Raw genomic sequence first — 56489 nt, 5'->3', positions numbered from 1 at the left:
CGACCTGGACTTCGACTCGGTCCAGCGCGGCAACCCGGAGATGGAGCGCCGCGCGCAGGAAGTCATCAACAGCTGCTGGCAGCTGGGCGCGGAGAATCCGATCATCTCGATCCACGACGTGGGCGCGGGCGGCATCTCGAACGCGTTCCCGGAAATCACGAACGACGCCAAGCGCGGCGCCACGTTCGATCTGCGCAAGGTGCCGCTGGAAGAAAGCGGCATGTCGCCGAAGGAAATCTGGAGCAACGAGTCGCAGGAGCGCTATGTGCTCGCGATCGCACCTGGCGACCTGCCGCGCTTCGCCGCCATCTGCGAACGCGAGCGCTGTCCGTTCGCCGCCGTCGGCGTCGCGACCGAAGAGCGCCAGCTGCGCCTGATCGACCCCATCACGAATACCTCTCCCGTCGACATGCCGATGGACGTCCTGCTCGGCAAACCGCCGAAGATGCACCGCAACGTCGAGCACGTGAAGGCCCAGTTCAAGCCGGTCGACGTGACGGGCCTGGACCTGGAAGACGTCGCGCGCCGCGTGCTGCTGCTGCCGACCGTCGCCGACAAATCGTTCCTCATCACGATCGGCGACAGGACCGTTGGCGGCATGAGCGTGCGTGACCAGATGGTCGGCCCGTGGCAGGTGCCGGTCGCCGACTGCGCCGTCACCACGTTGAGCTTCGAAGGCTACAAGGGCGAAGCGATGGCGATGGGCGAGCGTACGCCGGTGGCCGTCATCGACGCGGCCGCGTCGGGCCGCATGGCCGTCGGCGAGGCCATCACGAACATCGCCGCGGCACCGATCGCCGACATCTCTGCGATCAAGCTGTCCGCCAACTGGATGGCTGCGTGCGGCCAGCCCGGCCAGGACGCCGCGCTGTTCGACACGGTGAAGGCCGTGGGCATGGAGCTGTGCCCGGCCTTGGGCGTGTCGATCCCGGTCGGCAAGGACTCCCTGTCGATGCGCACGACGTGGAATGAAGACGGCGAGAACAAGGCCGTCGTGTCTCCGGTGTCGCTGATCGTGTCGAGCTTCGCGCCCGTCACGGACGTCCGTAAAACCCTGACGCCGCAACTGCGCACGGACCTCGGCGACACGTCGCTGATCCTCATCGACCTTGGCCGCGGCAAGAACCGCCTCGGCGCCTCGGTGCTGGCGCAAGTGACGCAGCAGCTGGGTAACGACACGCCGGACGTCGACAACCCGGCCGACCTGAAAGCGTTCTTCGCCGCGATCCAGCAACTGAACAACGACGGCAAGCTGTTGGCTTACCACGACCGTTCGGACGGCGGCCTGTATGCCACGCTGTGCGAGATGGCCTTCGCGGGCCGCGCCGGCGTCTCCGTCAACCTCGACATCCTGACGATGGAAGGCGAGCACGCCTCGGACCACGGCGACGCCAAGAACTGGGCGTCGCAAGTGGGCGAGCGCCGCAACGACCTCACCTTGCGCGCGCTGTTCAACGAAGAGCTGGGCGCCGTCGTGCAGGTCAAGACGTCCGAGAAGTCGGATGTGATGAACGTGCTCCGTTCGTTCGACCTGGGCGCCTGCAGCCACATCATCGGCAAGGTGAATGATCGCGGCGTCGTCGAATTCACGCGCGACACGAAGGTCATCTACAACAAGCGCCGCAGCGAACTGCATCGCCTGTGGAGCGAGACGAGCTGGCGCATCGCGCGCCTGCGCGACAACCCGGCGTGCGTCGACCAGGAATACGACCGCCTGCTGGACGAGCAGGATCCGGGCTTCACGCCCAAGCTCGTGCACGACACGACCGTCAACGTCGCGGCGCCATTCATCGCGACGGGTGCGCGTCCCACGGTGGCGATCCTGCGCGAGCAGGGCGTCAACTCGCACATCGAGACGGCATGGGCGATGCACCAGGCGGGCTTCAACGCCGTCGACGTGCACATGAGCGACCTGATCGCCGGCCGCGCCAAGCTGGACGACTATAAGGGCCTGATCGCAGTGGGCGGCTTCTCGTACGGTGACGTGCTGGGCGCCGGCGAAGGCTGGGCCAAGACCATCCTGTTCAACCCGGAGCTGAAGGCCGCGTTCGCTGCCTTCTTCGGCCGCGGCGACACGTTCGGCCTCGGCGTGTGCAACGGCTGCCAGATGATGAGCAACCTGAAGTCCATCATCCCGGGCGCCGACGCATGGCCGAAGTTCACGCGCAACAAGTCGGAACAGTTCGAGGCACGCTTCGGCATGGTCGAGGTGATGGATTCGCCGTCGATCTTCTTCCAGGACCTCGCGGGCACGCACGCGCCGCTGGCGATCGCGCACGGCGAAGGCTTCGCCGATTTCTCGCAGACGGGCGACGTCAAGCAGGTCGTGAAGGCGCTGCGCTACATCGACAACCGCGGCGCTGCGACCGAGGTGTATCCGTTCAATCCGAACGGTTCGCCGGAAGGCCTCACGGCCGTCACGACGCCGGATGGCCGCTTCACCGTCATGATGCCGCACGCGGAGCGGGTCGCGCGTACCGTCACCATGTCGTGGCATCCGGATGGCTGGGGCGAGGATTCGCCGTGGGCGCGCATGTTCCAGAATGCGAGGAAGTGGGTTGGATGAGTTGATCTGACCTAACCTAACCAATTCGAAAGCGCTCGTTCCGAGCGCTTTTTTATATGCGCATGGTTTCAGGTGGAGATAATATGCAAGAGGATTTACTTCTAGAGGTAAGCGGCGAAAGCAAAAACGGTGAGTCTGCTGCGCCTTCGAAATACGAAATCGAACGAGTCATTGGAATCGTCGAGCAGGCCACTCGAGCCGTTATTCCATCCGAGGTTCTTGCTCTGCAGTGCAAAACCGGTAAAGTGATCGATTTTATCGGGCGGAAACGTCGTGCACTGCTATTTACCGCTTTGGGCGCGTTTGTTCTCCTATTTCTCCTTATGTTAATCCAGCGGTGGGTGCCGCGGCACGTGCTAATACCGTTAGCGTTAATTGCTGCAGCTGTGGCAGAACTCGCCAGCATCGCTATGATATTCTCGGAAATTATTGTTGAGTTGCCAACGCTTAACCAACTAAGAAAGAATCCACTGTCGGCCATCTTCAGTGCGCTTCGAATAACGACGAGTCACGATTTATATTATCTACAGCGGTTAACCGAGTGCGACAGAAAGGCTCTACTTTTTGTTCAGAAATATTTCGTATACCAGCGAACGGGCCTAGAGAAGCGTGGTGGTCTGCTGGCAGGAAATATCGATAAAATCGGCATCGTTCCCGCCATTATTGCGGGTCTATTATTTTGGCATACGTTATCTAACTCGATATTTGCGCCGTGGGTGCCTTATCTTGCCGTGCTGCTTTTCGCATTCCATATATTGAATTTGATTTCATTTGGCTGGCAACAGAAAATGGATCGTGTGCTGGCTTTGCTTGAGGTCGTTAGCACTTTGAAGAAATAAATGTCTCGCGTTCATGTGGCCACTAGTGCTCCCAACGCTAACAGCGCCGGCACCGTCTGCACGAACAGGATCCGCCGCGACACCGTCACGGCGCCCCACACGCCGGCCACGGCCACGCACGCCAGTCCGAACACGACGAATGCCCGGCCGATGACGGGATCGGGATGCAGCAACCCCACCGCCAGCGCCGCCACCAGAAAGCCGTTATAGCATCCCTGATTCGACATCAACGGCGCCAGCGCATCCACCCGGTCCTCCTTGATGCCGAAGATCTTCCTGCCGCGCGTGCGGAACAGGACGGTCTCGATGAGGACGATGTAGACGTGGATGGCGATGACGATGGCGGTCAGGACGGTGGCGATCAGCAGCATGGGCATTCCGATCAGTGGTGATGTCCATACTCTACCGTATCCGGCAGGGCCTGTGCATTTCCTGAATGCATCGACCTAGCGGCCGTGCCATCGGAGGGCGTTGCGTGCGAACTTCGCGTTCATGTCGGCGAACGTCAGCCGGGTGTCGATCGTCCGATACACGCGCATGGGCCGGCCTTCGGCGAACGGCACGTAGCGGCCGTCGTCTGCGATGCGAGGGGTTGGCTTGATCATGTACGCGCTCGAGGCGCTGTCCGGGTCGAACGAGGATTGCAGCGCGGTGAGCGTGACGAGCGGGCTGTCGCCGAGGAAGTACGTTTCGCCGAGGCTTCCTTTCATGAGCGCAGAGACGCGCTCCAGTTGCGCGATGAGGAATGTGCCGAGCGTGCCGGCAACCCGCAAGCTCGCCAGCAGTTCGGCATGGCTGATGATGAGCTGCCGGTAGACGTTGCGCGGCACCTGCCAGATATCGACGTCGGCCCGATTGAATATCCACTGGGCCGCCGCGATGTCGATGGTGAGGTTGTATTCGGCGTCCAGCCGTGGCGGAACGCCGGGCAGCAAGTCGTCGTGCTCCATGCCGCCGATCCAGACGAGCTTCAGCCTGCTGCCGATCCGGGGTTCGAGCATCAACGCCGCGGCGAGGTCGGTCAGGCCCGCGCCGGCCGCATAGTAAAGCGGCAAACGCGTATCCGTACGCATGGCTTCGGCGATGATGCGGCGGGCCGCCTCGTTCATCTCGGGTGGTTCGTCCTTCGGCAATGCGGTCCTGCGACCCGGCACGGTGGGCGGGGGCCGCCGCAAACCCATTGCTGCATAGAGTTCGCGCGCCTTTGCGACGGCGTTTTCCGGCTGGTGTGTCGTGCTGTCGAGGAAGTCGCCGACGTGGATGTGGGAACCGATCACGAGCGGGATCTCGACGGATGGCGACAGCAGGTGGTGCGCGAGCTGGAACAGGCCGTCGGGATCGCCAGAAAAATCATTGTCGACGATGACGCGCTGGCGCGGGGCCGCGGTCAGCGCCAGCGCCGGTCGGGCAGCGCCGACCGTTGTCGCAGCAAGACCCGCGCGCAGGACAGCTCTTCGGCCAGGCGACGGGGCGGTGGGGTCGTGCATGCCCGGGTCTCTCCAGTCTCGCTGCGCCGGGAGGCCCGGCGCGTCCGCATCAATGCATCAACTTGTCCAAGGTCGGCTGCATCTCGCGCTGCCAGATCTTGTAGCCGTCGCCGTTCGGATGCAGCAGATCGGGCATGATGTCCTTCGACAGGGTGCCGTCCGGCGCGAGGAACGCTTTATTGATGTTGAGGAAGAACACGCGCTTGCCGTCCGCGAGCTTCGGCAGCAGCGCATTGACCTTCTCGTTGTTCATGCGCTGGGCGTCGTCCGCCTTTTCGGCGCGCGGGAAGATTGCCAGCAGCAGGATCTTCGTGTGCGGCAGGTGTTTCTGGATTTCGTGGATGTCGCGCTTGATGCCCGCATAGAGCAGCTGCGGTTCTTCCATGCGGAAGCCCGTGTTGTTCGTGCCGATCATCATGACGGCCACCTTCGGCGCGATGCCGTCGATCTCGCCATGCTGCAGGCGCCACAGCACGTTTTCCGTGCGGTCGCCGCCGTAGCCCAGGTTCAGCGCGTGGTACTTGCCCCAGAACTCGTCCCACAGCGGCTTGTTGTGCTGTTCCCAGTTGTGCGTGATGGAATCGCCGATGAAGACGAGCTCCGTCGGCTCGCCGGCGGCCTTGCGGCGCGCGATCTCGGCCAGTTTCTCTTCATGACGCGGCATCCACCAGTCGAGCGACCACGATTCGTTCAGCGGCGACGGCGTCACGCTCGCCGTGCGGTAGTCGGGGCAGGTCTCGGTCGGCTTGCCGACTGCGTCGATGCGGATGTTGGCGATCTCGACGTCGCCTTCGCCCGTGCCGTCCAGCGCGAACGGCTTCGTCACGGCGCTGAAGTCGTCGCCCTGGTGATGGAAGCACGACAGCGCATAGCTCAGGTGGCGCCAGCCCTTGCCTTGCGCGGCGCGCGCGGGGATCACGTCCGTGACCTTGCGCTCGCAGCCTTGGCCGCAGTCGATGCGGTAGTTCAGGCCGCCTTTCGCCAGCTCATTGACCTTCAGGTCGAACGACACCGTGCCCTTCGCCAGATAGGGGCGCAGGTCGACGGGGGCGCTTTCCACGCGCACGGTCGAGAACCACGCGTTCTTCCACGAGAAGCCCAGCGCGTCGCCCGTGCCGTCCTTGTTCGTGCGGTGGACGTCGACGAGTGCATTCGGCTGCTTGGCGTCGTCGTTCATGCGGCCGCTATCGCCTTCCAGCGTGTGCTGGACGTCGAAGTCGCCGAACTTGATGTGGGCGCCGGGCAGCGCCTGGCCCACGTACAGCGGCAAGGTGGGCGCCGGCGTGGCGGCGGTCGCGGCGGCCGCGGCCAGCGTGGACAGGAGGAGGGCAGTGGAATGGCGGAATTTCATGGGTGTCTCTGGTTTGTTGTTTGGTCGAACAAATTGATCAAAAAAAAGCGCCCACGAGGAGCGCTTTCTTCAGGCGAGCCAGCTTACTGGATCTTGGCCTTCTTCATCAGTTCGTCGCGGTACGTGGCCAGCTTGCGCTGCTGCAGCGATTCCGCGATCTGCTGCTTCACTTCTTCCATCGGCGGGACCTTGGCGGCACGGACGTCTTCCAGCTTGATCACGTGGTAGCCGTATTGCGTCTTGACCGGGGTCTCCGTGATCTGGCCTTTTTGCAGCGAGGTCATGGCCTTCGAGAACTCTGGCACGAACGAGGCCGGGCTTGCCCAGTCCAGGTCGCCGCCGTTGGCTGCCGAGCCCGGATCCTTCGATTGCTTGGCCAGGTCTTCGAACTTGGCGCCGCCTTTCAGCTTGGCGATGATCGCCTTGGCTTCGTCTTCCGTGCCGACGAGGATGTGGCGAGCGTGGTATTCCTTGTCGCCGACCTGGGCCTTGTACTTGTCGTACTCGGCCTTGATGTCCGCATCCTTGACCGGGTTCTTCTTGATGTAATCGGCCAGCATCGCGTTGATGATGATGCTCTGACGGGCGTTGTCGATTGCGTTCTTGACGTCCGGACGGGCACCGACGCCTTGCTTGTCGGCTTCCTGGATCAGGACTTCGCGGCCGATCAGGTCTTTCTTGATTGCCTCGCGCAGTTGCGGGGAATCGGTTGCCTTGCCTTGGGCGACGACCTGCTTGACCACTTGGTCAACCTTGGCCGCAGGGATGGGCTTGCCATTGACGGTCGCAACGTTCTGAGCGAACGACGGCAGGGCTACCATCGCGGTCATGGCTAACAACAAGCGGGCTGGCTTCACAATCATTTATTCGATCCTATCTAAAACCGGTCTTGGAATCCGGTGGTCAACACGAAAAGTCGCCAGGGCGACGAAAACCGGCGGCCTGGGCCGCCGGCGCTGCAATGTTACTGCACCTTTGCCTTCTTGACCATTTCTTCCTGGTACGCAGCCAGCTTTTGCTGGGTCAGCGCTTCGGAAATCTGCGGCTTGACTTCGTCCAGGCTCGGCAGCTTGGCCGCGCGGACGTCGTCCAGCTTGATCACGTGGAAGCCCACCTGGGTCTTGACCGGGGTGTCGGTGATCGCGCCTTTTTGCAGGTTGGTGAAGCCGGCAGCAAATTCCGGCGGGAACGACGACGGGCTCGCCCAATCCAGGTCGCCGCCGTTGTTGGCGGTGCCGGTGTCCTTCGACTGCTTGGCCAGGTCTTCGAACTTGGCGCCGCCCTTCAGCTTGGCGATGGCTGCCTTCGCTTCGTCTTCCGTCGCGAACAGGATATGACGAACGTGGTATTCCTTGTCGCCCGTCTGCTTCGCGAAGCGGTCGTATTCGGCTTTTACTTCGGCGTCCGTCACCGGGTGCTTCGTGATGTAGTCGCGCGCGAGGGCGTTGATCACGATGGTCTGGCGCGCGTTCTCCAGCGCTGCCTTGACTTCCGGATTCTTGTCGTAGCCTTGCTTGATAGCTTCCTGCATCATCACTTCGCGCGAGATCAGGTCCTTCTTGATCGCCTCACGCAGTTGCGGGCTGTCGGTGCCCTGGCCCTGTGCCACGACCTGCTTGACGATGGCGTCGGCGCGCGAGGACGGGATGGCCTTGCCGTTCACCACGGCGAGGTTCTGTGCGAACGAAGGCGAGTATGCGAAGGATGCGGCGATAGCGATCAGGGCTAACAGCAGCCGTGCTGGCTTAAAGGTCATTTTGTTTCCTGTGAGGGGGTTGCTTGGACGAAGATTTGCTTAGTTTTTGTAATGCGTAGCCGATTCTGGGACAGCTTACTTAAGACTCACTGAAAGCGCCCCGTCACGACTGCTCGGACGGTGCGACGGCGGTGATCGCCAGGGCATGTATGTCGGTGTGCATCATACCGTGCACGGCATCATATACCAGTCGATGACGCATGACCAGCCTCAGTCCCTCGAAGCGTTCCGAAACGATTTTCACTCGGTAATGGCCCCCGCCGGACGCGGCGCCGGGGTGGCCTGCGTGCAGGTGCGAATCGTCGCCGACGTCGAGTTCGGACGGGGCCAGCGCGGCGTCGAGCAGCTGGCGGATGCGTTCCACGCGGTCGTCCATCACGCGTCTCCCTTGCCGTGGCCTTGCGGCTGTTCCTGGTCGTCCATCTCGATGTACTTCGACAGCATCAGGGTCTGGACGACGATGAACGCGAAGAAGATCCCCGTGATGCCGAACAGCTTGAAGTTCACCCACGCGCCCGTGTTGCCCTTGAAGACGACGAACGCCATGATGAGGTTCAGCACGCCGATCGCGGCGAAGAACGTCATCCATGCGTAGCCGACCTTGGCCCAGACCGCGTCCGGCAGCTTGATCTGCGCTTCCATCACCTTGCGCATCAGGTTGTTGCGGAAGCCGATTTGCGCGACGAACAGCGCCAGCGCGAACGCCCAATACAGGATCGTCGGCTTCCACTTGATGAAGTTCTCGTCGTGGAAGTAGATGGTCGCGCCGCCCGTCACGACGATGACGCCGAGCGACAGCCACAGCATGCCGTCCACCTTGCGGCCGCGGGCCAGCAGGTAGAGGATCTGCAGGATGGTGGCGACGATGCCGACGGCGGACGCCAGCATGATCGGCGCCTGGTCGGGCGCGACGTTGCCACCCGAGATCAGGCCCCCCATGTACTGGACGGCGAGCGCGTGCGCCGCATCCTGGTGGCCGTCCGCGATCTTGTAGACGATGAAGAAGAGGATGACCGGGAACAGGTCGAACAGGAATTTCATAAGCGGTTCAATGTCGTTCAGGCCGGCTCGAACGTGAGCGCGGCCGAGTTGATGCAATAGCGCAGGCCCGTCGGCGGCGGGCCGTCCGGGAACACATGGCCCAGGTGGGCGTCGCAGACGGCGCAGATGATTTCCGTGCGCACCATGCCGTGGCTGCGGTCGACCTTTTCGATCACGTTATCCGGATCGAGGGCGCGGAAATAGCTGGGCCAGCCGCAGCCGGAATCGAACTTGGCGTCCGATTCGAACAGCGCCGTGCCGCAGCACACGCAGCGATAGATGCCGTGCTCGTGGTGGTCCCAGTACTTGCCCGTGAAGGCGCGTTCGGTGGCCGCGTGGCGCGTCACCTGGTATTCCATCGGGTCCAGCTCGGCGCGCCACTCGGCGTCGCTCTTCGTCACTTTGTCGGTCATGATCCTTCTCGTTGATAGGTCAGGAGGAGCAGCTCACTTCGAGGTGCGCGGCCCAATCCGGCGGCAGCGCCGCGTAGGCCTCGTGTTCGGGCTGGTCGTCGAACGGACGTTCCAGCACGGACAGCAGCCTGGCGACTTCCGAATAATCGCCATTCTGCGCCTTTTCGATCGCGACCTGGGCCAGGTAATTGCGCAGGATGTATTTGGGGTTGACTGCGTGCATCGCAACCCGGCGCGCCGCATCGACGCTGCCTTCCTGGCGCAGCCGCGCGCGGTATTGCGCGGTCCACGCGTCGAACGCGGGGCGATCGAGGAACAGGTCGCGCAGCGGCGCGTCGGCCGCTTCGCGCTCCGATTCCGCCACGTCCAGCCTGAGGTCGCCCAGGCGGCGGAAGAACAGCGTGAAGTCGACCTTGTTATCCTGCATGAGCTGGAACATGGCGTCGGCCAGCGCACGATCGCCCTCGTGCGTCGTCGTGAGGCCAAGCTTGGCGTGCAGCAGTTCGTCGAACTTGGTGCCGTACGCGTCGATGTAGACGTCCAGAGCGGCCTGCGCGGCTTCCTGGTCGTCGATCAGCGGCAGCAGGGCGTTCGCGAGCGCATAGCAGTTCCAATGCCCGACCGGGACCTGGTTCGCGTACGAATAGCGGCCACCCTGGTCCGTGTGGTTGCAGATGTGGTCGACGTCGAACGATTCCATGAAGCCGAACGGACCATAATCCAGCGTGATGCCCAGGATCGACATATTGTCCGTGTTCATGACGCCATGCATGAAGCCGACGGCCTGCCAGTGCGCGATCAGGATGCCCGTGCGGCGCGTGACTTCTTCCAGTAGCGCGAGGTAAGGATTCGGTGCGCCCGAGAGGTCCGGATAAAACGTCTTGATCACGTAGTCGGCCAGGATGCGCAGCTCTTCCGGCTTGTCGCGGTAGCGCCAGTGCTCGAACGAGCCGAAGCGCACGAAGCTCGGGGCCATGCGGGTGACGACGGCGGCCGTCTCCATCGTTTCGCGGATGACGCCCTTGTTCGAACCCGTCACGACGAGTGCGCGCGTCGTCGGCACGCCAAGCGCGGCCATCGCTTCCGAGCAGAGGAATTCGCGGATCGACGAGCGCAGCACGGCGCGGCCGTCGCCCATGCGCGAATACGGCGTCATGCCGGCGCCTTTCAGCTGCAGCTCCATCCGGCCTTGCGGCCCGGCGATGTCGCCCAGCAGAATTGCGCGGCCGTCACCGAGCTGGCCGGCCCAGTGGCCGAACTGGTGGCCCGAGTACACGGCGGCCAGCGGCTGCGCGCGTGATGGCACCTCGTTGCCCGTGAAGACCGCGACGAAGTCGTCGATCGCGAGGTCTGCCGCATCGAGCCCGACGAGCTGCGCGGCCCGTGCGCTGGCTGCGACGAAGTACGGCGCGGGCAGAGGCGTCGGCATCCGGCGTGTATAGAACGCGGGCGGCAATTCGGCAAAGCCATTGTCGAACGGCAGGTCGTCGGCGGTGCGGGTGGTGATGGCGCTTCCTTTGCTTGGATGTCTGGTCGTGGCCGGATTTTACCGTACACGCGCGGATTCTATGAGTCCGCGGCGTGTGAGACCTATCCCCGTTACATTCCGTAACCGTCCGGCAATCTTCATTGACGGCGCCTGCTGCGCCGCAGCATCGATTTCTGTTGACGTTATCCGCACGATCGTTCGAAACTCTGCCGTTCCCCCGACCGCGCGAGACCACGATGACCAACGTACAGCCGCCGCTCATGGGCGGCATGATGGACCAGCCCCTCCTCATTTCGAACATCATCCGGTTCGCCGCGCGGCACTACGGCGGCAGCGAGATCGTGTCGCGGCGGGTCGAGGGCGACGTGCACCGCTACACCGTGCGCGACTGCGAAGCGCGGGCGCGCCGGCTCGCGAACGCGCTTGCAGAGCAGGGCGTCGCTGCGAGCGAGCGCGTCGGCACGCTGGCCTGGAACGGCTACCGGCACCTGGAGCTGTACTACGCCGTGTCCGGCTCTGGCGCCGTGCTGCACACGATCAATCCCCGGCTGCATCCCGACCAGATCGCGTACATCGTCAATCATGCCGAAGACCAGCTGCTGTTCTTCGACCTGACGTTCCTGCCGCTCGTCGAGGCGATCGCGCCCCATTGCCCGACCGTGAAGGCGTTCGTCCTGATGACCGACCGCGCGCACATGCCGGCGCAGACGACCATCGTGAACTTGCAGTGCTACGAGGACCTGATCGACGCGGCATCGGCGGACTACGTGTGGCCCGAATTCGACGAGTACGCGGCCGCCGCGCTGTGCTACACATCGGGCACCACGGGTAATCCGAAAGGCGCGCTGTACTCGCACCGCTCGACCGTGCTGCACGCGTACGCGTCCGCGATGCCGAACGTGCTGAACGTTGGCGCGGCGGACGTCGTCGCTCCCATCGTGCCGATGTTCCACGTGAACGCGTGGGGCCTGCCGTATTCGGCGCTGCTGGCCGGCGCGAAGCTCGTGCTGCCGGGCCCCGCGCTGGACGGCAAATCGTTGTACGAGCTGTTCGAGGCGGAGCGGGTGACCTTTTCCGCCGGCGTGCCCACCGTGTGGCTGGGCCTCGTGAACTACGTGCTGCAGAACGGCCTCGCGTTTTCCACGTTCCGCCGCACGGTGGTCGGTGGCGCCGCGTGTCCGCCCGCGCTGATGGACACGCTGATCGACCGCCTGCACGTGCAGGTGATCCACGGCTGGGGCATGACGGAGATGTCGCCGCTCGGCACGACGGGCGGCCTGCTCGTGAAGCACCTTGACCTGCCCGTCGCGGGCCAGCGCGCGATCCTGCAGAAGCAAGGCCACGCCATCTTCGGCGTGGACATGAAGATCGTCGACGACGCTGGCTGCGAGCTGCCGTGGGACGGTCGCACGTTCGGCAACCTGCTCGTGAAGGGGCCATGGATCGTCGCGCACTACTTCCGCGACGAGGGCGGCGACGTGCTGCGGGACGGCTGGTTCCCGACCGGCGACGTGGCGACGATCGACCCGGACGGCTTCATGCAGATCACGGACCGCAGCAAGGACGTCATCAAGTCCGGCGGCGAGTGGATCGGGTCGATCGACATCGAGAACATTGCGATGGCGCATCCGGCCGTGCTGCAGGCCGCGTGCATCGGCGTGCGGCATCCGAAATGGGACGAGCGCCCGCTGCTGGTCGTCGTGCCGCGGCCTGGGGCGACCGTCACGCGCGACGAGATGCTGCGCTTCTTCGACGGGAAGGTCGCGAAGTTCTGGATGCCGGACGACGTCGTCTTCGTGGACGCCTTGCCGATGGGCGCGACGGGAAAGATCCTCAAGAACCGCTTGCGCGAGCAGTTCCGCGACCATCGCCTGCCGGGCGCGGATCAAAAATAACACGACCGTTCGTTTAGCGGTTATATTGTCGCCACCGCCAATCACACGAATCGAAGGAGACCCATGAGCGCCGACTACCAGGTTATCGACGACGTCGCCGTCATCACGCTGAACAACCCGCCCGTCAATGGCCTCGGCCTGGCGACGCGCACCGCGGCCGTGGAAGGTTTGCAGCGCGCCGCGCTCGACCCGGCCGTCAAGGCCATCGTCATCACGGGCGCCGGCAAGGCGTTCTCGGGCGGTGCCGACATCCGCGAATTCAATTCGCCGAAGGCGCTCACGGAACCGACATTGCACACCCTGATCCGCACGGTCGAGGACTCCACGAAGCCGACCGTCGCCGCGATCCACACCGTGTGCATGGGCGGCGGCCTGGAGCTGGCGCTGGGCTCGAACTACCGCATCGCGCTGCCCGGCGCGCAGATCGCGCTGCCCGAAGTCAAGCTCGGGCTGTTGCCGGGCGCCGGTGGCACCCAGCGCTTGCCGCGCGTGCTCGGGCTGGAGGCCGCGATGAACATGATCGTGACCGGGACGCCCGTCCTGTCCGAAAAACTCACGGGAACAAAACTGTTCGACGAATTGCTGCCGGCCGGGTCCGACCTCGTGGCCGGCGCCGTCGCGTTCGCGCGCCGCGTCGCCGACGTGCGGCCGCTGCCGAAGGTGCGCGAGGGCCAGGTCGAACACCCGGACGCCGCCGCGTTCCTCGCCGCCGCGCGCGCGCGCGTGAAGGTCGAGGCCGGGCCGTTCCCGGCGCCCGTCGAATGCGTGGAGACGGTGGCGGCTTCGGTCGAAAAACCGTTCGAGGACGGCTTGAAATTCGAGCGCGAGCGGTTCATCCACCTCACGCAGACGACGGCGTCGAAGGCGTTGCGCCATGCGTTCTTCGCCGAGCGTGCGGCCAGCAAGGTGCCTGACGTCCCGGCCGACACGCCCGTGCGCGACATCCGCAGCGCGGCCGTCATCGGCGCCGGCACGATGGGCGGCGGCATCGCGATGGCGCTCGCGAATGCAGGCTTTCCCGTGACGATCGTGGAGACCACGCAGGTCGCGCTGGACAAGGGCCTTGCCACGATCCGCAAGAATTACGAAAACACGGTCAAGAAGGGCAAGCTGGCGCCGGAAAAGGCGGAGCAGCGCATCACGCAGATCGGCGGCACGCTGGATTACGCCGACATCGCCCAGGCCGACATCGTCATCGAGGCCGTGTTCGAGGACATGGGTGTCAAGGAGACCGTGTTCCGCCGGCTGGACGCCACGATGAAGCCGGGCGCCATCCTCGCGTCCAACACGTCGACGCTGGACCTGAACCGCATCGCGTCGTTCACGGCGCGCCCGCAGGACGTGATCGGCCTGCATTTCTTCAGCCCCGCCAACGTCATGAAGCTGCTGGAGATCGTGCGCGGCGCCCAAACGGGCAAGGACGTGCTGGCGACCGCGCTGGCGCTCGCGAAGAAGATCAAGAAGACCGGCGTCGTGTCCGGCGTCTGCGACGGCTTTATCGGCAACCGCATGGTCGAGCAATACATCCGCCAGGCCGGCTTCCTGCTGGACGAGGGCGCGCTGCCGCAGCAGGTCGATGCCGCGATCGAGCGCTTCGGCTTCGCCATGGGCCCGTTCCGCATGGGCGACCTTGCCGGTAACGACGTGGGCTGGTACATCCGCAAGCGCCGCGCCGTCGAGTCGCCCGACGTCAAATATTCGAAGACGGCCGACCTGCTGTGCGAGGCGGGCCGCTTCGGCCAGAAGACGGGCGCCGGCTGGTACGACTACGAGGCCGGCGACCGCACGCCGCGACCGTCTGCATGGGTCGACGAGATGATCGTCAAGCATTCGCAGGACCTCGGCATCGCGCGCCGCGCGATCGGCGACGAGGAGATCGTCGAGCGCCTCGTCTATGCGCTGGTGAACGAGGGCGCGAAGATCCTGGAAGAGGGCATCGCGCTGCGCGCATCGGACATCGACATGGTGTATTTGTCCGGCTACGGCTTCCCGCTGTTCCGTGGCGGCCCGATGTTCCATGCCGACACCGTCGGTCTGCCCACCGTACTCGCCGCCGTCGAGAAGTATGCGCGCGGCTACCACGGTGAGGCGTGGACGCCGGCGCCGCTGCTCGTGCGCCTGGCGCAGGAAGGCAAGACCTTCAACGGCTGACGCCCGGGCCGGCGCCGCGCATGCGCCACAACGTGAGCGCGGCGCCTGCGTACCACAGCGCCTGCAGGCCCGTCAGAAGCACCAGCGAATGCGTGTGCATGCGGAGGCCGCTCGCCGCCGCGAACGCGGTGCCCAGCCCTGCCGGCAGCGCGAGCGCCGCGAGCACCCGTGTCGCTTGCCCGCGCGACCACGACAGGCAGCACATGCCCACGCCCATCCCGACGAGACCCGCTTTCGTCAGCATCTGGATGGAGATCGCGACGAGGTTGAACGCGACGGTGGTGGCATCGGCCGGCCAGCCGTGGTCCAGCGCGGCCTGCGCCAGCGGGGCCGTGATGAAGCCGTCCAGCAGCATGGCGCCGCCCACGGCGCCGCAGCCGAGGGCGTGGCAGATCAATCCGAACGCCACGGCCGGCCGGCGCGCATCGAGCGCCAGCGCCAGGGTGGTGACACCGTACAGCAGCACGGCCACGACGCCGAACAGCGCGCCGTGCACGAGCGCCGCACTCGTGCCGAGGCGTGCCAGCGCGGCCATCTTGTCCGCGTAGCTCGTGGCGTGGCCGATGACGGGATGATGCGCGAGCAGGGCGACCATCGTGACGCTGGCGACGACGAAGGCCCAGGCGGCGGGCGGAATGGCGCGGAGCGATGCGGTCGGCGACGGGTCGGCTGCGGGGTGGCTCATGTTATCGTGATCCTTTCTGATAAAACGACATTGGACCAGGCGCGGTCGCGCCGTTGGCGGACGGCCGCGGTGCGGCATCCGCTAGCGGACATCCGGCGCGCACTGTCCGGAACGGGAGGCGGGATGGTGGAGGCGGTACTGGACAGGCGCCGGCAGCGGACGCGCAAGGCGGCCGTGGCGGCGTTCATCGAATTGCTGATGGAGCAGGGCTACGAAGCGGTCGCGATGACGGCGGTGGCCGAGCGGGCGGACCTCGGGCGTTCCACGTTGTATGAACATTTTCGCGCCAAGGACGACTTGCTCGAAGCGTCGCTCGCCTATCCGCTCGGCGTGCTGGCCGCCGATCCGCCCGACGTGGCCGCGCTGCTGCGCTTGATCGAGCACGTGCGCGAACGGGCCGGCGCCGTGCGCATCATGCTGGAACAACCCCTGCGCTCACGCATCGCGCGCATGCTCGCGGCGCGCAGCGCGCCAGGCCTGCGCGCACGGGGCGTGCCCGCGCCGCGCGCGGACGTGCGTGCGCTCGCGTGCGCGGAGGGCCAGCTGGCGGCGCTCGCGGCGTGGATGCGCGGCGGCGCCATCGCAGCGCCGGCGCTCGCCGAGGAATTGGCGCGGCTGTCGCTGGCCGCCGCGCGGCTGGAAAGTCCCTGATGCCGACGTGGCGGCCGTCGTGCTAGGCTAGGTCCTCGCGACGACCGAGACCACATGAAGAACGCCCTCCTGATCGCGACCGCCTGCCTCCTCGGACTGTTGTCCACGACGGGTGCGTCGCTGCCTTACCCGATCCTGCCGCCGCTGTTCGTGAACGGTGCGCCGGACAGCCTCACGCACTTTCTCGGCCTGCCGCCGAAACTGCTGTTCGCGATCGCGCTGATGGTGAACCCCGTCGGCCTGCTGCTGGGCACCGCGGTCCTCGGCTCACTGTCCGACCGCTACGGGCGCCGGCCGCTGCTGCTCGTGACGGCGGCCGGTGCCGCCGTCGGCCACGTGCTCACGGCGTGGGCGCTGGCCAGCCGCTCGTATCCGCTGTTCCTCGCCGCGCGCTTAGGCACGGGCCTGCTGGAAGGCCATAGCGCGATCGTGCGCGCGATGCTGGCCGACCGCCTGCAAGGCCCGCTGCGCAACCACGCGCTGTCGTGGCTCAACGGTGCGCTGCACCTGGGGTGGCTGTTCGGGCCCTTGCTGGCCGGGTTTACCATCGCGTGGGGCATCACCGTGCCGTTCTATATCGCGGCCGGGGCGCTGCTGCTCGGCGCCATCCTCGTCGGCGTGGCGCTGGAACGTGCGCCGCGCGCGGCCGGGCCGTCCTGGTGGAGCGTCGCGCGCGAGCGCCACGCGTTCAACCTGCTGCGTCACGACGGCCTGCGCGCGCTGTTCGGCGTGCAGCTCGCGTACACGTGCGGCGTCACGGCGTTCTACGAGTTCTATCCGCTGTGGCTCGTCGAGGTGGGGCATTACGACACCCGCGCGATCGCCCTCGTCAACGTCGGCATGTGCGGCTTGATGACGTGTTCCGCGCTGTTCGCCGGCCGTGCCAGTCGCACGGAACCGATGCGCCGCGCCGCGTGGCTCGCCGCGTGCGTCGCGCTCGCGATCGGCTCGCTGGGCGTGGGGCATCTGTGGGTGGGGCTCGTCGGCATCATGGCGTTCGGGCTGCCGCATGCGTTCTACAATGCCGTCGTCCAGGCCTGGGCCGCGGACCGCTTCGGCGCCGGCCACGGGCAGGGCGCCGTCATGGGCCTGTTGTCGACGACGTTCTGCCTCGCGAACATCCTGATGGCCGCGGCGGGCGCCGTGCTGACGCTCGTCGATACGCGCCTCGTGCTGCTGGCCGGGGCGATCCTGACGGCATGGGCGGCGAACCGGATGCGGACGTGGGGCCGGCCGCACGTGGCCGAGTTGCCGCCGGCCGCGTGAGCGGGGCGTCCCGGCGGCATGCGCCTGGACGCAGGCCCCTGTTTGTCGCGCGGCCGGACTGCCGGCTTACTTTGCCGGCACCAGCGCCTTCAGGATCGGCTGCACGAAATCGTCGCGCTTGAAGTCGTACAGCAGGAAGTCGCTGGAGAACTGCCAGTACGCCCACGCGAAGCCGTATTTTTCCGCCGTCCGGGCGACGGTGGCCGTCCACAGTGCCCGCTCGTCCATTGCCCCTTTGTCGTAGGCCCCGAATTCGCCGAGGAAGACGGGGCGGCCGCTCGCGTCGCTCCATGCCTTCACGGCGGCGAAATCCGTGTCGATCTGCGCGCGCTCGGCCGCGGTGCCGAAGTGGACGCCCGTCGTCGAGCGAATCGGTTCGTCTGCCCACGACGCGCCCTGGTGCGTGAACGGGAACGGGTCGTAGTAGTGGAACGTGGCGATGAGGTGATGGTCGTCGGCGGGCAGCTTCAAGTCCTTCAACGTCGTGCGGCTGTTCCACTGCACGCCCCCGACGATCACGTTGCGCGTGGGATTCGTCTTGCGCATCACGGCCAGCACCTGCGGGAAGCTGGCGTTCCACGTCGCAGCATCGAACTGGCCGTGCGGTTCGTTCAGCAGTTCGAAGATCACGGTGTTCGACTCGTTGCGGTAGCGCTCCGCGAGCTGGGCCCAGACGGCTTTCAGCTTCGGCATGCAGGCGGGGACGTCTTTCGAGCACTCGTCGAAATCGTGTTCGTCGATGATCACGTTGAGGCCGTGCTTGCCCGCGGTGGCGACGACCCAGTCGAGGCGGTTCAGCCAGCGCGGATCGAGCCGGTTTTGTGCATCCAGCGCGCGGAACGCGAACAGCACGGCGCGCACGGTCGAGAAGCCTGCCGCCTTGATCTTCGCGAAGTGCTCGTCCTTGTAATTGCCCTGGGGGCCGTCGCGCCAGAACGGGTCGTAGCCGATGATGTTCACGCCGCGGCCCATCCGGTGCACCTGGTCCTGCGCGGCGAGTTCCGTGAACTGCGATGTGGCGGGCGGCGGATTCGGCGGCGGGTCGGCCGCAAGCGCCGCGTGGGTGGCGAGGGTGAGCGTGACGGTGGCGGCGAGGTGCGGAAGCTTGAGCATGGGGTCTCCATCGTTATCGTTATCGGAACGAGTCGATGGTAGCGCTATCTCGACGGGATGCCAAGCGTGTCCACGTGGTCGTGATTATCGTGATGCGAACGAAAAAAAAGCCGCCGATGCCGGCGGCTTCCGGGGAAGCGGGAAAGGTCAGTCGCCCGCGTAGATATCGGTGTCCTTCGTCTCGCGCACGAAGAGCATGCCGATGACGACTGTGGCCAGGGCGACCACGATCGGATACCACAGGCCGTAGTAGATGTTGCCGTTGGCGGCGACGAGGGCGAACGCCGTCGTCGGCAGCAGGCCGCCGAACCAGCCGTTGCCGATATGGTAGGGCAGCGACATCGACGTGTAGCGGATCCGCGTGGGGAACATCTCGACCAGCATCGCCGCGATGGGGCCGTAGACCATCGTCACGTACAGCACGAGCACGAACAGCAGCAGCACGAGCATCGGCTTGTTCAGCTGCGTGGGATCGGCCTTCGGCGGATAGCCGGCGGCCTTCAGGGCCGCGCCCAGGTCCTTCTTCAGCGCCGTCTCGCGGTCGCGGCTGGCCAGGTCGAAGTTCAAGCCGTCCGGCGTCATGGTGGCGTTGAACGACGGGTAGACCTTGTCGCCGACCTTGACGCTGGCAATGGTGCCGCTGGCCGCATCCTGGCGCGTATAGCTGACGGAGGCGGCCGTCAGTTGCGCCGTCGCGATGTCGCACGACGACGGGAATTTCTTCGTGCCCGTCGCGTTGAACTGGAAGTGGCACGACGCCGGATCGGCCACGACGACGACAGGCGAGTTGTCCAGCGCCGCCTCCAGCGCCGGGTTGCCGTAGTGCGTGAGGCCCTTGAACACGGGGATGTAGGTCAACGCGGCGATCAGGCAGCCCACCAGGATGATGGTCTTGCGGCCGATGCGGTCGGACAGGGAGCCGAACACGATGAAGAACGGCGTGGCGAGGGCGAGCGCGATGGCGATGAGGACGTTCGCGGTGGCGTCGTCGATCTTGAGTGTCTTGGTCAGGAAGAACAGCGCGTAGAACTGTCCGGTGTACCAGACGACGGCCTGGCCCATCACGACGCCCAGCAGTGCGAGCAGCGCGATCTTGCCGTTATTCCACGTCAGGAATGCTTCGCTCAGCGGCGCCTTCGATGTGCGGCCTTCCGCCTTCATCCGGGCGAACGCGGGCGATTCGTTCATCGACATGCGGATCCACACGGACACCGCGAGCAGCAGTACGGACACGAGAAACGGAATGCGCCAGCCCCAGGCATCGAAGGCAGCTGTGTCCATGCCCGCGCGCACGCCCGTGATGACGAGCAGCGACAGGAACAGGCCGAGCGTGGCCGTCGTCTGGATCCACGATGTGAAGTAGCCGCGGCGGCCCTGCGGCGCATGTTCCGCGACGTACGTGGCGGCGCCGCCGTATTCGCCGCCCAGCGCGAGGCCCTGCAGGATGCGCAAGGTGACGAGCACGATGGGCGCGGCGATGCCGATCGATGCATAGCCCGGCAGCAGGCCGACGATGAACGTGGAGCCGCCCATGATCAGGATCGTCACGAGGAACGTGTACTTACGACCGATCATGTCGCCCAGGCGCCCGAACACGAGCGCGCCGAACGGGCGCACGATGAAGCCGGCCGCGAAGGCCAGCAGGGCGAAGATGAACGAGGTGGTCGGGTCGCCGATGAAGAATTGCTTGGCGATCACCGTCGCCAGCGAACCGTACAGGTAAAAGTCGTACCATTCGAAAACGGTGCCGAGCGAGGACGCGAAGATGACTTTGCGCTCGTCCTTCGTCAGTCCAACGCCTTTCGGCATGGATTTGCCGCCCGCAGCCATGCCGGGTGTCACTGCCATTGTGGTCTCCTGTCTGATTATTGTGTGGGCAGCCCGATGGCGCGGGCCACCCGCCGACTGTGCGCCGGGAAGCTTACGGCATGCTTGCTCGAAACTTACGTGCGGCTTACAGTGGGTGGGATGTTGCGGCGATGCGTGGCAGGTCAGCGGGGGCGTGGTGCGGCGTGGTCGGCGCCGTCGTCCGGCTCGTCCCGATTGCCCTGCGCAGCTGAGGCGTCCGTGCCCTCGGCGGCATCGTCATCCGGCGCCTCGTGGCGCCGCGCGTAGCGGTACGCTTCGGTCGACCGTTCCAGCGCCAGGCCCAGCGCCGTCGTCAGTTCGCTGCGCGACACGCCCTGTTCCAGCTGCTGGACGGCGAAGCTGTTGCGCAACGTGCGCCCGCCCGCGCGCGCGACGCCGATGCCGGCCCGCTCGAACGTCGCCCGCGTCTGCCGGTAGACAGTCGCCTTGTGCAGCGGCTCGCCGGCCAGGTTGGCGGGGAAGACGAGGTCGCCGGGGATCTTGAGCTCGGCCCGTTCCTCCAGCCACGCGGTGAGCTCGGCGACGCCCGCGCGCGGCAACGTGGCCGTGTGCTCGTAGCTCGTGCGGTGCTTCGCCTCGGGCGTGATGTTCAGCTCGATGGCGCCTTCGATGTCGGGCTGGCGTCCCACTTCGTCGACGAGGAGGCCGATGGCTTCCGCCACGCGCAGGCCGGCGAGCGCCATCACGATCTGCATCGCGCGGTCGCGGCGGCGCTTCCAGCCCGCATGCCCTTCCGTGTCGTCGCCGCGGCCCGGCGGGAGGGCGGCCAGGAAGCGCTGCAAATCGTCCTGGCCCAGCGCGATCATCGGCGCGTCTTCGGCCAAGTGGGCGCGGTCGGTCGCGGCGATCGCCTGCCGGGCCGGGTTCGGCGTGCGGCCCAGATAGTCGAAGCAGCGTTCCAGCAGGCGCAGGTAGCGGTAGGCGATCTTGCTGTTGAGGTCGCGGTGGCCGTCCTTCGACAGCGCGATGAAGCGGCCAAGGTCGGCCGTGTTCACGGTCGACATCCGGAGGCCGCGCTCGAGCATCCACGTCGCGAACTTGCCGAACATAAATTTGTAGACCGTCGCGGATTCCTGCGAGACGGGCAGCGGGACGTCGCGCTGGCGGCTGGACGTGAGCACGAAGTCCGGCGTCACGACGAAGGCAGCGAACGCTTCGAGGGGACGGGCATCCCAGTTGGCGAGGGAAGGGGGCTGGCTCATGGTGGGCTACCGGTTGGTTTTCCCTATCTTGCAACTAACCGACAAGCGCGTCAAGCGTATGCGGCAACCGGAAACAAAGGCGCCGAGCAGGGTGAACGATTCGACAATATACTGGCTCCCCGTCACCATTCGTCGTCGCACCGCACTGGAGTCCACATGTCCGACCACCCGCCCGAAGGCCTGCCCACCTACCGTGTCCTGACCGGCCCCGACGACGCCACATTCTGCCGCCGTGTCAGCGCCGCGATCGAGCAGGGTTATCTGCTGTACGGATCGCCGAGCACGACCTTCAATGGCGAATCCGTCATCGTGGCGCAGGCGATCATCTGGCCGAGTATCCGGTCGTCCATCTCGTAAGATCAAGACGGCGCATCCGGCACCGCCGCGGGGCCGCGTCTATTTCATTGATTTGCAACTAACCGACGAAGTGCAGCCCGCCACCAAAACCCGCCACCAACGATCCTGGGTGCGGTGCCTTATCGCTCTTATAATGAGGCAGCGGCCAGGCCGCGACAATTCAATCTCGAACGTAACAAGGACATCATGCTCAAGCACATCGTCATGTGGAAACTGAAAGACCACGCCGAAGGCGCCGACCGCGCCGCCAACGCCATCGAAATGAAGCGCCGCCTGGACGAGTGCGCCCACATCGTCCCCGGCCAGATCACCTTCGAGGTCGTCATCGCCCAGCCCGGCCTGGAAGCCACGTACGACGTCGTGCTGTATTCCGAATTCGAAGACCAGGCCGCGTTGGAAGCCTACGTCAAGCATCCGGTACACCAGGCGGTCATCCCGTTCATCGGCGCGATCCGCGAAGGGCGCCAGTGCATGGACTACATCGTCTGACGGAGCAGGGCGCGGCCTGATTTCACGCGACAAGGAGGTCGCCATGGAGAATTTTGCGGGACGGGTGGCCGTCATCACGGGCGCCGGCAGCGGACTCGGACGCGAGTTCGCCAATCTGGCGGCCACGCTCGGCATGAAGCTGGTGCTGGCCGACATCGATGCGCACGCGCTCGAGCAAGCCAGCGGCACGCTGCAGGCGGCCGGCGCCGATGTGCTGGCGATGGTCTGCGACGTCCGCAAGGGAGCCCATGTGGAGGAATTGGCGGATGCCGCGATGATCCGCTTCCAGGCCGTGCACCTGCTGTTCAACAATGCGGGTGTCGGCACGGCTGGCCTGATCTGGGAGCACACCGAGGCCGACTGGGAGTGGGTGCTCGGCGTGAACCTGTGGGGCGTGATCCACGGCGTGCGCGTGTTCACGCCGCTGATGCTCGAGGCCGCGCGGAACGATCCGGCGTACGAGGGGCACATCGTCAACACGGCATCGATGGCCGGCCTGCTCGTGCCGCCGGCGATGGGGCTGTATAACGTGTCGAAGCATGGCGTCGTCGCATTGTCGGAGTCGCTGTACCACGACCTGCGCCTCGTCGATGCGCGCGTGAATGCATCCGTGCTGTGCCCGTATTTCGTCCCGACGGACATCGCGCATGCGGAACGCCACCGTCCCCCGGACGTCCAACATGACGGCCCGCCGACACAAAGCCAGCAGGCGGGCCAGGCGCTGCTCGAACAGGCCGTGGCGGCCGGCAAGCCTTCCGCCGCGGACATTGCGCGCATGACGTTCGACGGTGTCAAGCGCGGCGATTTCTACATCTGCACGCACCCGCAAGTGATGCCCGCCGTGGCCGACCGCATGGACGCGATCGTGCACGGAAAGCCGCCGGCCGATCCCTATGCGGCGACGCCGCAGTACACGGCGCGGCTGAAGGCGGCCGTCAAACGCTGACGGGGCGCGTGATCACGCCGTCGCGTGGCCGCCGGGCTTCAACACGCGTTCGTGCAGTTCCGGCTCCGCGTCGGCATAGACTTTGACGACCGTCGACGTGCGCGTGCCGTAGCCGGGGATCTCGATGCACACGGCGGACAGCTCCCGTTCCAGGTCGATCGGAACGCCCGTGTCGGGCAGGCGCATGTCCGGCGCGCGCGTCGTATCGGCCAGCATCTCGAAATATGCTTCTTCCGGCGCGCCTTGCAGCAACAGGCTCGCGAACGTGGCCTTCGTGCGCACGACCTTCGGCCACGGCGCGTCCAGCAGGCCGTTGGAGACGCCGTAGATGCCCGGCTCCAGCGCGCTGCCGTTGCGCGGGTCCGCCCCGGCGCGGTTCGAGAACCAGTAAATGCCGGCGGCGTCGCCGAGGATCAGGTTGAAGCCGTTGTACTCGTGTGCGTCCGGCGCGATGCGGTCGAGGTAGGCGGGCGCATCCAGGTCGCCCTTCAGGAAATCGGCGACGAGGGCGCCGCGCGTCGGCGCGTCCGTGCGCCGCTCGTCCGGCGCGCGGATGTTGGTGAGGGCCGCGAATTTCGGTCCGTTCGGTCCCGTCGTCGTCACGCCCATCCAGCTGCCGCCGCCGCGCAGGTCACGCCCGGCAATGATGTGCGGCGCGTCCGGCCACGGGCCGGCCGGGGTGGCGGGACGGTCATAGAATTCGTCGCGGTTGGCGCACGCGACCAGCGGCAGGCCGGGGATCACGCGCCAGGCAAAAACGATCAGGCACATGTTGGCAGGTCCATGAAGATTTCGACGCGGCGCGCGCCCTCGATGAGGCCGTCCAAGCCGGCCTCGCGGGCCGCAAGGTCGAGCCGCGCGGGAAAGCCGTCGTCCACGTTCGGGTAGATTTCCATCCACGTCTGCATGCCGTCGCGCACGTCGGGCCGGCGTTTCAGCTGCGCCGGCACACCGATGTGCGCCTGCAGCGCACACACACGCGGGGCCAGCGTGGGCGCGTCGGCCTCGCGCACCTTGTAGTAGACGTACAGGTCGATCATGCCGGTCAGACGTCCAGCGCGTCGAGCGCGTACGGCATCGGCAGGAACGTCAGCGGCGTGCCGCCGGCCGACGCATGGCGCACGTCCTCGTCCATTGCCGCAAGCTTGATTTCCACGAGTGCGTCAGCACCGCCGGCACCGTTCGGCGCGGCGTTGACGATCATCCCGGACGGCTGGTCGGGGTCGGCGACGGAATAGACTTCGTCGCCGGGGCGCGCGGCCGCGTCGGCGAGCGTGGCCAGTGCCGTGCGGCGCTTCAGTTTGCCGAGGTACTGGCTGCGGGCGACGATTTCCTGGCCCGGATAGCAGCCCTTCTTGAAATTGACGCCGCCGAGCAGCTCGTAGTTGATCATCTGCGGCACGAACTGTTCCTGCGTGCCCGGCCCGATCTGCGGCACGCCGGCGTGGATCGATGCGAGCTGCCATGCGGTGCTGCCGCCCAGCGCGAGCGTGGCACGCAGTGCCGGCAGGGCGCCGATGGCCGCGTCGGCCGACGTCAGCCACAGGTAGCGCGGGTGGCCGAATGCGTCCGCAACGCGGATCACGGTGCCGAAGTCGCCGTCGATCTTGGCGTAGGGCGTGTCGGGCAACGTGCCCACGTGGGCGCGCAAGGCGTCACCTGCCGGCGCGCCCCCGAGGCCCAGGACCGCGGCATAGCGGGCGTCGTCGGTGGCGTCGCGCAGCTTCGCCTTCGCGCGCAGTACGAACATCGACAGGCGTTTCTGCAGCGGCGCCTGGATGGCGCGCGGCAGTTGCAGGTAGATGGACTCGGCGTCGCGCCACATCAGGAACGTGGCTTGCAGGCGGCCTTTCGGCGTGCAATAGCCGGCGAGGCGCGCCTCCGACGTGCCGAGGTGCTCCACGTCGTTGGTGACCTGGTTGTGCAGGAAGGTCGCGGCGTCGTCGCCGGCAATGCCGATCAGTCCGAGGTCGGTGACGGCGGCGACGAAGCCCTGTGCGAGGGCGGTGGTGCCGAGCACGCGGCCGAAGTCGTCGACGTGCGTCGGGCTATCGGGGTGGAAACGGGCGCCCAGGGTGGCGAGATGTTCGATCCAATTGTTCATGACACGAATTATTTCCGGTTTGGCGGTATCGGCTTTATGATTACGGCCTCATTATAAGTTCGCCTCAGAAAACTCGCCGACGACGGCGTAAAACCGATAATCCAGCATGGCACTGATAAGAAAACTCATCGTCACGGGCGTGATCGCGGCGGCCGCCGCCGGCGCCGGCTTCCAGTGGTGGAGCAAGCAGCCGATCACCCCCGCCAGCGCGCCCGTGATCCCGTTCGCCATCGCGCAGGGCACGGGCGTGGCGGGCGCGGCGCAGCAGATGTCGACGGCCGGTGTGCCCGTCAACCCGTTCCTGTTCGGGGTGCTGGCGCGCGTCACGGGCAAGGCAAGCCAGATCAAGGCCGGCAGCTACGAGCTCAAACCGGATACGACCCCGCGCCGCCTCCTGTCCCAACTCGTGCGGGGCGAGTTCGCGCAGGAATCGCTGACGATCATCGAAGGCTGGACGTTCCGCCAGATGCGCCAGGCCGTCGACGCCGCGCCCAACCTGAAGCACGAGACGGCGAAGCTGTCCGACCAGGAGCTGCTCGCGAAAGTCGATGCCGACTTCAAGGCGCCGGAAGGGCTGTTCTTTCCCGATACGTATTTGTTCGCCAAGGGCGCGAGCGACCTGTCGATCTACAAGCAGGCGCACGAGATGATGATGAAGCGGCTGAAGGCCGCGTGGGAGAAGCGCGATCCGGGCCTGCCGTACACCGACCCGTACCAGGCCTTGATCATGGCGTCGCTGGTGGAAAAGGAAACGGGCCAGAAGAGCGAGCGGTCGATGATCGCCGGCGTGTTCGTGAACCGCCTGAAGGCCGGCATGCTGCTGCAGACCGATCCCACCGTGATCTACGGCATGGGCAACAAGTACGACGGCAAGATCCGCAAGAAGGACCTCGAGACCGACACACCGTACAATACCTATACACGGGCCGGCCTGCCGCCGACGCCGATCGCGCTGCCGGGCGTACAATCGCTCGCCGCGGCGACGGCGCCCGCGAAGACGGAAGCCCTGTATTTCGTGTCGCGCGGCGATGGGACGAGCCATTTCTCGGTCAATCTGTCCGAGCATAACAAGGCCGTGAACCAGTACCAGCGTAACCAGGCGCCCCAGTAATGACGATGAATGCAGTGAATCAAACGGATGCCAAGCGCGGGCGCTTCATCACCTTCGAAGGCATCGACGGTGCCGGCAAGTCGACCCACATCGGCTACGTCACGGCGCTGCTGGAGGCCGCGGGAAAGACCGTCGTGTCGACGCGCGAGCCGGGCGGCACCCCGCTGGGCGAAAAGCTGCGCGACCTCGTGCTGCACGAGAAAATGCACCTCGAGACGGAAGCCCTCATCATGTTCGCCAGCCGCCGCGAGCACGTGGCGCAAGTCGTCGAGCCGGCCATCGTGCGCGGCGACTGGGTCTTGTCCGACCGTTTTACCGATGCCAGCTTCGCGTACCAGGGCGGCGGCCGCGGTCTCGATCGGGCCAAGCTCGAGGCGCTGGAGCAATGGGTGCATCCGCACCTGCAGCCCGACCTCACATTGCTGTTCGACGTCCCCCTCGACGTCGCGCGCGCCCGGCTGTCCGCCACGCGTACGCTGGATAAATTCGAGATGGAGCAGGGCGAATTCTTCGCGCGCGTGCGGGGCGAATACCTGCGCCGCGCGCAAGCATCGGACGGGCGCATCGTCGTCATCGATTCCACGCAAACCATCGACGGCGTGCGCGCCGCGCTGAAAGCGGCATTGGAGGCGTTTCTGTGAGCATGTATCCTTGGCAGCAGGACGCCTGGACGCGCCTGCAGGCGATGCGCGCGCGCCTGCCGCACGCGATCCTGTTCCATGGCCCGGCGGGCATCGGCAAGGCCGATTTCATCGAAGCGTTTGCGCAGGCACTGCTGTGCGAAAACGTGCAGCCGGACGGGCGCGCGTGCGGTACATGCGCATCGTGCGGCTGGTTCGCGCAGGGCAATCACCCGGACTATCGGCGCGTGCGGCCGGAAGCGCTCGAGGATGACGTCCCCGCCGCCGAGGGCGACGATGCCCCGGCCGAGGACAAGAAGACCAAGTCGAAGTCGGCGTCGAAAGAGATCAAGATCGAGCAGGTGCGCGCACTGTCCGACTTCATGAACATCTCGACGCACCGCCAGGGCTTGCGCGTCGTCGTGCTGTATCCGGCAGAAAGTCTGAATATGCCCGCGTCCAACGCGCTGCTGAAGACGCTCGAGGAGCCGCCGGCGGGCACCGTGTTCCTGCTGGCATCGAATGGTCTCGACCGCCTGCTGCCCACGATCCTGTCGCGTTGCCGCAAGTTCGCATTGCCCATGCCCGACCATGCCGAAGCGCTCGCGTGGCTGGAAGCGCAGGGCGTCAACGACGCCGACGGCTGGCTGCGCGAGCAGGGCGGCGCGCCGCTCGCGGCGCTGGCCCAGGCCGAGATCGGGAGCCGCGAAGAGCTCGACGGCCTGCTGCAGGTGCTGGCCCAGCCCAGCGTCGACGCGGCGTTGCGCAGTGCCGACAAATTGAGCAAGGCGCCGCTGGCCGCCCTCGTCGCGTGGCAGCAGCGGTGGCTGTATGATGTCTTTTCGTACAAGCTGTCCGGGGTGATCCGGTATTATCCGAGGTATCAGCGGGAAGTCGCGACATTGGCCGGACGCGTGCACGTGGCCGACTTGATGCAGGCGATCAAGTCCACGAACGAGCGCCGCGCCGTGGCCGATCACCCCTTGTCTCCGAAACTGTTTGTCGAAGACATGTTGCTTGATTACACTGCCCGTTGCGGACCATGATGAAAGGACGATGATGAGTGTTTCGCCGACCGGACCGCTCAGCGGCTTGCCCGCCGATCCGAATGCGCCGCAGCCCGCGCGGCCGTCCGTGCTGTCGCTCGCCATCAAGGAAAAAGCCGCGTTGTACGCAGCGTACATGCCGTTCCTGAAGAATGGTGGCATGTTCGTGCCCACGAACAAGCCGTACAAGGTCGGGGACGAGATCTACCTGATCCTGTCGCTGATGGACGACCCGAACAAATACCCGATTGCCGGCAAGGTCGCGTGGATCACGCCGGCCGGCGCCAACAACAACAAGGCGCAAGGCATCGGCGTTCACTTCCCGGCGGACGAGACTGGCCAGCGCGCCCGCCTGCGCATCGAGGAAATCCTCGGCGCCGCGCTGCGCTCCTCGCGCGCCACCCATACCCTGTAATCTCCAGTTCCCGCATGCCGTCCTACGTACACCGCCTTGCCCGTTTCGAAGACCTGCCCCGCATCGTCGACATCTACAATTCCACCATCGCGTCGCGCGAAGTGACGGCCGACACGGAACCCGTCACCGTCGCGTCGCGCGAAGGCTGGTTCCACGAGCACACGCCGGAACGCCGGCCGCTGTGGGTGATCCATGACGCGGCGGACACGTCGGACGAGCCGGCAGTGATCGGCTGGTGCTCGTACTCGAATTTCTACGGGCGCCCCGCGTATTCGGGCACGGCCGAGTTGTCGATTTATATCGCGGAAGAATGGCGCGGCAATGGCGTGGGCCGGTATTGCCTGGAGCAGGCGATGGCGTTCGCGCCGAACATCGACGTCCACACCTTGCTCGGCTTTATTTTCGGGCACAATCTACCCAGCCTGGGCCTGTTCCGCAGGTACGGCTTCGACACTTGGGCGCATTTCCCACGCGTCGCCAACCTGGACGGGGTCGAGCGCGACCTGATCATCCTCGGCAAGCGGGTCGCCTGACGCCTCGCGTACAATAGCGGGATGTACATCGATTCCCACTGCCACATCGATTTCCCGGAGCTGGCCGCCCGGATGCCCGAAATCCTGGCAAAAATGGCCGAGAACAAGGTCACGCACGCGCTGTGCGTGTCCGTCGACCTGCCTGACTTTCCCCGCGTGCTCGCGCTCGCCGAGCAATATCCGCACATCTATGCCTCGGTCGGCGTGCATCCCGATTACGAGGACACGCCCGAGCCCACGGTCGCGCAACTGGTGGAACTGGCCGACCACCCGAAGGTCGTCGCGATCGGCGAGACGGGCCTCGATTATTACCGGCTCGAAGGCGACCTCGAATGGCAGCGCGAGCGTTTCCGCACGCATATCCGCGCGTCGCGCGAGACGCGCAAGCCTCTGATCATCCACACCCGTGCCGCCAGCGAAGACACGATCCGGATCATGCGCGAAGAGGGCGCGGGCACGGACAAAGGCGGCGTCGCCGGCGTCATGCATTGCTTCACGGAATCGCTGGACGTGGCGCTGGCCGCCGTCGAGATGGGGTTCTACATTTCGTTTTCCGGCATTGTCACGTTCAAGAGCGCGAAGGATCTGCAGGCCGTGGCGCGCGCGCTGCCGCTCGAGCGTATCCTCATCGAGACGGATTCGCCGTACCTGGCGCCCGTGCCTTACCGGGGCAAGATGAACGAGCCGGGGTATGTGGCGCACGTCGCCGAATACCTGGCCGACCTCAAGGGCGTGCCGCTGCGCGACGTCGCCGACCGCACCACCGACAATTTCTTCAACCTGTTCAAGGCCGCGAGGACCTGACCCATGACCCCAGCCAGCCCATTGCGCCGTACCGTTCTGAACGCGTTCGTGCTCGTCGCCGCCGTGGCGGCCGGCATCCACCCCGCCGCGGCCGCGCCGACGAGTGGCCAGGTGACCGACTTCTTCCGCGCCGTCGCCATGGACGATGCGCGCACCGTGCAATCGCTGCTCGGTGCCGTCGACCCGAACATGCCGAATCCCGTCGGCGGCGAGCCCGCGCTCGTGCTGGCCGTGCGCGAAGGGGCCATGCAAGTCCTGGATGTCCTGCTGCGCTACCCTGGCACGAAGGTCGACGCCACGGCGCTCAATGGCAACACGGCGTTGATGCTGGCTGCGTTCAAGGGCAACAAGGCGGCCGCCGAGGCGCTGATCGCGAAGGGTGCGTCCGTCAACCGTCCCGGCTGGACGCCGCTGCACTACGCGGCCGCCAGCGGCGACGTCGACATCGCGCGCCTGCTGCTGGCGCACGGCGCCCGCATCGATGCGCAGTCGCCACCGGCGAGCGGCAAGTTCACCCCGCTGATGATGGCGGCGCGTGAAGGCCACCAGGACAGCGCCGAGTTCCTGCTCGCCCAGGGTGCCGATCCGTCGTTGAAAAATGGCGAGGGACTGACGGCTGCCGGGATCGCGAAACGGGCCGAGCACGGCGCGATCGCGGCGGCCATCGACAAGCGCGCTACGTCCCGCCGCTGAGCGGGTCGGACGCGGCGCTGCCGGCGCCGTCGCCCTGGTCCTCGTCCCGGTCCTGCTTGCGCGAGCGCTTCTTCGCATACATGCGCGCGTCCGCGTGCATCAGCAGCGTCTCCACGTTGTCCCCGTGCTCCGGGAACAGCGCGACGCCGATGCTGGCACCGATGTACAGCGGCGCCTCCAGCGTGGGCACCGGTTGACCCAGCACGGCGCGGATCTTGTCGGCGCAGCGCTCGGCGTCCTCCGGGGCTTGCAAGTCTTCCAGCAGCAGCACGAATTCGTCGCCGCCGAGGCGGGCCACCGTGTCCGACTCGCGCGCGCATTCCACGAGGCGTGCCGCCACTTCGCGCAGCAAGGCGTCGCCGGCCGCATGACCGTGGCGGTCGTTGATCTGCTTGAAATCGTCCACGTCCACGTACAGCAAGCCGAGCCTTGATTGGCAGCGCCGCGCCCGCGCGACGGCCGTGCGGATACGGTCGAAGAACAGCCGGCGGTTCGGCAAACTCGTCAGCTCGTCATAGCAGGCCGAGCGGGTCAAGTCGTCGTGCAGGCGCTTTCGTTCCAGCGCCAAGCCCACCTGGACCGCGACGAAGTGCAGCAGGCCGCGGTCGGCCGGCGAATAGCCGGTGCCGCCGTGGTCGCGCAACAGCAGGGCGCCGATCGTGCCGCCTGGCCCGCCGAGGTCGAGCATCAGCCAGGTGTTCAGCCGGCCGCCCGCCACGTGACGGACGGCGTCCGGTGCGAGCGTGTTCGGGCTGGCCGCCGTCGCGCGCCAGCGCGCGAGGCAGGCGCGCGACGGCAGGCGGCTGCGCTGCGCATCGTCGCGCTGGTAGATGACCTTGAAACCTTGCTGCGGCGTCGGGTCGGCAACGACGATCATGCCGGGCGCGCCCACGAGGCGGTCGAGGATGCCATGGATCCGCTCGCACAGGCCGGACAGGTCGCCGGCCTGGTGCGCCGCTTCGGAAATCGCATACGTTGCCGCTTGCCGCCGGTCCGCGCGCTTGCGCGCCGTGATGTCGCGCGCGACGCCCAGGCGCAGGCCATGGTCGGCGATCCAGCGCGCGGACCACATCACGTCGATGCGCCGGCCGTCCTTGTGCACGTAGCGGTTTTCGAAGCCGACGCGCTCCTGGCCCGATTGAACGCGTGCGCTTTCGACACAGGTCAGGGCGCGGTCTTCCGGGACGACGAAATCGAGCATGTATTGCCCGATCAGTTCGGTCGGACGGTAGCCGAGCATGCGCTCGCAGCCCGCGCTCACGTCGACGATGATGCCGCGCCGATCCACCAGGAAGACGACGTCCAGCAGCAGATCGGCGATGTTCGCCGAAAGGGAACGGATCGAATGCACCATGGCGGCCAACGTCGGTGTCGGGTGATGGGAAAATCCTAACATTCCCAGGCGGCAAAACGCTATCAGAATTTTGTGCACTGCGACGTGGTGTTCCATCGATCCGACAAACTGGCCCGCAAATCCCCGTCAGCTCGACCCTTTAGTTGCTTCCAGGCATGGACATAATGCAGGCTAGATCAACCATGGCACCGGCAGGATCGCGGGCCCGACAACGAGGACATCATGCTGAACGAACGCGAAATCGAGAGCTGCTACCTGGGGCAGTTCATCCCGGTCCATTACCATCACAATATGCTGATGGACCAGAACCGCATGCACAGCTTCAAATCCGCGATCTACCACGCCGTCAAGCCGGGCATGAAGGTGCTGGAACTGGGCGGTGGTACGGGCGTGCTGTCGTTCTTCGCGGCCCAGAACGCGTCGAAAGTCTATTGCGTCGAGTTCAACCCGGACATGGTGCGCGAAGCGCGCCGCTTCCTCGCGATGAATCCGAACGGCGAGAAGGTCGAAGTCGTGCACGCCGACGCGTTCGACTACCTGCCGCCGGAACCGGTCGACATCGTGATCTGCGAAATGATCCACGTGGGCATGCTGCGTGAAAAACAGGTCGAGGTGATCGAGTCGTTCAAGCGCCGCTATCTGGCCCGTTTCGGCGGCCCGCTGCCGATCTTCATGCCGGAAGCCGTCATCATGGCCGCGCAGCCGTTGCAGCTGGAATACGATTTCGAAGGTTTCCATGCGCCGATCGTGCAATTCCAGCCGACGAACGTCATCTATCCGGGCACCATCGAGCTGGCGCAACCGGGCGTGTATGCCATCATGGATTTCAGCCAGCCCGTCGGCGACGTCATCGCATGGGAAGGCCAGTTCCGCATGGAGCAGGGCGGCCGCCTGAATGCGCTGCGCTTCATCACGAAGAACGTCCTCACCATCATCGAAGAGCGCGGCACCACGATCGATTGGCTGAACCACTACATGATGCTGCCGCTGGCCACCCCGCTGGACGTGCAGGCGGGCGACGTCGTGCAGGTGAGCTTCGCCTACCGCGCGGGCGGTTCGATCCCGTCGCTGGAAGCGTCGATGCGCGCCGAGCTGGTCGTGCATGCCGGCGAGGCCGAGCACGCGCGTGACGCCGTGTTCGCCTGACGCCAGGCCGAATCATCCTGCTACCTCTGCGTAAGCGATTTCATACCCGCAACGGCTAACTCGCTTACGCAATATCATTGCAATTCCATTCATTGGAATTGCTTTTGATTATTTCTTTATGTAGTATCGGTCGCGTTTTTGATCGAAAACTACGTTGTTTGCTGAATTTAATTTCGCTAACTCATAAAGGAATAATCATGTCTTTGATCCGGCGCAAACTTTTGAAGTGTGCAATGGGCTCTGCTGTCCTATCCGGATTGCCCCGCCTCGCGTCGGCAATGCCCGCGATGGGCGTTTATCACGACGTCGATTTGGCCGTCAAAGCTGCCCTGGAACGGAGTATCGTCGCCGGGTGGAACGACAAACTCGTCAATGCGGCCTATAAAGCGTTTTCTCCGCCGACCGTCACGGCCCGCGCGCTCGCGCTGATGAATATCGCGCTGTTCGACGTGTGGTCGTATCTGGAATTGCCGCAGGCCGTCGGCCGCAATCCTTATTTCCGGACGCCGGTCTCGCGCGCGCAAGGCGCCGACCCGACATTCCAGCAGATCGCACTGTCCGCCGCCGCCGCGGCCGTCCTCACAACCCTGTTTCCCACGTCGGCCGCCGACATCGCCGCCTATGGCGCGCAACTGGGCCTGGGCGGCCGCTATCCCTGGGTGGTCCCTGCCACCCGCGTGGGCGAGGAAGCGGCACAGCACATCCTGGCCGGGCGCGCCCATGACGGCAGCAACCAGCTGGGGGACCTGAATCCGGGCGCATATTCCGACTATACCGGCTACACGCCCGTCAATTCCGCCACGACGATGATCGATCCGGACCATTGGCAGCCACTGCAGTACCAGCGCTGTGTCACGCCGCAATGGGGCAAAGTGCGCCCGTTCGCATTGCGCAGCAGCGACCAATTCCGGCCCGCCGCGCCGCCGTCCGTCTTTTCCGCTGAAATGCGGGCGGAAATGCAGGAATTGATCGATTTGAATGCCGCCCTGACGCGTGAGCAAATCGGGATTTGCGAATACTGGGCGGATAACAGCCGCAATCCGTGGGTGCGATTCGCGCAAGTGCTGTCGTACGAACAGAATCATACGACGGGCCAGGACGTGCGCTTGTTCCGTGCCCTCGGGATTGCCTTGCACGATGCCATGGTCGCGACCTGGGATGCGAAAATCGCCTACGATTTCGCGCGTCCCATTTCCGCGATCCACACGGTATTCGGCGATCGTACGCTGAATAACTGGACCAGCGCCGGCGCCGTCCCGGTGGCCGGTTCGCGTTGGACGCCATATTTGTACACGCCGCCGTTCCCGGAATACGTGTCCGCGCACAGCGTGTCCGGCCACGCCGCGGCAATGGTCCTCACGCGGTTCACGCGCGGGCCGTTCCGGTTCAAGCAGGTGGTGTCGCCCACGCAGACGCTGTCGTGGAACTCGTTCTTCGATGCCGCCGCCCAGGCCGGTATCTCGCGGCGCTACGGCGGTATCCACTTCCGGTCGGGCGACCTGAACGGCCGCGCGCTCGGCACCCGTGTGGGTAAGCGGGTGCTCGAGTCGCTTGCTTGACGGACAGGGGCCGGCGCCGCCCGGCCCCGTTTTTGACCCGTCCATCCCGGCGCCGGCGCCGCCCATCGCAGAAAGATTGCGCGTTGGCGTCCACGCAACTACAGTCACACCATCGGGGCCGCACCGGCCCCTGTCGACTGATGGAGCTGGCGATGCTGGGTTTCCTCGTGTGGTTGCTGTTACTATTCCTGTGCTGGCCGATCGCGCTGCTCGCGCTCGTCATGTATCCGCTCGTCTGGCTCGTGCTGCTGCCGTTCCGCCTGCTGGGGGTCGGCGTGGAAGCCGTGTTCGAGCTGTTGCGCGCCATCGTCATGTTGCCGGCACGCGTGCTGGGCGGCGGTGTCCGTCGCTGAGCATTGACGGCCGATCAGTGTGCGCCGATTAACAGACGGTGACGAACCGTTCGCCTATCGTCCCATACTGATGGCTTTCATTCGGAGGCCATGCTTTTAAAGGAAATGACTATGCGCCTGGACATCTACCGCAGAGCCGAACACGACGGCAAGTTCTCCTATCTTGCCGTCCCCGAGACCCGCAACATCCCCGAGGAAGCGACGAATACCGACTGGGAGGTCGAAGCGCGGGCCTTCGAAGTCGACGACGATGCCGGGGACTTGCCGGACTACGATATCCGCAACCTGCCCAATCAGCTGGCCGAAAAAGGATACGCCGTCACGTCGTCCATGCACTGAGTCGATAGCGCCGCCGCGGCCTTGTCGCGGCATGACGACAAAGCGCGGCCGTACGCCATCCGTCCCCGCCAGCGGGGGCGGGCGGCGTACGGCCGCGTGTCGCATATGGTATCCTTTCGCCTCGTTTTGAGTTGGAGGCGTCATGAAGTGGTTTGTTGTCGGTTTCCTCGTGCTGTCGGTGCTGCACATCCATTTCCGCGGCAAGGTGCGCCTGCCGATCGGCCGCCAGTTGTTCGACCACTCGTCGTTCATGGCACCGATCAATATGTTCATGCACCTGTTCTCGAAGGTACCCAGCACGCCGTACATCCCCGTCCGCGAATTCCCGGAATTGTCCATCCTGCAAGAAAACTGGCCGACGATCCGCGAGGAAGGCCTGCGCCTCATCGAACTCAAGAAGATCAAGGCGTCCGAGCAGAACAACGATGCCGGCTTCAACTCGTTCTTCAAGACGGGCTGGAAGCGTTTTTACCTGAAGTGGTATGACGCGAGCCATCCGTCGGCCGAACGCCTGTGCCCGCAGACGCATGCGCTGCTGCAGAGCATCCCATCCGTGAAGGCCGCGATGTTCGCCGAGCTGCCGCCCGGTGCCAAGCTGAATCCCCACCGCGACCCGTTCGCCGGCTCGATGCGCTACCACCTTGGCCTTGCGACGCCGAACGACGACCGCTGCTTCATCGAAGTGGACGGCCAGCGCTACAGCTGGCGCGACGGCCAGGGCGTGATCTTCGACGAGACGTATATCCACTGGGCCGAGAACGCGAGCGACAGCGACCGCCTGATCCTGTTCTGCGACGTGGAACGCCCCATGCGTTTCCGCTGGATGCAGGCCGTCAACCGCTGGCTGGGCCGCACGATGATGACGGCCGCCGCGTCGCCGAACGAGACCGGCGACCAGACGGGCCTCGTCAGCAAGCTGTTCCGCATTTCCCATGTGATGGGCCAGTACCGCCGCCGTTACAAGGCGTGGAACAAGACGGCATACAAGGCGACGAAGGTGGCGTTGATCGTCGGCGTGGCCGCGCTCGTCTACTATATCTGAGGCTGCTCCGCGCGAACGAAAAAGGGCCGCAAGCGCGGCCCTTTTCGCTGGGCCGCGCCTTGCGGCCAAAGGGGATCGTCAGAAGGTGAACGGCATCCTCACCATCAGCGTGACGTCCGGCGTGTCGCGCGTGAGGCCCGCGCCGACGGAAACGCTCAGCGTGCGGTTGTTCTTCATCTTGTACGAGTAACCCAGCAACAACGTGCCCAGCTGCACACGCACCGATCCCGGGATCACGACGCCATTCTGCTGCGTCCGGCCCACGGAATTGTGGTCGTAGCCGATGCTGAACGATGCCCGCTCGTTCAGCGCCAGCCCCATGCCGAAATTGAAGCCGAACACGTCACCCGGCGACACTTTGCCGAGGAATTCGCGATCGCCGTTCAGCACGGTGCGGTACATATTGTTGCGGCTGAAGTTCTTCGTGTAGCTGAAGCTGCCGAAGAAGATGGCCGGGTCGGATGGCAACAGCCACGTCACGCTCGGCTGGATCGAATAAAAGCCGGAACCGGTCGGCAAGTCGAGCGGCAGGCCCGTACCCGTCACGTTCTCGCCCACGCAGCGGGTCTGGCAATCCGTCACGACCTGGAACGGATCGCGTCCCGTACGCGTCTTGAAGCGCATGCCCGCGATGTAGTACGGTGTGTCGACGCCGCCGTTGTTGAGCTGGTAGCGCCACGCCAGTTCGATGTCGCCGATGCCCTTGCCGCTTGTGTCGAACGCACGCTCGGACGCCGTGCCCGTGAAGATCTCGCGGCTCACCGTGGAGTCGCTGCGATACACGTACGGAATCTTCGCTTCGAGCTCCAGCCGGTTGTCGAAGCCGTAGCGGAACGTGGCGGCGGTGGTCGTCGTGTTGCGCTTCACCTCGCGCACGTCGAGCAGGCCGATCAAGAGGGCCGGGATCACCGTGTAGCCGACGAGGGCCACGCGGTTGCTGGACGAATAGCCGTACTGAACGGAGGGCTCGAATACGAGTTTGCCCCGCGGCGTCAGGACGCCCGGGGCCTCGAAGATCGGTGCGACTTCCGGTGCGCGCGGCGCGGGTGGACGGCCGACCGGGTCGCTGCCGACCTGGCCCCCATCGGCCAGCGCCCCGGTGCCGCGCAGCGGGGCGAGGCGGCCGGGATACACGGGCTGCGCGAGCGGCACCGCACCCTCGGGCTCGGCCTGGAGAAGATTGGGTGGCGCCGAGCTGACCTGCAGCGGATCCTGGTCGCGCGCGGCCGGGAGATTGCCCGTGCCGCGCAAGCGCTCGAGCTGCGACGGCGCGGCCGCGGCCGCGTTCGCGGGCGGCGCGACACCGCTCGCGCGCAACTGGCGTTCCAGTTCGTCGACGCGCGCGCGCTGCTCTTCCAGCTGTTGTCGCATGATCTTGAGCTGCTCGAGGAGGTCAGGACCGGACTGGGCGCCGGCCGGCGCGGCCGCGAGGGCCACGCTGACACCAATCACGCTGTACAGCGCTGGAATTTTTCGCATAAGTATTCTCCAGGTTGATTCCGTCACCTGCCGGTGGCGGCGGTATTCAGCGCGTTCGCGAGACTGGACTGGAAATTCAAGGTCTGGAGCAGCCCTCGCGCGTTCACGCTCGCATTGATGATGGTCTGGTTGCTGATCAACTGGTCGTTCAAGCTGTTCTGGATGATGGTGCCGCCGAGGGCGTTGCTGCCCATCTGGACGGCGAACTGGCCGCCGCCGTTCTGGATGAGGCGTACTTGCGCGGCCGCTTCGGCGGGCAGCGTGCCCTGGCCGCTCGTCAACCGTCCGAGGTCGCCGAAGTCCAACTGGCTGCGTTCGGCCACGTTGCCGTTGATGGTCACGATGCGCTCGATGCCGAGCGACACCATGACGCCCGTGTCGGTGACGAAGCCGCCGCGGTAGTCGTCCAGCGTGTTTGATGCCACGGCATTGTCGCTGCTGAACGGATTGTCCTCGCCGCCGGCATAGCCCTGCGTCGCGATCGCAGCGCTGGCCAGCACGAGGCAGATCTGGACGGGTATTCGCATGGGGTCTCCTGTCAAAAATCTCCCGGACCGAATTTCGGCAGCGTCATCATGTCGACGCCGGTCCGGCTTACGCCCTCGGCCAGCGGCGCACGCGGGGCGGCGCGCCAGTCGAGGTCGGAATTGAACGAGGGCTTGCCCGGCGCATCGTGGATGACGAACAGCAGCCGGGTAGGCCAGATGGATTCGAAATGCTCGCGCGTGATCGAACGCGTGCCGCTGGACGGATCGCCCAGCAGGATGCGCCCGTCGTCCGCGCCCTTGATGACGACGAAATGGTTGTAGCCCTTCTCCGAGATCAGCACGATCGCGGGAAGCTTACTGTCGAACAGTTTCTGCAACGGCACCGTAAAACCGTCGGCTTTGAAGCCGATCTTGGCGAGGTAGCGCTGCATGTCGAGCAGCGAAAAGCCTTCGCGCCGGATCTTGGCCTGGTCGCCGTTGTCCCACATTTCCTTGAACGCCGTTGTTTCGCTGATCGGATAGTCGTAGTGGTACGTGAGCAGCGTGGCGAGCGCCGCCGAACCGCAGCTGAAATCGTATTGCTGGCGGGTCGTCGACGTGAAGCGCAATTCCCGCATGCTCTTGACGGGCACGTTGAAGCGGGCGCCGCCGGGGATGGGCAGGTCGGCCGCATCCGCACGGACAGCGCCCAGCAGTGCAAACAGCAGGAGCAGGGCGCCGTGTTTCATTTGAATTGCAGGTTGACGATGGTGGCGTTCTGGATCAGGACGTTTGCGCCGCTGTTCTGGATCACCACCGGAATGCCCGACATGTTGGCGAACGATCCGGAATCGATGCTGTTCGATCCGGTGACGACGTTCACCGCGGCGTTACCGCTCACGATACCGCTCAGGTTCGCGTTGTTGGTGGTCGTGACCGTGTCCGCACCGCCACGCGAATGCGCCAGCTTGCCCAGGTCGGCGGCGGGGCCGAATCCGAGCACGTCCGGTGCCTTTGCCGTCCGGTCCGCACCCGTGGCCGGCGCCGCCACGTCGGGCCTGACGGCCGTGGCGCCGTCCTGGGCTGGGACCCCGATTTCCGGTCCTGCCCAGGCCGCGGATGCGCAAGCCGCAAGCACGGCGAAGCCGCACAGGCGGTTGCTGACGTTACAAAAGAGTGATGACTCCATGCTCTATCCCCGGTTGCGTCGAAAAACCGCCGTGCCGGCTGGCACGGCGGTCTGTCACATCACTTGCCGACGGCCAGGTTGCTCTGGACGTTCACGCTCTGCTGGATCAGCGAGGAGAAGCCGTTGTTCTGGCTTACGACCATCACGCCTGCAGCCGACTGGCCGACGCTGTCCATGTGGTTGGACATGTCGAACGTGCCGGCATTGACGGAGTTCGAGCCGCCAGCGCCACCCGTGCCTGCACCGCCCATGCCACCGGTGCCGACGCCGGCCGTGACATTGGACAGGTCACCGCCCGAGCCACCCGTGCCGGTGCCGCCTGCGCCGCCTGCGCCGCCAGCGCCAGCCGTGGAAGCACCAACGGTTGCCGAGCCGGTGGTGGCTGCGCCGCTCGATGCGGTGCCGCCTGCTGCGCCGGCGCCGCCCGTGTTGGAGGCCATGCCGCTCGCTGCACCTGCTCCGCCCGCTGCGCCCGCACCGCCGGCGCCCGAGGTGGCCGTACCGGCCGCGCCCGAGCCGCCTGCGCCCGACGTTGCGGTGCCGGCTGCGCCCGCACCGCCAGCGCCCGCTGCGCCGCCCGAGTTGCCCGCAGCGTTACCGGCCGTCGCGGTCAGCGTGCCGCCCGCGCCGGCAGCGCCGCCAGTTGCTGCACCGCCTGCTGCGCCGGAACCGGCCGTGTTGGAAGCCGAAGCACCCGCACCGCCCATGCCGCCGGCTGCGCCCGCAGCACCCGAGCCGCCCATGCCACCGGCCGCACCCGCGCCGCCTGCGCCGCCTGCGCCGCCAGTCGACGTGCCGGCCGTGGCCGTCGATGCGCCGCCGTTGGCGGTGCCGCCGGTCGCCGTCGGGTTGCCCGAGGTGGCATTGCCGCTGGCGCCCAGGCCACCGCTACCCGAGGTGGCGTTGTTGCTGCCGGTGCTGGTCGGGCCCGACGAATTGCCGTTGGACGCCGTCGCGGCGGCACCGGCGCCGTTGCCGGCCATGCCGCCAGCACCGCCTGCGCCACCCGCTGCGCCCGCTGCACCGGCACCGCCAGCGCCGCCGGCCGCACCTGCGCCGCCTGCGCCGCCAGTCGACGTGCCGCCTGCACCGCCCGCGCCACCCAGGCCTGCCGTGGTCGCACCGCTGGCGCCGCCTGCGCCGCCGCTCACTGGGCCGGCCTGGCCGCCATTGCCGCCCGAAGCGCTGCCGCCATTGCCGCCAGCTGCGCCTGCGCCGCCCGTGGCACCTGCGCCGCCGCTCGCGGCACCTGCGCCGCCCGTGGCCGTGACGAGGCCCGTGCTGCCGCCCGTGCCGCCCATGGCGCCTGCGCCGCCTGCGCCGCTCGTCGCGCCGGTGGCCATGCCGCCTGCGCCGCCCGCTGCGCCGGATGCGCTGCCCGTCGAGGCCGAGCCGGCCGTGGCGCTGCCGTTGCTGGCCGAGCCGCCCGCTGCGCCTGCGCCGCCGTTCGCGCCGTTTGCGTTACCGCCGGAGCCCGTGCTGGCCGTGTTCGAGCCGCCCATGCCCATCGCGCCTGCGCCGCCCGTGCCGGACGCGCCGTTGGCATTACCGAGGTTGGTGGCGACGTTGCCGATGTTCGTGGTCGTGTTGCCGGACACCGAGCCCGTCAGGGTCGAGTTCGACGTGGCCGAGGAGGTGTTGAAGCTGTTCGTGAAGTTCGCGGTTGCCGTTCCACCGTTGTTGGCGGCTGCGGCACCGGCCGAGGACGCCATCGCGTCGCCCGTGCTGTTGTTGCTGTTGTCGGTGCTGTGATCGTCCGTCGTCACGGTGCTCGTGTTCGTGCTGCTGTCGTGGGTGTTGGTCTGGGTGATAGTGGAGGCGCCGGTCGCGGTGGCGGTGTCTTGCGCTTGCGCGCTCAACGAAAATGCCAGCGAGATAGCGGTCACGAGCAAAGTCTTGTTCATTCGAATTCCCCTCTGGGTTTGGTGGTTGGTGATGGGTCGGCCGTAACGCCGACCTCCAACCCCGTTGCACTTTCAGTGCCAGCCTCATGGCAGAGTTCTATAACCCCTTGTTTTTGTTGACTTTGTGCGCCTGTTCCTACAGACGCGTCAGACAATGTCCGTCACGATTTACCGAAAATATCGAAAAAGTGTTTCACTTCCGGTACAACTGTGTAGCGCTCGGTACGGCAACACACAAAAAAAAGTGGACACCTTGTCCACTTGTGCGACACGCCCTGCGCATCACTCGCGCATGCCGTGCTTGCTCAGCAGCCGGTACATCGTCGTGCGCGATACGCCCAGGTCGCGCGCGGCCCGGCTCACGTTGTGGCCGCTGCGGTCGAGGCATTCGCGCAGCGCGCGCCGCTCGGAGCGCATCCGGGTGTCGTCCAGCGCCGCCGGCGTCGGCGCCGCGATCGCGCGCGTCAGCCCCAGGTCTTCCGGCATGATCAGACGCCCGTCCGACATGACGAGCGCGCGCCGCACGCGGTTGATCAGTTCGCGTACGTTGCCTGGCCAGTCGTGGTCGAGGATCGCTTCGATCGCGCGGTTCGAAAACCCTTTCAGTCGCGGCGATTTCTCGCTCGCGTATGCGTGGAAGAAGTGTTCGGCCAACGTGACCAGGTCGTCGCGGCGTTCGCGCAGCGGCGGTACCGTCACGGGGAGCACGGCGAGGCGGTAGTACAGGTCTTCGCGGAACGCGCCGCTGGCCACGGCCTGCTGCAGCTGCACGTGCGACGCCGCGATTACGCGCACGTCCACGCGGATGTTACGCGTGCTGCCCAGGCGGCAGATCGTCTTCTCCTGCAGGAAGCGCAGCAGGTTGGCCTGCAGGTCTTTCGGGAGGTCGCCGATCTCGTCGAGGAACAGCGTGCCGCCGTCGGCCGATTCGATCAGGCCCGCCTTGCCCCGTGTGGCGCCCGTGAACGCACCGCGTTCGTAGCCGAACAGCTCCGAGTGGATCAGGCTCGGCGCGATGGCGCCGCAGTTGATGGGGACGAACGGACCGGCGCCCCGGTCGGACTGTGCGTGGATGGCCTGCGCCGTCAATTCCTTGCCGCTGCCGCTCTCGCCCCAGATCAGCACGGGTGCTGCCACCTTGGCGACGCGCGACACCTGGGCGCGCAGCCGGCCGATCGCGTCGCAGGTGCCGATCAGCGGCGACGACGGGTCGCCTCCGGCCATGCTGTCGCCATTCGTGTGCCCGCGCAGCATCGCCCAGCCGTGCGCATGGCCCAGCGTGTGGGCAAGCCGCACGGGATCGACGGGCGCCGTGTGGTAGTCGCACAAGTGTTCCACGACGAGGTCGCGGCAGGGCGTCGATTCGAGATCGCGCGGGTGGAAGACGCCGACCCACTGCATATGGCTGTGGCGGCGCAGGAAGGTGTCGATGTCGGCCGGCCTGTGCTGCTCGCGGTCGTGCACGAGCAGGCCGACCAGGTAACGGTCGCTGCGTAATTCGCGTCCGGCATCGCCGAGATTGCTGACGCTGCGGATCTCCCAGTCGTGCATCGCTTCCTCCAGCAGGGCGCGGGTATCCTTGTCGTCCGGGGCAATGCACAGCAGGCGTTTTCGGGTCATCCATCCTCCATCGGGCAGTCAGCCGGTTCACGCAGCGCGGCGGACGAACAGGAGAACCGGCACACGTTCGCGAGTGTAGCGTTTTGCAAGAAACCAGCCGTTCAGTAGCCAGTTGGCAATTTCCTACTGGCAGTTGAACTTTGGTTAACATTATGCCGACTATCACGCTTTCGTGGCGGACGATACGAATAGTCACGGCTGAGTCGATTTGACGAACGAGCAGGGCCGCGTGCGTGCGCGGCGCGCGTGTCCATGAGGCGCGTCAGGTCACACCGCCAATCCACCAATAGGCGGCGGCGGCGCGTTACCGACGGTTACAAGTGTGTATTTTGTGACTACAAATGTCAAGCTTGCCATCACCGCCGCGTTGCTTTCCAGCGGTGCACAATTCTTGCGGTGGGCGCCGAGGAGTGCGCATGCTGCCGCCTGGACGGGGCAGCGCGCGGCATGGTGGACGTGCGGCCGCGTTACGCGCGCGGGCGCTGGCGGTGGAAGACGAGCGGGCTGTACGGAATGGCCGACGGCGGCGGCGAGTTCAAGATGCCGGGCTTCATCGCGCCGATCACGTGCATCTCGCAGGGCTTGCAATCGAATTTGAGCGTGTACGTCTCGTCGCCGCTGACGAGCGTCATCGGTTCGGCGCGCACCTGGCCCTGCACCCCTTGCACGCCCTTGGCCTGTTTCGGACACAGATTGAACGAGAAGCGCAGGCAGTGCTTGGTGATCATCAGCGACACCTCACCCGGTTCCTCGTGCGCCTCGTACGCGGCGGCGATCAGTTGCACACCGTGCTTGTGATAGAACGTTCTGGCCTTGTCGTTGTACACATTGGCCAGGTAGCTGAGCTGGGTTTCCGGATACGCGGCCGGCGGTTCGACGGGGTGCGCGCGCTCCGGACGCGCCCAGGCCGCCAGTCGCGCCGTTTCCTGGGCGGCGACGGCGTCGCGGCGCAGGCCGTTGATGGCGCTCGCGGGCACGAACCACGGCTGCGACAACGCGACGTCGATGGTGCCCGCCTCGAACATCGTGTTGCCCAGCTTGGCGACGCTCGCGCGCAGGCCGGCCACTGCCTGCTCGGCCTGCTGCGCGGGCTGCAGCGCCAGTGCGGCTTCAGTGACCGTCGTGATGCCGTCCTCGTCGGTGATCGTCAAGCGGAGGCCGCCCGCGGCGTCTTCCAGCCGGAGGTCGACGCGCACCTTGCGCTCGGACGATTTCTTCGTCAGCGTCGCTTCCCACTGGTGGTCGCGGTTGCGGTGGATGACGGTGCCGACCTTCAGCCCCGGCAGGGTGGCCAGCCCCTCGTTCGGGAACACGCGCCAGCGCTGGCCGTCCGCGTCCTCGCCGAGCTTTTGCACGGTGTTCGCCTGGATGCCCACGGTGTCGCGCTTGTGCATGTAGTTCAGGCCGTCGCCATTCGCCATCGGGGCGTTCGTGACGAGATCGAAATTGTCGCCGCCGATGCGCGCGACGGTGCCGAGATCGACACCGACGTACTTCGGCGAATCGAACGCACCGATCGTCTCCTGGCGACCCTGGGCGAAATAGTCCGTGTGGCCGCGGTGGAAATTCTTGTCGACGTCCGGCGTGAACATCACCTGCGTCCGGCCGCTCGATGCGCGCGCCAGTTCCGGGCGGCGCTCCAGGATATCGTCCAGCAGCAGGCGGTAGTGGGCCGTGATGTTCTTCACATAGCCCATGTCCTTGTAGCGGCCTTCGATCTTGAACGAGCGGATGCCGGCATCGACGAGCGCCTCCAGGTTGCGGCTCTGGTCGTTGTCTTTCATCGACAGCAGGTGTTTTTCGTAGGCGACGACGCGGCCCTGGCCGTCCGACAGCGTGTACGGCAACCGGCACGCCTGCGAGCAGTCGCCGCGGTTCGCGCTGCGGCCCGTGTCCGCGTGCGAGATGTAGCACTGGCCGGAGAACGCGACGCACAGGGCACCGTGGATGAAGTATTCGAGCGGCGTGTCGACCTCTGCGCGGATCGCACGGATCTGCTCGATGGTCAGCTCGCGCGCCAGCACCAGCTGCGAAAAGCCGACCTGCGACAGGAATTTCGCCTTTTCGACCGTGCGGATGTCGCACTGCGTGCTGGCGTGCAGCTGGATCGGCGGCAAGTCCATCTCGAACATGGCCATGTCCTGCACGATCAGCGCGTCGACGCCGGCATCGTACAGCTGGCGGATCTGCTTCTCGGCCGTCTCCAGCTCGGCATCGTGCAGGATCGTGTTCATCGTCACGAAGATGCGCGCGCGGTAGCGGTGCGCGAATTCGACGAGGCCCGCGATGTCTTCGAGCGTATTGCTGGCGTTGTGGCGTGCGCCGAACGCGGGCCCGCCGATGTAGACCGCGTCCGCGCCGTGCAGGATGGCTTCGCGGCCGATCTCGGCGGTTTTGGCGGGGGACAGCAGTTCGAGCTGGTGGGCAAGCAGTGACATGACGATTTCCTGGAAAACAAGGCGGAAATTATAGCCAGATCAAGGGTTTATGTCACCGCTCGGTGTACGGCTCCCTGTGCAGCGCGCGTTCGACGGCCGCCCGCAACGCGGCCGGCGTGACCGGCTTCGGGAGTATGGGCACGTCGTCCGGCACGCCCAGCGACCGGATCGCCGCCGGGTCGTGGCCCGTGATTACGACGATACCCATGTCGCGGTACCCGTCGCTCGCGCGCAGCGTGCGGATCATGCGCAGGCCGTCCACGCCGGGCATGCCGAGGTCGCCGATGAGCAGTTGCGGCCGCGTTTCGCCGATCCTGAGCAATGCCTCGAAGCCATTGGCGGCCAGCACGACATCCTGCGGCAAGCCCAGGCCGGCGGTCGCCGCCTCGTATAGCGCGAGCATCGCGCCGTCGTCGTCGACGAGCAGCGCCTTGTGGCGCGCGGGCGCGGCGCGGTCGCGCATCGCCTGTTGGCGCCGCTCGACGTGCCGTTCGATCGACGCCAGCGCGATGCGCCGGTGTCCGCCGGCCGTCTTCCAGGCGGACAGGAGGCCGCTCTCGACCCATAGCTGCACCGTGCGGTGCGACACGCCCAGCAGCGCGGCGGCCTGCCGGGTGGAGCAATAGGCGGCCGCGTCTAAACCGTGTTCCGGCGAGGCAGGGCTGGGTGGCGATGTCATGGCTGTCGTATCGATGGATTCCGTTGATGCACATAGGAATCTATCAAATAATCACAACCTGCGACAGCAATATTTACTTATCGATACCTCAACCGGGGATGATCAGTGCAGCGGACGGTCCGGACCGCCCGTGCGCTCGATCCGGATCGCGATCGATTTCGCGGCCGGCACCTTGCTGTCCTTCGCGTAATGCCACAGCGGAATCAAGGGGTTGCACTCCGGGTAGTAGCCGGCCACGCACCCGGCCGGTACACCGTATTCGACGACGCGCAAGCCTTCGACCGTGCGCGTCACGCCGTCGTCGACCGCGGTGCTGGCCGTGACGATGTCGCCGTCCGCAAGGCCGAGCCGGGCCATGTCGGCGCCGGCCATCAGCAGCACCTTGCGGTCCTGCACGCCCCGGAAACGGTCTTCCAGGCTGTAGATCGTCGTGTTGAACTGGCCGTCGCTGCGCACGGTGAACAGCCGGAGCGCGTCGGCCGGGACGGGCATGTCGGGGTCGGCCGACAGCGTGTCGGGCACGGTGAAATTGGCCTTGCCCGTCGGCGTCTTCCATTCGCGCTTCGCGGCGGCGACGGGTTTGCGGAAGCCGCCCGGCGTCCACATGCGGTCGTTGAAATCGTGGAAGATCTCCGGATACGTCGCGGCGATGGCGTCGCGTACCTTCGCATAGTCGGCGACCCACGCATCCCAGTCGACTTTCGGATTCGGGTCCAGCGCGGCCTTCGCGATGCCGGCGACGATCGCGGGTTCCGACAGCAAGGTGTCCGCCGCCGGTTCGGCGCGGCCGCGCGAGCCGTGCATGCAGCCGGTCGAATCTTCCATCGACACGGATTGCTCGCCGCCGGCCTGGCGGTCGATCTCGATCCGGCCCAGGCAGGGCAGCACGTACGCCGTCTTGCCGTGCACGAGGTGGCTGCGGTTCAGCTTCGTCGAGATCTGCACGGTGAGGGGCAGGGCGCGCCACGCGGTGTCCATCAGCCCGTGTTCGGGGACGGCGCGCACCAGGTTGCCGCCGAGGCTGATCAGCGCCTGCACCTTGCCGGCGCGGATGGCTTCGCACGCCTCGACCGTGTTCATGCCCTTGTCGCGCGGCGGCTCGAAGCCGTACAACTCTTTCAGCTTATCGAGCGGCGCCAGTTCCGGCTTTTCCGTGATGCCGACCGTCCGCTGGCCCTGCACGTTGGAGTGGCCGCGCACGGGGCAGATGCCGGCGCCCGGCTTGCCGATATTCCCCCGCAGCAGCAGGAGGTTCACGAGCATCTGCACGTTCTGCACGCCGTTGCGGTGCTGCGTGAGGCCCATGCCGAACACGCCGATGACGGATTTGGCACGGATGTACGTGCCCGCCGCCTGTTCCATCTGCGCCTGCGTGAGGCCGGCTTCGCGCTCGATCTCGTCCCAGCCGCGGGTGCGCACGGCGGCGGCAAATTCGTCGAAGCCGTGGCAGTGCTCGGCAATGAAGTCGGCGTCGATGGCGCGCGGGCCGCCTTCCGCGACGGCGCGCGCGTCCGCTTCGAGCACGGCCTTGCACATGCCCATCAGCGCCGCCGTATCGCCGCCGGCCTTCACCTGGTGGTACTGGGTGCTGATGACGGTCTCGTGCCCCGTCAGCATTTCCGTGGGCGATTGCGGGTTCACGAAGCTCACGAGGCCCCGTTCGCGCAGCGGGTTGAACGTGACGATGGGGACACCGCGCTTCCTCGCATCCTGCAACTGGTGCAGCATGCGCGGGCTGTTGACGCCCACGTTCTGGCCGAAGAAGAAGATGCAGTCCGTGTGGTCGAAGTCGTCCAGCACGACGGTGCCGATCGGCACGCCGATCGTTTTCGGCAGCGCCACGGACGTGCTCTCGTGGCACATGTTCGAACTGTCGGGCAGGTTGTTGTTGCCGTACATCCGTGCCAGCAGCTGGTACATGTACGACGTCTCGAGCGAGGCGCGGCCCGAGCTGTAGAACACGACGTTCTTCGGGTCCATCCTGCGTAGCTCGGCGCCGATCTCGGCGAATGCGCGCTCCCACGTGATTTCGACGTAGCGGTCCAGCGCGCCGTCGTAGCGCATCGGCACGGTGAGACGGCCCGCCGCCTCCAGCTCGTGGTCGTGCCACGTTTCCAGCTCGCGCAAGGTGTGGCGCTGGAAGAAATCGGCGCCGATGTGCTTGCTCGTTACTTCCCACGCCGTCGCCTTGGCGCCGCTTTCGCAGAATTCCGCCGGATGCGGGTGGGCCGGCTTGGCCCAGGCGCAGCTGACGCACATATAGCCGTCCGGCTTGTTCTGATGCGTCAGCAACTGCGAGCCTTCGAACGGGACCCGTTCCTTCAGCAGGATCGTGCCGACTTCCTTCAGCGAGCCCCAGCCGCCGGCCGGGATCTTCGGTTCGTTGGGTTCGCCCGTCTTGCCGGGCGTCTTGCCGCCTTGCTTGCTCATGGTACGACTCCGTGCCGGTGGGGAATGTATTGCCTCAATAGTATGCAGCTTGATGCGTGAGCCGGTCGCACGTCTGTTCGGCGCTGCACAGAGCGCCGCGGGGATTCCCCGGATGATCGGCACATCATCATCCCAACATTGGAATCCACCATGAACGAGCCAGCAGCGATTGACCCGATCCCGTACGCGCCGGGCTTCGAAACCCCCGAGGACGACGAAGCCCAGACGGCCTTCGACCTGCAGACGACGATGCGCAGCATTTCCACGAAGACGTACGAGGATTCCGGCCGCGCGCTGCGCAGCGTCCACGCGAAAACCCATGGCTTGCTGGTGGGCGAACTCGTCGTCGACGCCGGCCTGCCCGAGGTGTATGCGCAGGGCCTGTTCGCGCGGCCGGGCACGTACCCCGTCGTGATGCGGTTGTCGACGACGCCGGGCGACGTGTTGCCGGACGACGTGTCGACACCGAGGGGCATGGCGATCAAGGTCGTCGGCGTGGCCGGGCCCCGCGTCGAGGGCAGCGAGGACGACGCCACGCAGGACTTCGTGCTCGTCAACGGCCCCGTGTTCGCCTCGTCGACGGCGAAACAATTTCTCGGCGGCGCCAAATTACTGACCGCGACGACGGACAAAGCGCCGAACCTGAAGCGCCTGTTCTCGGCCGCCGCGCGCGGCGCGGAACGCGTGCTGGAAGCGGCGGGTGGAGAGAGCGGCACGTTGAAGGCGCTGGGCGGGCACCCGGAAACGCACCCGCTCGGCGAGACCTATTACAGCCAGGTGCCGATCCTGTACGGTGCCTACATGGCGAAGGTGCAGGTCGCACCCGTGTCGCCCGCGCTCACGGCATTGACGGGCAGCCCCGTCGACTTGAAAGACAGGCCGGACGGGCTGCGTGATGCCGTCGTCGACCACTTCGCGCGCGACGGCGGCACGTGGGCGTTGCGCGTGCAACTGTGTACGGACATCGATGCGATGCCGATCGAGGACGCGGCCGTGGAATGGCCTGAGGCGCAGAGCCCATGGGTGACGGTCGCGCGCGTGCACGCGGAGCCGCAGGCGGCGTATGGCGACGAGCTGGTGCGGCGCATCGACGAGGGCATGCAGTTCAACCCGTGGCATGCGCTGGCCGCGCACCGGCCGCTGGGTTCCATCATGCGGGTGCGCAAGGCCGTGTACGCGATGTCGAAGCGGTTCCGCGCGGAGCGCACCGGCATCGAGATCACCGAGCCGCGCGATCTCGACGGCTTGACGCCTCTGGTATGATCGCAGCCGATGAAGACACCCCACGATCCCGCGGACGACGCGCTGCCGGCGCCGGCCCATGCGCGGCGCGTGCTGCGCATGCGCGCGGGCGCTCTCGGCCAGGTGGACGACGTACTCATCGACGAGGTGCCCATCGCGCTCGTCTATAACGGGATCTCGCACGCCGTCATGATGGCGACCCCGGCCGACCTGGAGGAATTCGCGCTCGGCTTTTCGCTGAGCGAGGGCCTGATCGCCGACCCCGGCCAGTGCTACGGCATCGAGGTGGAGCGGGGCGCCGGTGGCATCGCCGTCCATCTGGAGATCGCCAGCGGCGCGTTCATGGCGCTGAAGGAGCGCCGGCGCAACCTCGCCGGACGCACGGGCTGCGGCTTGTGCGGCGTCGACAGCCTCGACCAGGTGTGCCGTACCTTGCCGGCATTGCCGCCCGCGCGGGGTTTCACGGCGTCCGGCGTGCGCCGTGCGCTCGCCGCGATCGGCGACCACCAGCCGCTCACGCACCGTACGGGCGCGGCGCACGCGGCCGCGTGGTGCGGCATGGACGGCGTACTACGCATCGTGCGCGAGGACGTCGGCCGCCACAACGCGCTGGACAAGGTGATCGGCGCGATGGCGCGGGGCCGCGTCCGGCCCGCCGACGGCTTCCTGTTGATCACGAGCCGCGTCAGTTTCGAGATGGCGCAGAAGGCGGCCGCGACGGGCGTCGCCGTGCTCGTCGGGATGTCCGCACCCACGCTGGCTGCGGTCGACCTGGCCGACCGGGCCGGCATGACGTTGCTCGCTTTCGCGCGCGGCAATGACTTCGTCTGCTACACCCATGCCGACCGCCTGGACGTGGGCGCCGGCTGATCTCTGCGTTCAGGCCGACACGAGCGCCAGCAAAGCCGCGCGGTCGGCCGCCTGCTGGCGCTGCGCCGTCACGCGGTCCCACAGCAGGAACATGCCGTAGGCCCATTGCGCAACCAATTCCGCCTCGCCGGCCGGCCGCACCGCCGCGTCGCCGACGAGCCGCTCGATTTCCGCGCGGGCGAGCGCCGTCACCTGCTCGTAGTTCCACGCGCCTTTCGGCAGCATCTTCTGGCGCGCGCGGTAGCGGCGGGCCCGTTCGGCGTCGGACAGCTTGTCGTCCTTCGGCGGACGGCCGCGCTTCTTCGCCTGCGCCGCGTCGAGCGGCAATTCGATCGTGCTCAGGTCTTCCGGTTGCTTCATGGTGCGGTCGAGAATGGTCGTGCTCACATTATTCGTGACGCATTTCAATAAAGCAAGTTCGATGTCGCCAGCCGGAATAGTAGGCAGTTGAAATCGATTTCGCTAGAATGGACAAGTTATACCTTCGTCAATTCTTGTTGGGAGTCCGGCATCGTGGTATCACGCTATAAACGGACGGCGGCGGCCGTCGGAATGCTCTGTGCCCTCGTGGGCGGCGCCTGTGCGGCAGAGAAGACGGGCACGGAAGCGAGTCCGCAAAGCATCGTCGTCACGGGGCAGCGCGGCACGTCCGCCTGGGTGCGCGCCGAGAGCGATCACGTTGTCGTTCTGTCGGATGCGCCCCGCGCCGACGTCGCCCGGCTCGTCGAGCACCTGGAGCGCCTCGATGCCCTGCTGCGTGCGTACACGGATGGCTATCGCATGACGGACGCGGGCACGGAGCCGAAGCTGCGCCTCGTCTACCTGGACGACGAGCGCGACCTCGATCGCGTGGCGGCGCGCCGCCCGGCCAACGGCATCGGTCTGTTCCGCGACTGCACCGACGGCACCCAGGGCTTCCTCGTGCGCACGTCGCCGCTGCAAGACATCGCCGACGACAAGCTGGACAAGGCGCCGCTCGACGAAGGCCTGTCGTACGTGTCGCTGGCGTATGCACGGAACTTCCTGTACCGCCACACCGACGTGCGCCGGCCATCCGCATGGATCGAAGGCTTCGCGAACTATTTCGCGAGCGTTCGTTTCGGCAAGAACCAGATGGTGATCGGGCGGATTCCGCCAGGCGTGGGCCGTTATTTCTACTTCCTCGACCAGGGCCGTCGTTACGAGCTGGACTACAAGGATGTGCTGGGCACGGACCCGCTCGCCAACCTCGGCGGGTCGCGCGCCCTGGCCGCGAGCATCGAATTCGAAGCGCGCGCGTGGATCCTCGCGCACTACATCCTCGGCACCAGCGAACGGCGCCAGAACCTCGGGCCGTTCCTGAATGCGATTCACAACGGCGTCGACCCGGCGGCCGCGCTGCATACGGCGTTCGGACTCGACGTCGACGACGTGAGCACCACGCTGTGGCGCTACCGGCGCACGGCCGTCGAGGTGAAGCGCGTGGAACAGATGCCGGGCGCGCGACCCGACGTCGCCATCTCGACGATGTCCTCGACGTCGGGCAACTTCATGCTGGCCGACGCCGCGCTGAAAGCCTGCCCGGCCCGCGCCCAGGGCGAAACCCTGCTGCGCACGCTGACGGCCGACGCGGGCGCCGTGCCGAACGTGGAAGCGGGCCAGCGGGCGCTGAACCGCGCCCGCGTCGACTGGGGCGATCCCGCGACGGCGCTGCCGTGGCTGGAACGGATGGCACGCAGGGCCGACGCCGACACCGACGTACTGGTGCTGCAGGCGCGGGCGCATCTGAAGGTGGCGCGCGGCCTGGATGCGGGCGCGCGCGGCGCCCACCTCGACGCCGCCCGCGCGAGCCTGTCCCGTGCGCGTGCGCGCGAGCCGGGCTCGGGCGCCGTCGCGCTGGCGACGCTCGACCTGTCGCTGCTGACGGACGCCCAGCCCAGCCGCGCTGCGCTGGACGGCGTGCTGGCCGCCTGGCGCGCCGCGCACGATTCGGCGCCGCTCGCGCGTGCCGCGGTGCTGGCATACTGCTACCTCGTCGATGCGCCCCATGCCGAACACATCCTGCGCGTGCTCGCGGAAGACAAGCGCGATCCGGAGACGGCCGCGTGGGCCGTGCAGTTCCAGCGCCGTCTCGATGCCGGCCTGACGCTCGCTGCGATCACGACGGAGATGCGCCAGGCGCCGCCGGCGCAAGGCGTCAGTGATTGGACGATCGACCAGCTGAGCGTCATGCGCGACGTCGAATACAACGCCGGGCTGGAGGATGCACAGGGCGCCATCAGCCAGCTGATGCATAACCCGGACCCGACCAAGGCCCTGCAGAACGCGCCCGTGTCCAAGTAAGTTCGATCGTTGGAACTTTAGCCGGCCGCCGCGGGAATACGGAAAAGCAGCGGCCGGCTCCCGCGGCGCGGCACCGCACTGTCTTGACATCCGCTCAAGGCGATGAGTGTTTGGTGCCGCCGTCATCCGGGTGGTCGTCGCCGCGTTACGTTCATACACGGCATTTCAAAACCACCGATCGATGATTTCCATTACCAGCGCGGCACGCCGCGCCATCTCCGACGCGCACGCACTGCGCGTCCTGCCAGCCCTGTTCCTCACCTGTTTTACTGTCCCGCTGTATGCACAGACGGCCGCGCCCGAACCCGTGCGCACGAAGCCGGCCGCCACCACGTCGAAGACCGCCGACGGCGCCCAGGCGACGAAAGCGCCGGCGAGCGGCGACGACGGCGTGGCGACCGTCGAAGTCGTCGCCACCCGGCCGACGAACAAGGTCGACCGCGATGTCTACGACCTGAAGAACGACATCAGCGTCAGCAATGCCTCCGCCGCGGATATCCTGAACAACGTCCCCTCCGTCACCGTCGACCAGGACGGCAACGTGGCGCTGCGCGGCAACCAGAACGTGCAGATCATGGTCAACGGCAAGCGCGACGCGCAGTTCCAGGGCCAGAACCGGGGTGACGTGCTGAACGCGTTCCCGGCCGAGTCCATCGAGTCCGTCGAGGTCATCAACGTGCCGGGCGCGGAGTTCGGCAACGAGGGCGGCAGCGGTCCCATCATCAACCTCGTCCTGAAGCGCAACCGCAAGGCCGGTTCGCGCGCGACGCTCTCCGCCAACAAGGGCACGCAAGGCCGCGGCAACGCGTTCCTGAGCGGCGAGCATGCGGAAGGCCCGTACTCGATCAGCGGCAACCTCGGCGCGGCCGAACGCGTGCGCGACGGCTACAGCGAATCGCAGCGCGAGGACCTCGACCCGGCGACGGGCGCCGTCACCGGCGCGCAGCATGCCGTGAACAATCGCCAGATCACGTCGAAGTCGGTGCACATGGCGTCGACGCTCACGTACAACGTCGGCGACCGCGACCAGGCCGGCGCGACCGTCAGCTACGCGAAGATCAGGAACGAGAGCGATGCCACGGGCATGACGCAGCGCTACGCGGCCGACATGGCACCGCTGGCCGACTACACGACGCATTCGCGCAGCCTGTCGCCGGCCGAGAACTTCGGCATCGGCGCGTCGTATGACCACAAGAGCGGCCAGCCGGGCGAAGACTTGAAATTCGACCTGCGCTACACGGGCCAGAACAATCACGCGGATTCGAACGTCGCGTACGACTACCGGCTGCAGCCGGTGCCGTTCACGGCGAACAGCGTGCGCACGACGGACCGGCGCAACCGCATCCTCGACGTGTCCGTCGACTACGAGCGCAACGTGTGGGACACGTGGCACCTGAAGGCCGGCGCCAAAGTGGCGGACAGCCGGAACGAGAATCCGACGGACTACCTCGCGCAGGATCCCGTGACGGGCGACTACGTGCCGGTGCCGAGCCGGATCAGCGATTTCGAGTCGAACGACCGCAACGCCGCCATCTACGGCATCCTGAGCACGAAGCTGGCGACGAACCTGAGCGTGCAGGGCGGCCTGCGCGGCGAGTACACGACGCTCGACGTGCGCCAGCCGCTACTGCAGGAGGAAGACAAATACCGCTACGTGAACTGGCTGCCGAGCTTTTATGCGACGCGCGACATCGGCGCGAACGGCATGCTGCAGCTGCGCATGAGCCGGCGCATCGCCCGGCCCAACGAGCGCGACCTGAACCCGAACCTCGTGTACCTGAGCGACTTCAGCGCACGCCAGGGCAATCCGCATCTGCAGCCGGTGAACAACGATAACTACGAGGTGGCGTACCGCGACCGGCTGTTCGGCGTGGACAGCAGCTTCGTGCTGTTCAAGCGGCGCGAGTCGCCCGTGGTCGGCAACCGCAGCTATGCGTTAGCACCGGATCCGAACGTGATTGCGACGTCGCCGATCAACTTCGGCGCCAACGACGCCGTCGGCGTCGACTTGAATTTCAACGTGCGCCAGTTGTTCGTGTCCGGCCTGTCGGCCAACCTGGGGGCGACGATCGGCAACGAGAAGCGCCAGCGCATCGCCAATTTTGCGACCGACATGACGGGCGTGCAGCAGTCGAACCATCGCGAAAACATCAAGCTGCGGCTCGCCTACCAGGCCGGCCAGGAAGCCCTGCAGCTGAGCGTGAACCGCACGGGCGCCACGTTGAACGGCCAGGGCGTCAACAGCGCCGTCACGATGACAAATTTCACGTGGCGGCACAATTTCGATCCGCGCCTGTCGCTGAACGTGAACGTGTCCAATGTCTTCCACACGGGGACGATGGAAAGCGACGTCGAGAACGAAGTGCTGCGGCTGCACAGCCTGACGACAGGCCAGCCGCGCATCGTCCAGATCGGACTGCGCTACCAGTGGGGCGGCGTGACGGGCGACGACCGCATCCGCAACGGCGGCCGCGGCCCGTTCCGCGGCGGCCCGGAAGGCCGGGGCGGCGAGGGCGGGTTCGGTAACGGCGGGTTTGGCAACGGCGGCGGCCGGGGCTTCTGACCGCGTCGCCGGCGTTCCGCGTCAGCGGCGGCCGAAGAAGGCGAACGCGACGACGATGAGCGCCCCGCCCGCGACGTATGGCGCGGCCGGATGGCACCCGTACAGAAATGCGGCCGCGAGCGGCGCCAGCACGCGTGCGACGGCTTGCCGGGCCTGGTTTGCACCTTGCACCCGTCCTCGCATCGGGTCCGGCGCCGCATTCGCGACGATGGCGTTCATGGCCGGCTGGAACAGGCCGTCGCCGAGCGTGAAGATAGCGATGGCACCGAGCAGTAACACGGACGAGGCCCCGAATGCCGCCCCCGCGATCAGGAAGAAGCCGGCGGCGTTCAGTGCGAGCCCCGCGCGTGCGAGACCGCGCTCCCCGCATGCGGGCAGCAGCAACCGGGTCGCGATGCCTTGGCTGAGTAAATCCATGACGCCGACGAGAAACAACACCGTGCCGATTCGGGGCGGATCGTAGTGCCTGGCGTCGCTGAGGAAGACCGTGATGTTCGCCTGCAGCATCGTGCCCGCGAGATAAAACAGGAACATGGTCGCAAGCGCGCCACGCAGCGACGGGCAGCGGAGCGCATCCGGCAGCGGCGCCATCGGATTCGCC

General features: G+C 66.3%; 53 protein-coding genes (2 of these 53 running past the window's edge). 25 read left to right on the top strand and 28 right to left on the bottom strand.

The annotated features are described in order from the left end of the window. Both purL and NX784_RS01695 read left to right on the top strand, forming a co-directional pair. Positions 1-2566, top strand: partial view of a phosphoribosylformylglycinamidine synthase gene (gene purL / locus NX784_RS01700; protein ID WP_258814960.1) — the 3' portion only. Its footprint begins 1475 nt before the window's first position; 2566 of the gene's 4041 nt are visible here — the last part of the coding sequence; the start codon falls outside the window, past its left edge; its stop codon occupies positions 2564-2566. An 83-nt stretch (positions 2567-2649) separates the two neighbouring features. After that, positions 2650-3405: a hypothetical protein gene (locus NX784_RS01695; protein ID WP_258814959.1), complete on the top strand. Its 756-nt coding sequence runs from the start codon at positions 2650-2652 to the stop codon at positions 3403-3405. An 11-nt stretch (positions 3406-3416) separates the two neighbouring features. On the opposite strand, the gene NX784_RS01690 is transcribed toward NX784_RS01695, so the two are convergent. The 9 genes from NX784_RS01690 to NX784_RS01650 form a co-directional block, all read right to left on the bottom strand. Then, the gene (locus NX784_RS01690; protein ID WP_258814958.1) at positions 3417-3776 is read right to left on the bottom strand and encodes a DUF1304 domain-containing protein; all 360 of its coding nucleotides are present in this window, start codon (positions 3774-3776) and stop codon (positions 3417-3419) included. Positions 3777-3851: 75 nt separating this feature from the next. After that, on the bottom strand, positions 3852-4892 hold the full coding sequence (locus NX784_RS01685; protein ID WP_258814957.1) for a nucleoside hydrolase: 1041 nt from the start codon (positions 4890-4892) through the stop codon (positions 3852-3854). A gap of 49 nt (positions 4893-4941) precedes the next feature. Continuing rightward, the gene (locus NX784_RS01680) at positions 4942-6243 is read right to left on the bottom strand and encodes a GDSL-type esterase/lipase family protein (protein WP_258814956.1); all 1302 of its coding nucleotides are present in this window, start codon (positions 6241-6243) and stop codon (positions 4942-4944) included. Between the two features lie 83 nt (positions 6244-6326). Then, the gene (locus tag NX784_RS01675) at positions 6327-7106 is read right to left on the bottom strand and encodes a peptidylprolyl isomerase (protein WP_258814955.1); all 780 of its coding nucleotides are present in this window, start codon (positions 7104-7106) and stop codon (positions 6327-6329) included. 101 nt (positions 7107-7207) lie between these two features. Then, on the bottom strand, positions 7208-7999 hold the full coding sequence (locus tag NX784_RS01670) for a peptidylprolyl isomerase (protein ID WP_258814954.1): 792 nt from the start codon (positions 7997-7999) through the stop codon (positions 7208-7210). Between the two features lie 103 nt (positions 8000-8102). After that, the gene (locus NX784_RS01665; protein WP_166861714.1) at positions 8103-8375 is read right to left on the bottom strand and encodes a BolA family protein; all 273 of its coding nucleotides are present in this window, start codon (positions 8373-8375) and stop codon (positions 8103-8105) included. After that, positions 8375-9040 (bottom strand): septation protein A, encoded by a 666-nt coding sequence (locus tag NX784_RS01660; RefSeq protein ID WP_258814953.1) that lies wholly within the window; start codon positions 9038-9040, stop codon positions 8375-8377. The genes NX784_RS01665 and NX784_RS01660 overlap by 1 nt, the downstream gene beginning before the upstream one ends. Positions 9041-9057: 17 nt before the next feature. Beyond that, positions 9058-9453: a peptide-methionine (R)-S-oxide reductase MsrB gene (gene msrB, locus NX784_RS01655; RefSeq protein WP_258814952.1), complete on the bottom strand. Its 396-nt coding sequence runs from the start codon at positions 9451-9453 to the stop codon at positions 9058-9060. Positions 9454-9472: 19 nt separating this feature from the next. Continuing rightward, positions 9473-10960, bottom strand: a complete 1488-nt coding sequence (locus NX784_RS01650; RefSeq protein ID WP_441295338.1) for a protein adenylyltransferase SelO — start codon at positions 10958-10960, stop codon at positions 9473-9475. Positions 10961-11178: 218 nt separating this feature from the next. Here NX784_RS01650 and NX784_RS01645 point away from each other — a divergent pair, with 218 nt between their 5' ends. Beyond that, entirely contained in the window at positions 11179-12837 is a 1659-nt protein-coding gene (locus tag NX784_RS01645; protein ID WP_258814951.1) for a 3-(methylthio)propionyl-CoA ligase, read from the top strand. Positions 12838-12900: 63 nt separating this feature from the next. After that, positions 12901-14988: a 3-hydroxyacyl-CoA dehydrogenase NAD-binding domain-containing protein gene (locus NX784_RS01640; protein WP_258814949.1), complete on the top strand. Its 2088-nt coding sequence runs from the start codon at positions 12901-12903 to the stop codon at positions 14986-14988. Here the strand turns inward: NX784_RS01640 and NX784_RS01635 are convergent. After that, entirely contained in the window at positions 14978-15673 is a 696-nt protein-coding gene (locus NX784_RS01635; protein ID WP_258814948.1) for a hypothetical protein, read from the bottom strand. The genes NX784_RS01640 and NX784_RS01635 overlap by 11 nt on opposite strands. 123 nt (positions 15674-15796) lie before the next feature. Between NX784_RS01635 and NX784_RS01630 the strand changes: the two genes are divergently transcribed. Both NX784_RS01630 and NX784_RS01625 read left to right on the top strand, forming a co-directional pair. After that, positions 15797-16324 (top strand): TetR/AcrR family transcriptional regulator, encoded by a 528-nt coding sequence (locus tag NX784_RS01630; protein ID WP_258814947.1) that lies wholly within the window; start codon positions 15797-15799, stop codon positions 16322-16324. Between the two features lie 54 nt (positions 16325-16378). After that, positions 16379-17590, top strand: coding sequence for an MFS transporter (locus NX784_RS01625; RefSeq protein ID WP_258814946.1), 1212 nt, complete (start codon positions 16379-16381; stop codon positions 17588-17590). A 66-nt stretch (positions 17591-17656) separates the two neighbouring features. Here the strand turns inward: NX784_RS01625 and NX784_RS01620 are convergent, their stop codons facing one another. The 3 genes from NX784_RS01620 to NX784_RS01610 form a co-directional block, all read right to left on the bottom strand. Next, positions 17657-18703: a glycoside hydrolase family 5 protein gene (locus NX784_RS01620; protein ID WP_258814945.1), complete on the bottom strand. Its 1047-nt coding sequence runs from the start codon at positions 18701-18703 to the stop codon at positions 17657-17659. Positions 18704-18850: 147 nt separating this feature from the next. Next, entirely contained in the window at positions 18851-20551 is a 1701-nt protein-coding gene (locus NX784_RS01615) for an MFS transporter (protein WP_258814944.1), read from the bottom strand. A 143-nt stretch (positions 20552-20694) separates the two neighbouring features. Beyond that, on the bottom strand, positions 20695-21774 hold the full coding sequence (locus NX784_RS01610) for a tyrosine-type recombinase/integrase (RefSeq protein WP_258814943.1): 1080 nt from the start codon (positions 21772-21774) through the stop codon (positions 20695-20697). A 156-nt stretch (positions 21775-21930) separates the two neighbouring features. On the opposite strand from NX784_RS01610, the gene NX784_RS01605 reads away from it, so the two are divergent. The 3 genes from NX784_RS01605 (at position 21931) to NX784_RS01595 (ending at position 23566) form a co-directional block, all read left to right on the top strand. Next, positions 21931-22131, top strand: a complete 201-nt coding sequence (locus NX784_RS01605; RefSeq protein WP_258814941.1) for a DUF1737 domain-containing protein — start codon at positions 21931-21933, stop codon at positions 22129-22131. Positions 22132-22317: 186 nt separating this feature from the next. Next, the gene (locus NX784_RS01600) at positions 22318-22620 is read left to right on the top strand and encodes a Dabb family protein (protein ID WP_258814940.1); all 303 of its coding nucleotides are present in this window, start codon (positions 22318-22320) and stop codon (positions 22618-22620) included. A 43-nt stretch (positions 22621-22663) separates the two neighbouring features. Beyond that, complete coding sequence (locus NX784_RS01595; protein ID WP_258814939.1) at positions 22664-23566, top strand: SDR family oxidoreductase; 903 nt, start codon at positions 22664-22666, stop codon at positions 23564-23566. Between the two features lie 12 nt (positions 23567-23578). Here NX784_RS01595 and NX784_RS01590 read toward each other — a convergent pair whose 3' ends face one another. From NX784_RS01590 to ygfZ, 3 genes are read right to left on the bottom strand one after another with little or no spacing between them, the layout of a single operon-like run. Then, positions 23579-24337 carry an NRDE family protein gene (locus NX784_RS01590; protein WP_258814938.1) on the bottom strand — a complete coding sequence of 253 codons (759 nt, stop codon included), beginning with the start codon at positions 24335-24337 and terminating at the stop codon, positions 23579-23581. After that, positions 24328-24606: a DUF4936 family protein gene (locus tag NX784_RS01585; protein WP_258814937.1), complete on the bottom strand. Its 279-nt coding sequence runs from the start codon at positions 24604-24606 to the stop codon at positions 24328-24330. The genes NX784_RS01590 and NX784_RS01585 overlap by 10 nt, the downstream gene beginning before the upstream one ends. Positions 24607-24611: 5 nt before the next feature. Further along, positions 24612-25670: a CAF17-like 4Fe-4S cluster assembly/insertion protein YgfZ gene (ygfZ, locus tag NX784_RS01580; protein WP_258814936.1), complete on the bottom strand. Its 1059-nt coding sequence runs from the start codon at positions 25668-25670 to the stop codon at positions 24612-24614. Between the two features lie 106 nt (positions 25671-25776). On the opposite strand from ygfZ, the gene mltG reads away from it, so the two are divergent. The 7 genes from mltG to NX784_RS01545 are packed head-to-tail and all read left to right on the top strand — an operon-like array spanning position 25777 to position 30892. Next, positions 25777-26781 (top strand): endolytic transglycosylase MltG, encoded by a 1005-nt coding sequence (gene mltG, locus NX784_RS01575; RefSeq protein WP_258814935.1) that lies wholly within the window; start codon positions 25777-25779, stop codon positions 26779-26781. 5 nt (positions 26782-26786) lie between these two features. Beyond that, positions 26787-27422, top strand: coding sequence for a dTMP kinase (tmk, locus tag NX784_RS01570; RefSeq protein WP_258814933.1), 636 nt, complete (start codon positions 26787-26789; stop codon positions 27420-27422). A gap of 2 nt (positions 27423-27424) precedes the next feature. Then, positions 27425-28447 carry a DNA polymerase III subunit delta' gene (locus NX784_RS01565; protein WP_258815072.1) on the top strand — a complete coding sequence of 341 codons (1023 nt, stop codon included), beginning with the start codon at positions 27425-27427 and terminating at the stop codon, positions 28445-28447. Between the two features lie 13 nt (positions 28448-28460). After that, positions 28461-28862 (top strand): PilZ domain-containing protein, encoded by a 402-nt coding sequence (locus NX784_RS01560; protein WP_258815071.1) that lies wholly within the window; start codon positions 28461-28463, stop codon positions 28860-28862. Positions 28863-28876: 14 nt separating this feature from the next. Next, positions 28877-29395: a GNAT family N-acetyltransferase gene (locus NX784_RS01555; RefSeq protein ID WP_258814931.1), complete on the top strand. Its 519-nt coding sequence runs from the start codon at positions 28877-28879 to the stop codon at positions 29393-29395. A gap of 21 nt (positions 29396-29416) precedes the next feature. Beyond that, complete coding sequence (locus NX784_RS01550; RefSeq protein ID WP_258814930.1) at positions 29417-30199, top strand: TatD family hydrolase; 783 nt, start codon at positions 29417-29419, stop codon at positions 30197-30199. 3 nt (positions 30200-30202) lie between these two features. Beyond that, positions 30203-30892 (top strand): ankyrin repeat domain-containing protein, encoded by a 690-nt coding sequence (locus NX784_RS01545; RefSeq protein WP_258814929.1) that lies wholly within the window; start codon positions 30203-30205, stop codon positions 30890-30892. On the opposite strand, the gene NX784_RS01540 is transcribed toward NX784_RS01545, so the two are convergent. Next, positions 30876-32246 carry a sensor domain-containing diguanylate cyclase gene (locus NX784_RS01540; RefSeq protein WP_258814928.1) on the bottom strand — a complete coding sequence of 457 codons (1371 nt, stop codon included), beginning with the start codon at positions 32244-32246 and terminating at the stop codon, positions 30876-30878. The two genes, NX784_RS01545 and NX784_RS01540, sit on opposite strands and share 17 nt — an antisense overlap. Before the next feature lie 222 nt (positions 32247-32468). On the opposite strand from NX784_RS01540, the gene NX784_RS01535 reads away from it, so the two are divergent. From NX784_RS01535 to lpxO, 5 genes are all read left to right on the top strand, one after another. Next, entirely contained in the window at positions 32469-33392 is a 924-nt protein-coding gene (locus NX784_RS01535; protein ID WP_258814927.1) for a class I SAM-dependent methyltransferase, read from the top strand. Positions 33393-33469: 77 nt separating this feature from the next. Then, positions 33470-34951: a vanadium-dependent haloperoxidase gene (locus NX784_RS01530; RefSeq protein WP_258814926.1), complete on the top strand. Its 1482-nt coding sequence runs from the start codon at positions 33470-33472 to the stop codon at positions 34949-34951. Positions 34952-35103: 152 nt separating this feature from the next. Then, entirely contained in the window at positions 35104-35304 is a 201-nt protein-coding gene (locus NX784_RS01525) for a hypothetical protein (RefSeq protein WP_258814925.1), read from the top strand. Between the two features lie 111 nt (positions 35305-35415). Beyond that, positions 35416-35643, top strand: a complete 228-nt coding sequence (locus tag NX784_RS01520) for a DUF6139 family protein (protein ID WP_258814923.1) — start codon at positions 35416-35418, stop codon at positions 35641-35643. Between the two features lie 142 nt (positions 35644-35785). Next, positions 35786-36685 (top strand): lipid A hydroxylase LpxO, encoded by a 900-nt coding sequence (gene lpxO / locus NX784_RS01515; RefSeq protein ID WP_258814921.1) that lies wholly within the window; start codon positions 35786-35788, stop codon positions 36683-36685. 78 nt (positions 36686-36763) lie between these two features. Here lpxO and NX784_RS01510 read toward each other — a convergent pair whose 3' ends face one another. The 9 genes from NX784_RS01510 to NX784_RS01470 all read right to left on the bottom strand — a co-directional run bounded on the left by NX784_RS01510 (position 36764) and on the right by NX784_RS01470 (position 48891). Next, complete coding sequence (locus NX784_RS01510; protein WP_258814918.1) at positions 36764-38164, bottom strand: acetate kinase; 1401 nt, start codon at positions 38162-38164, stop codon at positions 36764-36766. Positions 38165-38187: 23 nt separating this feature from the next. Beyond that, entirely contained in the window at positions 38188-38691 is a 504-nt protein-coding gene (locus NX784_RS01505; RefSeq protein WP_258814917.1) for a hypothetical protein, read from the bottom strand. A gap of 11 nt (positions 38692-38702) precedes the next feature. Further along, the gene (locus NX784_RS01500; protein WP_258814916.1) at positions 38703-39380 is read right to left on the bottom strand and encodes a C39 family peptidase; all 678 of its coding nucleotides are present in this window, start codon (positions 39378-39380) and stop codon (positions 38703-38705) included. After that, positions 39377-39820, bottom strand: a complete 444-nt coding sequence (locus tag NX784_RS01495) for a hypothetical protein (protein ID WP_258814915.1) — start codon at positions 39818-39820, stop codon at positions 39377-39379. The genes NX784_RS01500 and NX784_RS01495 overlap by 4 nt, the downstream gene beginning before the upstream one ends. A 59-nt stretch (positions 39821-39879) precedes the next feature. Next, positions 39880-41724: a hypothetical protein gene (locus NX784_RS01490; protein WP_258814914.1), complete on the bottom strand. Its 1845-nt coding sequence runs from the start codon at positions 41722-41724 to the stop codon at positions 39880-39882. A 282-nt stretch (positions 41725-42006) separates the two neighbouring features. Further along, positions 42007-43344 (bottom strand): sigma-54 dependent transcriptional regulator, encoded by a 1338-nt coding sequence (locus NX784_RS01485; RefSeq protein ID WP_258814913.1) that lies wholly within the window; start codon positions 43342-43344, stop codon positions 42007-42009. A 467-nt stretch (positions 43345-43811) separates the two neighbouring features. Next, entirely contained in the window at positions 43812-45782 is a 1971-nt protein-coding gene (locus NX784_RS01480; protein WP_258814912.1) for a peptidase U32 family protein, read from the bottom strand. Positions 45783-45834: 52 nt separating this feature from the next. Beyond that, positions 45835-46461 carry a response regulator gene (locus NX784_RS01475; RefSeq protein ID WP_258814911.1) on the bottom strand — a complete coding sequence of 209 codons (627 nt, stop codon included), beginning with the start codon at positions 46459-46461 and terminating at the stop codon, positions 45835-45837. 102 nt (positions 46462-46563) lie between these two features. Then, positions 46564-48891 (bottom strand): FdhF/YdeP family oxidoreductase, encoded by a 2328-nt coding sequence (locus NX784_RS01470; protein ID WP_258814902.1) that lies wholly within the window; start codon positions 48889-48891, stop codon positions 46564-46566. A 150-nt stretch (positions 48892-49041) separates the two neighbouring features. Between NX784_RS01470 and NX784_RS01465 the strand changes: the two genes are divergently transcribed. Both NX784_RS01465 and fdhD read left to right on the top strand, forming a co-directional pair. Continuing rightward, complete coding sequence (locus tag NX784_RS01465) at positions 49042-50154, top strand: catalase family protein (RefSeq protein ID WP_258814900.1); 1113 nt, start codon at positions 49042-49044, stop codon at positions 50152-50154. A gap of 9 nt (positions 50155-50163) precedes the next feature. Beyond that, positions 50164-51003, top strand: coding sequence for a formate dehydrogenase accessory sulfurtransferase FdhD (gene fdhD, locus NX784_RS01460; protein WP_258814899.1), 840 nt, complete (start codon positions 50164-50166; stop codon positions 51001-51003). A gap of 9 nt (positions 51004-51012) precedes the next feature. Here fdhD and NX784_RS01455 read toward each other — a convergent pair whose 3' ends face one another. After that, a complete protein-coding gene (locus NX784_RS01455; RefSeq protein WP_258814898.1) occupies positions 51013-51390 on the bottom strand; it encodes a hypothetical protein in 378 nt (125 codons plus the stop codon). Between the two features lie 165 nt (positions 51391-51555). On the opposite strand from NX784_RS01455, the gene NX784_RS01450 reads away from it, so the two are divergent. Next, a complete protein-coding gene (locus NX784_RS01450; RefSeq protein ID WP_258814897.1) occupies positions 51556-53325 on the top strand; it encodes a hypothetical protein in 1770 nt (589 codons plus the stop codon). A gap of 181 nt (positions 53326-53506) precedes the next feature. Continuing rightward, positions 53507-55888 carry an outer membrane beta-barrel protein gene (locus NX784_RS01445; RefSeq protein WP_258814896.1) on the top strand — a complete coding sequence of 794 codons (2382 nt, stop codon included), beginning with the start codon at positions 53507-53509 and terminating at the stop codon, positions 55886-55888. Positions 55889-55909: 21 nt separating this feature from the next. Here NX784_RS01445 and NX784_RS01440 read toward each other — a convergent pair whose 3' ends face one another. After that, on the bottom strand, positions 55910-56489 hold the 3' portion of the coding sequence (locus NX784_RS01440) for an MFS transporter (protein WP_258814895.1). It continues 623 nt past the right edge of the window; only the last 580 of its 1203 coding nucleotides appear in the window; its start codon lies beyond the right edge, outside the window; the stop codon is at positions 55910-55912.

This window comes from Massilia pinisoli (assembly GCF_024753285.1).
In the GTDB taxonomy this organism is placed as follows: domain Bacteria; phylum Pseudomonadota; class Gammaproteobacteria; order Burkholderiales; family Burkholderiaceae_D; genus Telluria; species Telluria pinisoli.
The sequence above is the reverse complement of the archived record's forward strand: the minus strand, read 5'-3'. Positions and strand labels throughout refer to the sequence as shown.

Bases quoted from the DNA above. Each gene is read 5' to 3' on its own strand.
- NX784_RS01585 (WP_258814937.1), bottom strand. From the start codon at position 24,606: ATGATCGACCTGTACGTCTACTACAAGGTGCGCGAGGCCGACGCGCCC.
- NX784_RS01470 (WP_258814902.1), bottom strand. From the start codon at position 48,891: ATGAGCAAGCAAGGCGGCAAGACGCCCGGCAAGACGGGCGAACCCAAC.
- msrB (WP_258814952.1), bottom strand. From the start codon at position 9,453: ATGACCGACAAAGTGACGAAGAGCGACGCCGAGTGGCGCGCCGAGCTG.
- NX784_RS01550 (WP_258814930.1), top strand. From the start codon at position 29,417: ATGTACATCGATTCCCACTGCCACATCGATTTCCCGGAGCTGGCCGCC.
- NX784_RS01605 (WP_258814941.1), top strand. From the start codon at position 21,931: ATGTCCGACCACCCGCCCGAAGGCCTGCCCACCTACCGTGTCCTGACC.
- NX784_RS01625 (WP_258814946.1), top strand. From the start codon at position 16,379: ATGAAGAACGCCCTCCTGATCGCGACCGCCTGCCTCCTCGGACTGTTG.
- mltG (WP_258814935.1), top strand. From the start codon at position 25,777: ATGGCACTGATAAGAAAACTCATCGTCACGGGCGTGATCGCGGCGGCC.
- NX784_RS01495 (WP_258814915.1), bottom strand. From the start codon at position 39,820: ATGGAGTCATCACTCTTTTGTAACGTCAGCAACCGCCTGTGCGGCTTC.
- NX784_RS01465 (WP_258814900.1), top strand. From the start codon at position 49,042: ATGAACGAGCCAGCAGCGATTGACCCGATCCCGTACGCGCCGGGCTTC.
- NX784_RS01565 (WP_258815072.1), top strand. From the start codon at position 27,425: ATGTATCCTTGGCAGCAGGACGCCTGGACGCGCCTGCAGGCGATGCGC.
- NX784_RS01670 (WP_258814954.1), bottom strand. From the start codon at position 7,999: ATGACCTTTAAGCCAGCACGGCTGCTGTTAGCCCTGATCGCTATCGCC.
- NX784_RS01615 (WP_258814944.1), bottom strand. From the start codon at position 20,551: ATGGCAGTGACACCCGGCATGGCTGCGGGCGGCAAATCCATGCCGAAA.
- NX784_RS01535 (WP_258814927.1), top strand. From the start codon at position 32,469: ATGCTGAACGAACGCGAAATCGAGAGCTGCTACCTGGGGCAGTTCATC.
- NX784_RS01620 (WP_258814945.1), bottom strand. From the start codon at position 18,703: ATGCTCAAGCTTCCGCACCTCGCCGCCACCGTCACGCTCACCCTCGCC.
- tmk (WP_258814933.1), top strand. From the start codon at position 26,787: ATGAATGCAGTGAATCAAACGGATGCCAAGCGCGGGCGCTTCATCACC.
- NX784_RS01690 (WP_258814958.1), bottom strand. From the start codon at position 3,776: ATGCTGCTGATCGCCACCGTCCTGACCGCCATCGTCATCGCCATCCAC.
- NX784_RS01600 (WP_258814940.1), top strand. From the start codon at position 22,318: ATGCTCAAGCACATCGTCATGTGGAAACTGAAAGACCACGCCGAAGGC.
- NX784_RS01590 (WP_258814938.1), bottom strand. From the start codon at position 24,337: ATGTGCCTGATCGTTTTTGCCTGGCGCGTGATCCCCGGCCTGCCGCTG.
- NX784_RS01640 (WP_258814949.1), top strand. From the start codon at position 12,901: ATGAGCGCCGACTACCAGGTTATCGACGACGTCGCCGTCATCACGCTG.
- NX784_RS01560 (WP_258815071.1), top strand. From the start codon at position 28,461: ATGAGTGTTTCGCCGACCGGACCGCTCAGCGGCTTGCCCGCCGATCCG.
- NX784_RS01445 (WP_258814896.1), top strand. From the start codon at position 53,507: ATGATTTCCATTACCAGCGCGGCACGCCGCGCCATCTCCGACGCGCAC.
- lpxO (WP_258814921.1), top strand. From the start codon at position 35,786: ATGAAGTGGTTTGTTGTCGGTTTCCTCGTGCTGTCGGTGCTGCACATC.
- NX784_RS01635 (WP_258814948.1), bottom strand. From the start codon at position 15,673: ATGAGCCACCCCGCAGCCGACCCGTCGCCGACCGCATCGCTCCGCGCC.
- NX784_RS01500 (WP_258814916.1), bottom strand. From the start codon at position 39,380: ATGAAACACGGCGCCCTGCTCCTGCTGTTTGCACTGCTGGGCGCTGTC.
- NX784_RS01475 (WP_258814911.1), bottom strand. From the start codon at position 46,461: ATGACATCGCCACCCAGCCCTGCCTCGCCGGAACACGGTTTAGACGCG.
- NX784_RS01545 (WP_258814929.1), top strand. From the start codon at position 30,203: ATGACCCCAGCCAGCCCATTGCGCCGTACCGTTCTGAACGCGTTCGTG.
- NX784_RS01525 (WP_258814925.1), top strand. From the start codon at position 35,104: ATGCTGGGTTTCCTCGTGTGGTTGCTGTTACTATTCCTGTGCTGGCCG.
- NX784_RS01610 (WP_258814943.1), bottom strand. From the start codon at position 21,774: ATGAGCCAGCCCCCTTCCCTCGCCAACTGGGATGCCCGTCCCCTCGAA.
- fdhD (WP_258814899.1), top strand. From the start codon at position 50,164: ATGAAGACACCCCACGATCCCGCGGACGACGCGCTGCCGGCGCCGGCC.
- NX784_RS01595 (WP_258814939.1), top strand. From the start codon at position 22,664: ATGGAGAATTTTGCGGGACGGGTGGCCGTCATCACGGGCGCCGGCAGC.
- NX784_RS01660 (WP_258814953.1), bottom strand. From the start codon at position 9,040: ATGAAATTCCTGTTCGACCTGTTCCCGGTCATCCTCTTCTTCATCGTC.
- NX784_RS01485 (WP_258814913.1), bottom strand. From the start codon at position 43,344: ATGACCCGAAAACGCCTGCTGTGCATTGCCCCGGACGACAAGGATACC.
- NX784_RS01680 (WP_258814956.1), bottom strand. From the start codon at position 6,243: ATGAAATTCCGCCATTCCACTGCCCTCCTCCTGTCCACGCTGGCCGCG.
- NX784_RS01685 (WP_258814957.1), bottom strand. From the start codon at position 4,892: ATGCACGACCCCACCGCCCCGTCGCCTGGCCGAAGAGCTGTCCTGCGC.
- NX784_RS01520 (WP_258814923.1), top strand. From the start codon at position 35,416: ATGCGCCTGGACATCTACCGCAGAGCCGAACACGACGGCAAGTTCTCC.
- NX784_RS01665 (WP_166861714.1), bottom strand. From the start codon at position 8,375: ATGGACGACCGCGTGGAACGCATCCGCCAGCTGCTCGACGCCGCGCTG.
- NX784_RS01510 (WP_258814918.1), bottom strand. From the start codon at position 38,164: ATGCGAAAAATTCCAGCGCTGTACAGCGTGATTGGTGTCAGCGTGGCC.
- NX784_RS01490 (WP_258814914.1), bottom strand. From the start codon at position 41,724: ATGAACAAGACTTTGCTCGTGACCGCTATCTCGCTGGCATTTTCGTTG.
- NX784_RS01675 (WP_258814955.1), bottom strand. From the start codon at position 7,106: ATGATTGTGAAGCCAGCCCGCTTGTTGTTAGCCATGACCGCGATGGTA.
- NX784_RS01450 (WP_258814897.1), top strand. From the start codon at position 51,556: ATGCTCTGTGCCCTCGTGGGCGGCGCCTGTGCGGCAGAGAAGACGGGC.
- ygfZ (WP_258814936.1), bottom strand. From the start codon at position 25,670: ATGAACAATTGGATCGAACATCTCGCCACCCTGGGCGCCCGTTTCCAC.
- NX784_RS01480 (WP_258814912.1), bottom strand. From the start codon at position 45,782: ATGTCACTGCTTGCCCACCAGCTCGAACTGCTGTCCCCCGCCAAAACC.
- NX784_RS01630 (WP_258814947.1), top strand. From the start codon at position 15,797: ATGGTGGAGGCGGTACTGGACAGGCGCCGGCAGCGGACGCGCAAGGCG.
- NX784_RS01645 (WP_258814951.1), top strand. From the start codon at position 11,179: ATGACCAACGTACAGCCGCCGCTCATGGGCGGCATGATGGACCAGCCC.
- NX784_RS01540 (WP_258814928.1), bottom strand. From the start codon at position 32,246: ATGGTGCATTCGATCCGTTCCCTTTCGGCGAACATCGCCGATCTGCTG.
- NX784_RS01695 (WP_258814959.1), top strand. From the start codon at position 2,650: ATGCAAGAGGATTTACTTCTAGAGGTAAGCGGCGAAAGCAAAAACGGT.
- NX784_RS01505 (WP_258814917.1), bottom strand. From the start codon at position 38,691: ATGCGAATACCCGTCCAGATCTGCCTCGTGCTGGCCAGCGCTGCGATC.
- NX784_RS01555 (WP_258814931.1), top strand. From the start codon at position 28,877: ATGCCGTCCTACGTACACCGCCTTGCCCGTTTCGAAGACCTGCCCCGC.